Origin of the sequence: Methylocystis sp. ATCC 49242 (assembly GCF_000188155.2) — a bacterium.
Taxonomy (GTDB): domain Bacteria; phylum Pseudomonadota; class Alphaproteobacteria; order Rhizobiales; family Beijerinckiaceae; genus Methylocystis.
On the sequence record NZ_KE124774.1, the window covers coordinates 3,581,819 to 3,639,266 of the forward strand.

Consider the following 57,448-nt stretch of genomic DNA (forward strand, 5'->3'; position numbering starts at 1 on the left):
GGACGCCGCGCGCGATATCTGTTTCAACTATCGCCTTTCCACCCGGTTTTCTGTCGCCGGCGGTTCTTCGCTGCGCGACTGTCGTCGTGAAGCAACAGGCGGCTGAATCAAAACGACGGATTCGAAAAATTATTAGACCGATCGGTCCATCAACTTTGCGCCTCATGATGTAAGGCGTTGAAAAATGGCTGATCGGGACGGCTTCTAGATTGGTCGGTATAAAGTTGACTAAATCAGTAGAAATAATCATTTTTTATTCTGCGGGTCCGTTGCGAAGGCAGCGTCGGGATCGCCTGCGGGGAAATTTACGTTGGATCGAAGGTGCGAAATGGCTGGGATATCAATCAAGGCGGCCGGAAAAGCCAATAGCCGCGTCAAATTGCCTTCTCTATTCGCCGGGTCGCTGGTCGCCCTGTGCGCATTCGATGCATATGCGGCGGATGTCGCCGTCGCGACGAAAACGCCGCAAGTCAAAGGAGAGGCGAGTCCGGCCCCGCGGCCGCCGGCGCCCATGGGCGTCTTCGGCGCCGACATGCCCGCTAAGGGAAAGTTCGTCATCGCCGCCATGCCGGTGTTCGCAAATCTGTCCGGCCAGCTGATCGGAACGCGAAGCGTTAGCTCACAATATATCGTCGCAACGGTTCCCTGGTTCGTCGATCCGACGAAAACTGTGCGGCTCGTGCCGCAAAACATCGCTGTCGCGTCGCAGACGGGCGTGCTGTCCTACGGACTCTCCGACGATCTTGCCGTCTTCGTCACCGCCTCGATCATCGAAAAGCGACTCGACGCGCTCACGTTTCGCGGCCTGTCGGGAATCGTGCCGCGCGGGCGCAGCTATCCCGGCACATTTGGCCTCTCCGACTTCACGACGAGCGCGGTCTACAGGATCTATCAGGACGAGATTCACCGCATTCAGGTCAATCTCGGATTCGCCTATCCGTTCAGCTACGACACGGCGCGCTTCGACCTGCTGCAGCCCGACGGCTCCGTTCCTAATATCCGCGCTTTCTACGGCATGCAGCCGGGAAGCGGGACTTTCGATATTCTCCCCGGCGTCGTCTACGCCGGCAATATCGGAAAATGGTCGTGGGGCGTGTCTTATCGAGGACGCCTGCCGCTTGCGAACAATCTGCAGAACTGGCGTTTCGGCGATCTGCATGAATTCAACGGCTGGGCGGGCTACACGGTTTTTCCGGGCGTCACGACGACATTCCGCGTCAATGGAACGACACAGGGCCGGATCTCCGGCTTCGACCGCGAGATTCTGGGGCGCGCCACGCCGACCAATCCCGCATTCTATGGCGGGCAGAGGGTCGAGCTGTTCGGCGGCGGCGTGATCAGCGGCAAGCTCATCGGGCTCGACGCGGCCTCCGTGGCTTTCGAGGCCGGGCTGCCGATCTATCAGAATCTCAACGGACCACAGATCAGCAAGAACTGGCAGGCCGGCGCCTCCTTCCGATTGAAGATCTGACCCGGCGGTTTCGCCGCATGAGGAGCAAAGCGGAAATGGAAAGTCTCACCCCTGCGCTCGACCGGCTCGTCAAGCGGCTCGACGCCCTGCCGCCGCGCGCGCCCGCGATCGAGCTCGCAAAAGCGCTCGAGGCAGAGCTCGAGGTCTGCGACGTCGCGGCTTTCGTCGAGGCGAATGAGCACAACTACAATCGCGCGCTCGTGGCGGTTCGCGAGCATTACGAGGCGCTGGTGATGACCTGGGCGCCCGGGCAGGCGAGCGCTCCTCACGATCATGGCGGCTCGGCCTGCGTCATGAAAGTTCTGCAGGGCCGTGCGGCCGAAGGCAGCTACCATATTGCGGCCGACGGCTTTGTCGATCTGGAATATGAGGAAATATTGAACGCGGGCGAGATCGCCTCGCTGCAAGATTCAGGCGTCCATTCCATTCGCAACGCATCGCTGGACGACGAAACGCTCGTCACCATCCATGTCTATGCGCCGCCGCTTCAGGCGAGCCGCCGCTTCGTAACGCGGTCGCGCGCGCCGGGACCGACGGCGAACGAGCGCACGCCGACGATTGCGATCATCGGCGGCGGTTTCAGCGGCGCCATGACCGCCGCGCATATTCTTCGCGGCGCAAAGGGGCCGGTGAACGTCACGCTGCTCGAACGTCGCGGCGCACTTGGCGAGGGCGTCGCCTATGCGACGCAGGAGACGGCGCATCTCCTCAATGTTCCCGCCGGACGCATGAGCGCGTTTCCCGACCGGCCGAATGATTTTGTCGAGTGGGCGTCGCGCCGTTACGGAGCGGTGCTCGCGACGGACTTCCTGCCGCGCCGCTGGTATGGGGAATATGTGCGCGAGACCCTGCTCTGCGCGAAAGATTCCTGTCGCGACGACGCGAGACTCGGGATCGCCTTTGACGAGGTGCGGCGCGTCGCCAGAAGACCGGGCGGGGGATGGACGCTGCATCTGGGGCGCGGCTCCTCGATCAGCGCCGACATCGTCGTTCTCGCCATCGGCCATTGCCCGCCGTCCGATCCTCTCCATGACAAATGGTCCCAGCCGCGCACGCGCTTCATCAGCGATCCATGGCGGCCGTTCGCAATGGACCGTGTCCGGCCCGACGAACCCGTATTGGTGCTCGGCAGCGGGTTGACCGCCGTAGACGCCGTATTGTCGCTCGCGCGGCAGCCAAGGACCGCGCCGATCACGCTGATCTCGACACATGGGCTCCTGCCGCAAAGCCATGCTGCGACGCCGCTGCCCGTCGCCGATCTTTCGCAGGTTCTGACAAAATTGCTCGCGGCTTCGGGCGGCGTGTGCGCGGCGGACCTGTTCCGGGCGCTGCGGCGCGCTTTTCGCGATCTCGGCGCGTCGGGATGGGACTGGCGCTCGGTCGTGGACGGCGTGCGTCCCTATACGGCCCAACTTTGGCGCGCGATGAGCGTCGCGGAGCGCCGCCGATTCATGTCGCGACTGCGTCCGTTCTGGGAGGTTCATCGCCACCGCATGGCCTTTGCGGTCGGCGAGCGCTTCTCGTCGATGCTGGAGAAGGGCGAGTTGAGTATTCTCTCCGGACAAGTCGTCTCTGCGCAACAGAATGGCGACAATGTCCGAGCCCGCGTGCGCCTGCGCGGGGGCCGCGGCGTTGCGGAATTTGACGTCGCCTGGGTTGTCAACTGCACCGGCCCCATGCCGTCGAACAGACCCGAGTCCAATCCGGCGATCGACTCGCTGCTGTCGCAGGGGCGGCTTCGTCTGGACGAGCTGGCGCTCGGCGTGGAGACAACCGCAGAAGGCAATGCGATCTCGGCGGACGGGGCGCCGATTCTCGACATGTATGTCGTCGGCACGCTGCGCAAGCCGGCCCTGTGGGAAAGCACCGCCGTTCCGGAGCTGCGCGAACAGGCGGCGGGCCTGGCGTCGGAAATCATCGCCCGGCTGCCGCAGACGGCAAAATGACCGGGGTCGACACTGCGACCGCGGCGCATGCGTCACGGCTTCCTGCGAACCCGTGATCAATCATTGCCGATCTGATCCGACAGCGGTCGGCTGATCCGACGGCTCGGGCACGGCGCGCCTTCTCATCATGTGCAATCCCCCCGGGCCATCGCTCGACTCACGACACGACAGGCGGCGACTTCGTTGACGATGGTCCTGGTGGGCTTCCACGCGTCGGCCGGGTCGGCGCCTCATGGCGCGCCGACGAGTTTACCCCGCTGGGGGAAAGGGTAGGGTGAATAGGCACAAGAAAAGTGACCGCGCGCCGTTCCTCGGCGGAGCATGCGCGACTTGCATGTTGAAAATGGTATCAAGCTCTTCGGCGAGCCCGACGAGCCGATGATCGGTTCGAGGGCGTCATACGCTGAAGTTGAAGTATCCCGCAACAAGCGCATCGAACGCCCCCAATGGGGCGAGGAAGAACTTTTCCCTCGGGGGAATCCGTAGCCACGTCGACTTTCGTTTGGCGCGAAGTCCTAGAAAACGCGTCGAATGCTGATGGGGATGCAGCCGGGGAACATGGCTCCGTCGCCGTCCTGCCCTACCGCCATGGATTTTCTTCGCGCAGGCCCTGACACCAGAGATTTCGCCGATACGGCACGGTGGCCGCGAGTTACATCGTCGTTCCGACGCGACCGTCAACATGGGACGGCTGTCATTGCTTGCCGCGAGCAAGGCAACGGCGCGGCGGAATCGGTCATTGATCGTATATGCTCGCTCCGCTCACCTATCGTTCAATCGACGCTCAGCGTCGTGAAAAACTCAAACTTCCAAGTTAACGCCGCGACGAACTCGCTATGTTTCATGCATGCAGTCAGCGTGATTGCAGATTCGTTCGACGAACGAGTGATTTATTGAAAAAGACAGGCGAGCACGAAATGACGACAACAAAATTCCCGGAAACATCGCGGTCCCACGCAGGATTTGCACATGAGCATTCCGCTCTCGCAAAATACCTGACCAGGAAAATCGACGCGATTTCACATGTCAAGAATCAGCTGTCAATGGCGGGGACAAAATGTGCATGAAGGCGGGGTAAAAGTGTACCGGTCTGGTTTCGAGAAAAGGGCCGCACGGCCCTTGTAGTTTAGTTGACGCGGGCGTTGAGGCGCGCGGAGCGTAGCGCAGCGCGGTTCAACGCGCGCGACGGCGATCAGTTCGTCGTGTCGGCGCCTCCTTTGTCGATTGCGGGCGCGTCGGGGAGATCGCGGTTTCGCCGTTGCGCTTTCTTTGCGGTCGAGAGCCGATAGCTCTCGCCGTTCATTTCCAGAATGTGGACATGATGGGTGAGCCGGTCGAGCAATGCGCCGGTGAGACGCTCGGAGCCAAACACCGACGTCCATTCATCAAAGGGCAGATTGCTGGTCACCAGCGTCGCACCGCGTTCATAGCGCTGGCTGAAGACCTCGAAGAGCAGCTCTGAGCCGACCGCCGTGAACGGCGCATAGCCCAGTTCGTCGACGATCAGCAGTTTGACGGTGTTGAGATGCTTTTGCAGCGCGCGCAGGCGGCGCTCGTCGCGAGCCTCCATCAGTTCATGCACAAGAGCCGCGGCGGTCGTGAACGCGACGCTGAACCCCTTCTGGCAGGCGGCGAGCCCCAGGGCGAGCGCGACGTGGGTCTTCCCCGTTCCGCTTGGCCCAAGGGCGATGCAGTTCTGTCGCTTCTCGATCCATTCGCACCGCGCCAGCTCCAGCACGAGCGGCTTGTTGAGTGAAGGCTGGGCGGTAAAGTCAAATGTGTCGAGGCTTTTGACCTGCGTAAAGCGCGCCAGCCGGATGCGGCGCTCGACATTGCGCCGCTCGCGATCAATGCGCTCCAGTTCGCACAGGCGTAGCAGATAGCGCGGGTAATCGGCGCGGTCCTGCGCCGACTCCAGCGCCACCTTCTCATATTCGCGCGCGAAGGTGGGAAGCTTCAGCGCCTTGAGATGATTACCCAGCAGCACCTGCGGCGCGACGATCGTCTGCGAACCTGGCTCATGCGAGATGGTCATGCCGGACCTCCCGCGGTCGTCTCCATGACGCCCGCGATGACGCTCGCGCCGGCGACGAGCCCGAGATAGGCGCGCGGATCCGTCGCGCCGACCGTAGCCGCCGGCAGGTAGGGGTAGAATGTCAGATCGAGCCGCGCGGGCCGGTTCTCCAGCCTGGCCGGCAGCAGCATCTTCACTGCGTCAAAGCTGATCGCGCCAAGACGCAGCGCCTCCGCGACCGCCTGTTCGACCTGATGCTGATGAAAGTCCTCCATCAGCCGCAGCACCTGGATGAACTCGCGGCGCCCGCTATTCCCCATGCGCGCCTCCATCAGCCGCCGCAGACGATGCACGCAGTCGGCAAGCCGCCAGTCGTCGAGCGGCGCGGCCTGATCGAGCGCGCGGCTCTTGTGTTCGAGCAGGGCGAGATAATGCAGCGGGTTGTAGATGAACTCGGCCTTGCCGTAGCTGCGCGCATGCACGGCGATGGTCTCCCCGCCGCAGACAATCTCGACCCGATCGACATAGCCCTTGGCCAGCGCCTCCCGATGGCCGAAGCGCGTCGGGACCGAGTAATCGTTGTTGCGGTAGCGCACCAGCGCCATCGACGACACGCGCGTCGCGACCTTGTGACAGGCGTCATAGGGAGCCGGCGGCGCCGGCAGGAATGCCGCCATATCCGCCTGCATGCGTTCGCCGATCGGCGTCGACTGGCCGCGCAGGATCGCCCGCCGTCGTTTCGTGCAGGCGTCCAGGAACCTCGCGTTCAGCGCCTCGAAACTCTCCGCCACGGGCAGTGGCGTCATGAAGTTGCGCCGGACATAGCCGACAAGCCCCTCGACCTTGCCCTTGTCATTCCCCTTGCCGGGCCGGCCAAAGCGATCAGCAAAAAGGTAATGGCTCTGGAGTTCCGCAAACATTTGCGAACGCAGACGCTCTCCACCCTTCACGATCCTGGCGACCGCGAGACGCGTATTGTCGTAAAGAATGGACTGGGGGACGCCGCCAAAGAAGGCGAAGGCCGCGACATGGCCGTCGCAGAAGGCTTCCGCCGTCTCCGCCGGATAGGCCTTGACGAAGCAGCCGTCCGAATGCGGCAGGTCCATGCAAAAATAATGAAAGCGGACCTTCCTGCCGGCGATATAGGCGTCCGCCTCGCCAAAATCCGCCTGCGCATTCCCCGGTCGATGGCTGAGTGGAATAAACATCTCGCGCGACCGCAACTGCGCCTGCGCGACATATTCCCGGACGATCGTGTAACCGCCGGAAAACCCTTCTTCGTCCCGCAGCCGTTCGAATATCCGCTGTGCCGTATGACGCTGCTTGGCGTGAACAAGCCGATCATCCGCCAGGACCTTGTCGATCCAGGCCATATACGGCCCCAGCTTCTTCGAGATCGGCCGCTCCCGACGCCGATACCCCGGCGGAACCGAATATTGAAGCATCTTCGTGATCGTATTGCGGTGCACGCCGAAGCGCCTGGCCGCTTCCCGCCGGCTCAGCCCTTCCGCCATCACCGCGCGTCTCACCCGGGCATAGAGTTCCACTGTGAACATCCTTTCGGCCTCTCCATGCCAGTCGATGACATCGAGTTCGGCCTATCAGGACCGGTACACTTTTGCGCCGCCGTCAAAGCAGCCCCCAAAGCCGGTTCAGTGGTACACTTTGCCGCCGCTGTTCATAATTTCAGCCGGGTCGCAGAGCTGGGCAAGAGCGCCATCCGCAAGCTCGAAACAAGAACAAAAATTCCCAACTGAACGCCCAACCGCGCGAGGAAGGTCAGGGGCGCATCTATGAAACATATTGATTTTGTTGGTGAGCGCGCTGGGGCTCGAACCCAGGACCCCCTGATTAAAAGTCAGCGGTCATACCCTGACACAGCCGGACGCGAGGCGACAATCGTTGCGACAGATCTGACTGTTTATACTTGCAAAATTTGGCGTTGTCCATCATTGTCGCCGTCACGGCCGGACACGCGAAGACAGGGTCCGGGCGTTACGTCAATGTTACATCGGAAACCGCATGGCCGAGCGCCTGACGAAAAAACTGACGGTCAAACAAATCGAGAGCCTGCGACCGAAAGCGCGGCCGTATGAAACGCTGGACGGCGACGGGCTCTATGTGACCGTGCGGCCGAACGGTTCGAAAAGCTTCAATCTGCGCTATCGCTTCGGCGGGCGTTCCAAGAACCTGACCATTGGCCTTGCCGCCATCGGGCTCGCCGAAGCCCGCCGACTGGCGCAAGAGGCGCGGGCAGAAATCGCGCGCGGCAACGATCCTTGCTCGCAAAAGGCCATGCGCGTCGCCGCCGCCAAGGTTTCGCAACAGCCGGCGCGCGACAGTATTGCGGAAATCGTCGACCTTTTCTTGGAAAAGCACGTCAAGCCGAAGACGCGGCCGAATTCGGCGCGGGAGACGGAACGGTTGCTGCGCCGGGAGATCGTCGCGCGCTGGGGCGACCGCAAGCTGTCGACCGTCTCGCGCGGCGACGTGCGGCGGTTGCTTGAAGAAACGGCGGAACGCGCGCCCGTGTTGAGCAACCGCGTCTTGGCCGCCTTTCGGAAATTGTGCGGTTGGGCGGTTGAGCGCGACATTATCGTGGCAAGCCCGTGCGACAAGCTCAAACCCGTTGCCGCCGAGAACTCGCGTGACCGCGTGTTGAGCGATGACGAACTTGCGGCAGTGTGGCGGGCCGTCGACGGGCTCGGGTTTCCATTCGGGCCGATGTTTCAGTTGCTGGCGTTGACGGGACAGCGCCGCAGCGAAGTCGCGGGCATGACTTGGGCCGAAGTCGATTTGGCGTCGGCGCTGTGGACGATTCCGGCCGCGCGTTCGAAGAACGGGCTCGAACATCGCGTGCCGCTATCGCCGCAGGCCGTGAAAATCATCGCAGCCTTGCCGCGTTTCGCCGGCGGGCAGGGCTTTCTGTTTTCGTCGGGCGACACGCCGCCGTCGGGCTTTTCGCGGGCGAAGCGGCGGTTAGACGACGCATTGTCGACCATGGCGAAGGCGTCGGGCGATGACGGCATGCCGCCGTTCGCGTTGCACGATCTTCGACGCACGGCCGTCAGCGGCATGGCCCGTCTTGGCGTCGCCTTGCCAATAATCGAGCGCGTGGTGAATCACATTAGCGGATCGTTCGCGGGCGTCGTCGGCGTTTACCAGAAGCATCAATTCGACGACGAAAAACGCGCCGCATTGAATGCATGGGGCGCGCATGTCGAAGCGCTCGCTGGTGGCGCGCAGTAGCGGGTCGTTTATGAATTTCGGTTTGTGACCCAAAGCAGACGATCGTCTGAATGAGGTCTATAACCTCCGCAACAAATCAACCACCCAGTAGCCGGACGAGCTGTTAGCGAGGTCGAAGTGGAAAGCGGGACGCCCGGGCTGCCGTATGGAGATATCTATGATGTGGATCGCACTCCTGCACCTTTCGTCGGAGCCGGGCGCACTGGTCGAAAACCGGCAACTTGTCGAGGCGGCGCTGAGATCAGCGGCGGACGCGGGCGCTGAATGGATCGTCACGCCGGAACTTCCTACGACTGGATATGAGTTCGTCGAGCACATCGGCTCCGACTGGATCGAAACACAACCGGATTCATGGGTGCAGGGCGTGGCTGAACTCGCGCGCCGTCGCCGCGTGACTATTTTTCTCTCAGTCCCCGAGCGCGTCGGAGACAAACTATATAACTCTCTGCTCGCAATCGACCGATCGGGGCGGATCGCAGGGCGTCACCGGAAAATCAATGCATTACGCGTTGGCCCGGAAGCCTGGTCCACCCCCGGCCAGGACATCAAAGCCGCTTTCATCGATGGCTTCGGTCTGGTTGGCATGTTGATTTGTGCGGACGCCTACACGCCAAGTATCGCCGAAGCATTGGCACGCCAGGGCGCGCGCGCACTCGTTTCTTCTGCGGCATGGAGGCCGGGCCTGCATGGTCCGAATGGCGAATGGGAAGCCGTCAGTGAGACGACGTCCCTCCCGGTTTTCGTCTGCAACCGCACTGGTCAGGAACGCCAGATCGATTTCACCATCGCACAGAGTGTCGTCGCAAGCGGAGGCAAACGCCTTGTAAGTTTCACCGCTCCGCGCAGCGCCATCTTTCTGGTCGATTGGAGCTTTGATGAGAACCGGCTTGTCCGTCACTCAACGATCGCCCCCATTCTCTAGTCGGGAAGCGGCCACGACCGGGCGCTGGCGCTCGATTTCCCGCCACTTCTCGGTGCAGCGCAAAAATGCAAGGCCCGGGAAGTCGCGCGGCCTGTTGTTGTCAATTCGCTTGACTCATCTCAATCGATCCGGTCCTTATAGAAGAGATGGTTCCCTTCGGGGATCAAAAGGGAACTCGGTGCGCGCATCCGCGTCATGCCGAGGCTGCCCCCGCAACTGTAAGCGGCGAGCCTTAGAGCCATAAAGCCACTGGGGGCATCCCTGGGAAGGCGGCTCAAGGCGGCGACCCGCGAGCCAGGAGACCTGCCATCGTTCGTGGTCACGCGCGAGAGCGTCGGGCGGGGTGCACCGAGGCGGTCAAAGCTATCGTTACGCCATAGGCGCGAACTGACAGCCGAGACCTTTCGCAGTGACGGCCCACGTTGCTGCGAGTCTCGAACTCATGACTTCCCTTGTTTCATTCACCAAGACGGGCGATTTGCGCCTCGCTCTGCATTTCTGCGCGTCCATTCTGCCCTGCGCCCTCTCCGTTGCGCTTGTCTCGCCGGCTTTCGGCCAGCAACCGCTTCCGACGATCGATGTGACTGCGCCGAAACCGAGGATTGGCAGGATCGGCGAACGCCCCGCTGCGCCCTCCGCGAGCCAGCCGGCCCCGACGGATGGCGCGATAGGAGTCGTCGGGAACAACGGGACAGAAATCGGCCCCGGCAATAACGGGCAAATCTGCGCCAACGGCATCTGCAACGATCCAAAATCCTATGCCGCGCCCATCCAATCGCTCGGCACGAAGGTCAATACGCCGGTCATGGAGACCCCGGTCACGACCAAAATGGTCACGCGCCAGATGCTCGAGGACCAGCAGGCCATCACGATCGATCAGGCGTTGAAGAACGTCAGCGGCGTCGCCTTCGCTGGCGGCGGTGACGCGGCGGTGGGCAACGCCTTTACGCAGATTTTTCTGCGCGGCTTCCCTACGCAGAGCTATTTCCGGGACGGTTTCCGCGTCGACAGCTTCGGACTCAATTTCGCCGGCGCCAGCGCCATCCAGATGGCCAATGTCGAGAGCGTCGAAGTTCTCAAAGGCCCCGCCGCCATTCTCTATGGCGCCGTGGAGCCGGGCGGCATCATCAACCTCAATACGAAGCAACCACTGGATAAGCCGGCGTTCTCCGTGCAACAGCAGTTCGGCAGCTACTCGGCCTTTCGTACGACGGTCGACGCGACGGGTCCGGTCACGCCTAAAAAGGATGTGCTCGCGCGCTTCATCATGTCCTATGAAAACGACGGGTCTTTCCGCAACTTGGGCTATAGCCGGAGTATTATGATCAACCCAGTGGTGAGATGGAATATCGACGGCAACACATGGGTGAGGGCGTCGGCTCAATTCCAGCGGGACAACTTCAATCAGGATTTCTATTTTACGCCGTATTTCGGCATGTATACGCCTCTTTGGCTCGGGCGCAGTTTCAATTGGGGGCCACCCTCGCCCTATAGTCAGGAGCAGAATTTCACCGAGTTCACCTGGCATCACGACTTCAACAAGGATTGGTCGATCCAGCAAACCGCCTTCATGCAGTTGTTGAGCAACAACTGGACGAATGCTGGCGGATTCGGCTTCATCTCCGACTGCATCACGCCCGGAAGCACTTCCTGTTTCTCCTTCCCCTCCCCCCACAACGTCACGCTGAACTGGGGTTCCTTTCCGACCTCCAACAGGCAGGCGGAATATGCGACGAACGTCAATCTCGTTGGCCATTTCAACACCAGCGAGTATCTGAGTCACACGCTGCTCTCCGGCGTCGATTATTACCGCTATAATTTCAGGGGCCAGAACCAGCTCCCTCTGAACTACAGTTCAGCCACGATATTGGGCAATCCGCAGCCGCCTACGCCGATCACCGGTCTTGTGCCCTACAACGCGACGGAGCAATACGCCGACAATCTTGGGATCTATCTGCAAGACCAGATCAAGCTCCCCTATGGCGTCACCGTGCTCGGCGGCGCGCGCTATCAATACATCAACAGCCGCACTGGCGCCTCCGACAATTCGAAGTTCTGCGGACCGTATTCGGACAACGCGTTTGCCGGCCTGCTGATACCGTGCAATTTCGACACGATCACCAACAGGGCGCAGCTCGTCAATCAGCGCGTCACGCCGCGCGTCGGGCTTCTGTGGCGGCCCTTCGAATGGGTCAGTCTCTACGGGAACTACGCTGAATCCTACAGCCCGAATTACAATGGCAAGCTGGTCCTGAACACGAACGACCCGACGCCCCCGAGCGCCGGAACGCAGGTGGAAGGCGGCGTCAAGCTATCCCTGCTCGACGGGAGGCTCCAGGCGACCGCCGCCTACTATCATCTGGTCAAGACGAACATTCCGATAGGGATCCCGAACGATTTCACGCATGTCATGGTCATCGGCGAAGGACGCTCGCAAGGCCCGGAACTCGATATTCAGGGCGAAATTCTCCCCGGCTGGAACGTGAACCTCGCCTACGCCAATACCGACGCCATCACCACCAAAACGAATCCGACCGCCCTTGGGGTTCCGACCGTGGGCGCGCCGATCCCCTTCGTCCCGCGCAATGTCGGCTCGCTCGCGACCAGCTACGAATTCAGGACCGGCGAATTGAAGGGCCTGAAAGTGGGCGGGCGCTACGATTACACCGGCTATCTGCCGATTTCGCACACCGCCAATGATGGGACCTACATCTACGGCCAGTCGACGCCGGGCTATGGGCTCGTCGGCCTGTTCGGCGCCTACGAGTTCAATGTGGACAAATTCAAGGTGGTGGCGCAGCTCAACGTGAGCAACCTCTTCGACAAGACCTACTTCATTACGGGCGGTTTGGTGCCGCAGAGCTTCGACGCCTTTCATCCCGGCGGCTACGCCGTGCCCGGCACGAATCCAATCCAGACAGGATGGAACCTGCCGGGCTACAATTACAATGTGATCGGCGCCCCGCGGATATTCCGCGGGTCGATCAAGGTGTCGTTCTGAGCCCTGGGCTCCATTGCAAGGAAAACGCATCGCCATGACACAAGTCGCCGACATAGCGCCCACACGGATCATCGAGCCCGACGGAACGCCGCTTGACGTGTTTTCCCTGCCGACGGATGCGGCAAGTCTCGAAGAATTGCTGCGCGATCTTTTCGAGAACCATTGGCGCGAGATCACCTTCGGCATCCTCATTCAGGGCGCCGCATGGGAGATGAAAGCCGATCGCGCGCCGACCCGGATCGGCATGCTCGACGGCTATCTGACGGTCGCCTTCGGCGTTCCGCATTTCCACATCTGCATCAACGAGACCAAGGGAACCCGTGCACGCCCGACATCGCCGGAGGTCGCGCGCCACCGGCGCACGTCGCGGGCGGAGATCTATCGGCGCATCGGTCGCTCCTGCGTGCCGATGTCGTGGGGCGTCCAGCTCTTCAACGGCGCCAACGAGCAACAGATCACGGTGCTGCTACCGAACCCCTTCCTCCATCCGGAGACCGACAAGATCCTCAAGGAACCGGATTGGTCCCGCCTCGCCCTGTGGGACAAGCTCCGGGCGAGGTGGTTCGGCCTGACCGAACCCGATCCCATCGATCGCTCGGGCAGCCGCTTCACGCATGCCTGAGCATCACAACCGATCCCGGCGCCGGCGACGCCCGTCCGAACTTTCCCTCGTCGTCCAACCAAGGAGACAAACATGACCGAAGCTGCTCTGCCTTCCTTCCTCTCGCGTCCGGCGACCGGCATCATCGCGCTCGCCGTCGGGAGCGTGCTGTTCACCCTCGGTTTCGCGTGCGCCGTTCCGCTCGCCGCTTTCGCCGCGATCGGCGCAATGTCCTTCGACCGGCGCGCGGCGCTGGCTGCGATCGGCGGGGTGTGGCTCGCCAACCAGGCATGGGGCTTCGCTTTCATGCATTACCCCATTGATGGCGAGACCTTTGCCTGGGGCGGCGCGCTCGGCGTCATCGCCTTCCTGTCCTGCGAGGCCGCGGGACTGGCGACGCGGCGCTTCTCCGGCGGCGCCGCGACCCTCGTCGCCTTCCTTTCCGCTTTCGTCGTCTACGAGGGCGCGCTCATCGCCATCGATCTCGTCACCAACCAGAGCGCCGACGACTTCGCCCCGGCGACGGTCGCGCGAATCTTCCTTATCAACGCCTGCGCCTTCGGTGGACTGTGGGCGCTGAGGACGGTCCTAGCGAACACCGTGATCGGTCGTATGCAGTCGTCGACGCTCGCGCCGCGCCACATCTGAACTCTCTGACGGAGCGGCGGCTGAAACCCGTCGCTCCGTTTTCTGAGCATCGGTCATTCCATGAAACACTTGCCTTTCAGGCTCGAACTGCGTCACCCCTTACTCATCGTCCGCTTCGAGGCCGAACAACGGATATTGGGATGGTCGCTTACCAAGCCCGGCTTCGCGAGGACGCGAGACGTCGTCTGGCTCGAAGTGCGTGACGCGGACCTCGGACCGCATGTCGACCCTCTCGACTTCGTGCGCACGAAGCTGTCGGCGCAAGAGCTTGATGACGCGGCGGCCTTCATGACGGCGCGCGAGATCGCCCGCCATCACATGGCACAGTCGCGAATTGGCACCGCTATCGTTACCTGCGTGACCACCGTCGGCTTGACCAATGGGGAAAAGGTTGGAGAGCGGCGCGGGTCACATGACTGCGTGGCTGGAACGATCAACACGCTAGTCCACGTCTCCCATGCGCTTTCCCCGGGCGCTTTCGTCGAATCCATCTCCATCGCGACGCAGTCGCGTACGGCGGCCATCATGGACACGAACAAGCTGCGCGACGGCCTGACCATCACCGGCACGGGCACGGATTGCATCATCGTCGCTGCGCCGGAAATTGACGCCCCTGAAACTCGCGCAGGCCTCCACACCGACCTTGGCGAGGCCATCGGCGCCGCCGTCTATGACGCGACATACGCAGGTGCCGCGGAGTGGAGCGTGGAACTGGATAACCACTAGACCATGATGAGCAGATTCCAAGTAAAACGCGATGTCTGCTTCTGGCGCTTAGGAGACTTTCAAGCCGACCGGTCGCTGGCGCTCTATTTCCTGCCACGCTGGCGAATTTTCACGTTGCGTCCGCGACACGACCAGCCATAATAGATCACAGACGACGGTTTGGCGTCTATAAAACTGCCCCGTGAACGACGACACGTAGAAAGCGTCAAGCCTGCCAACTGGCAATCGGCGGGTCCGTTCGAGCTGATGTTTGGGATTGGGTAGCGACCATCACGCGGCGTTCAACACGAACGCGTCAGCGGCCCACGAACGGCAATCTCCTTGCAACAGGCCAGCGCAGTGCGCGGCCCAAGGGTTTGCCGTCACATGTCCAAAAATCAAATCGACGACCTTGAACTTATCGCCGACCCGAAGCTCGCGAAGCTGCTGGGGTTTTCGCTGCGCTCCTTCGCGCGTTGGGATAACGACCCGAGCACGGGCTTTCCTGCGCCAATCAAAATCAACGGCCGCAACCATCGCCGCCGCGCCGAAGTCGACGCGTGGCTGAAGGCGCGCGCGCTTGGTTCGATGAAGGCCGGCGCGACGAAGGGCGGGGGTGTGACGAAGGGCAGGGGTGTGACGAAGGGCAGGGGAGTCGCGGCCTGAAACGCCTTGAAGGCCGCCGTCTTGCGTTCGCGCCGAAGGCTTATGGCCAGCGCACGGTCCGCTTGCACATTGCTGTCCTGACAATGTGCAGGACGATGAAAGCCCTGATATTTCAATAATTCGCGACGGGCGGCCGGGAGCTGGCCGCGAAAAAGTAACGCTGGCGGCGTCGCTCGCGAGCAGTTTTTGCGACTGGCGGCTGTGTCATCGGCCGGCGCGGGCTGTGTCATCCGGCGACGTTTTTTGTTTCATCGGGCGACGGTCTTCGTCATCGGCCATCGGTCTATGCAACCGAACTTCGCCCGATTTGTCATAAGCGGCCACTCTATTCATAAGACTTCAGTCATTGTTGCAAATGTTCGCTGCTTTCGGTTGTCAACCGTCCTGTGTTTTGATGTCAACCAAGTATAGGATTATTGACAAAGCGTATTTGCAGCCATTTTTACAGCGGTTCTCAAACGAAGACGGTTGACAGCGAAACGGAATGAATCAATAAAAGACAGTAAAAACAATATGTTACATGAAAACGAAAATGGTATTGACAGTTCCGAATATGCGCGCATTACTTTAGGGCATGACGCAGACACTTGAAAAAAGCCTTCCCGCCGCAAGGAACAAGGGCGGCCGTCGTCGCGTAAACAAAGTCCCGCTCATGGTGTGTTGCGACCGCGCGCTGGTCGACATGCTTGAACAGGCCGCCGCGCGGCGTGGCCTTGGCCGTTTGGAGCTGCTGCGAGTCATCGTCGCCGAGAAACTTGCGGCGGAAGTTCTGGAGCTTGAGCGTTTAAGGGGGCGAGAGCCCGAATCGAAAACGCAGGCTGCACGCGTGACCGAATTGGCGGACGCCGGATAGTCGCGCGCCGTGACAGCGAAACGACGACGCGGACGACGCCTGAAAGCGGTTTTGCGACGGTAGCCGTCCGCTAACGATCAATCGTTTGGGACTACCAAAATGGACGAAGCCCAAAAAGCTTCGGGCCTGAAGCGGTTGCGCGCTTCAAGCCCGAACGGTCAGCAGATTAAACACAACGTGACCATAGCAAATAACGCGTCGGCGTCAACCTTTGCGCATGGCCTCTCACAAGCGGGAGGGTGCAATGGTTGACGATCCCGTGCCCCCTGTCACCATCGATCCAGAGGATGACATCGACTTCGGGCCGCCGCCGAGAACGTCGGTTGGGAAGACGCGCCGCACAACGCGCGAGGATGCGGCGACGGACGGTGGCGCACATGAAAGCCGCGCGGCGACGGACGGTGGCGACATCGACGTGGAGATTGTCGTTTTTCGCAAGAGCAAGAGTGACGAACCTTTATCGAAGGTCATCCAATTGGTCGACGGCAAACCATCGTCAGATAGTTCGCAATGCCGCATGGTTACGGGCCTCTGCCGGCGGTGGCCCGTGAAATCGCTCGATGACTTCGCGTCACTGATCAACACGAAACTGACGGCGCAGGACGCTATCGCGCTTGGCGCAATGAATGACGGTCTCGGCGTGTCGCTCGGCGCCAAGCCAATAGTCGTCACGGCGCAGCGCGCCGCCAAAGACGGCTTCGCACCGCCTAATTTCATCACGAGGACAAAGGAAAACATTGCTTATCGCGCTGGACGCCCCGCCTTCGTGCTGTTCGATTTCGACCTAAAGGGCCAGCCCGCCGACGTGAAAGACCGCATAGCCGCGCTGGGCGGGCTGGAGCCCGCGCTGGCGAGTGTTATGCCTGAACTGATGCAGGCGGGGCGTGTGGTGCGCCTTTCCACAAGCGCGGGGCTCTACAACGTCGACACGGGCGAAGAATATCCCGCCAGCGGCGGGATGCATATTTATGTGCTCGTTGCAAATGGCGCGGACGCGACACGCTTCCTCGCAACTATGCAGAAACGCTTGTGGCTGGCGGGGCTTGGCTGGCACGTCGTTAGCCGGGCGGGAAGCTTGCTGGAGCGTTCTCCGGTGGATACCGCCGTGAGCGACGGCGCGCGGCTTGTGTTCGAGGGCGGGCCCATCGTGACGCCGCCACTGGCGCAACATCCCCGCCCCGCCGTCGTATTTGATGGCCCGCCACTGGATACGCTCGTCGCCTGTCCGCCGCTTACAGCCACTGAAACGTCGGCATTTAATCGCTTGCTCGCAGAGTCGCGCAAACGGCTGAAACCGGAGTGCGCCAAACAACGCAGAATCTTCAAGCAAGAATACGTTGCGAACTTGATTGGGCGCGGCGTTAACCCTGAAGCCGCGCGAGAGGCGGCGACCGCGCTTGCGACGCGACAAGTCCTGCTGCCGACTGCAATGCTGGAGTTCGACGACCCGTCATTGGGAGTCGTAACGGTCGCTGACGTGTTGGCCGATCCCAAGCGTTTCGCAGGGAAGACGCTGCGCGATCCAATCGAGGGCCACAATGATCGCGCCAATCGCGCAATCGTTACCCACGGCGGCAAGAAGATTTTTTCGCATGTGCACGGCGGGGTTATTTACACACTAGGTCACGACACGGCGACGAAACGTGCTGGCGTCGAAACATCGGCCGATGATTCGACAGTCGAAACTGAAAGCCGTGCTGCGCCCCGCCGAGGGAAGCGCGTCGACCCGCCGGGCGGCGACGAAGAACCGACAGCCGACTTCGCATTGGTCGCAACAGGAAGTTGTCACAAAGCCGGCGACGGAGTCTACGCGCGTTGCAGGTCGCTAGACCCTGCGGAGGCGATGGAACTCATCAACAAAGAACATTGCTTCGTTCTGGAGAGTGGAAAGGCGACCGTCATGCGGCGCGTCTGGCAACCACAGCTGGGGCACCACGCCTATGACCGCCTGACGACACATGATTTCTGCGCCACCTTCACAAACCGCTTTGTCGCAGTTCCGACCGCCAACGGCGGTGTGAAGTATGTTCCCCTCGGGAAGTTTTGGCTAGCAAACCCGATACGGCGTCAGTGTCTCGGCGGTGTCATTCTTGATCCGTCAAATCAGGCTGGAGACGAATATCTGAATCTTTGGGAGGGTTTCGCTGTCGAGCCGCGCAAAGGCACGTGGCGTCTGATGCGACGGCACATCTGGAATATCATCTGCGGCAAAAACAAGACAGCGTTCAAGTATGTCGTTCGCTGGATGGCGCGCGCCGTCCAGCATCCTGAGTTGCCGGGCTATACGGTTATCGTGACGCGCGGTGGGGAGGGCACCGGCAAGGGGCTTGTCGGTGCGACGCTCGTAAAACTTTTTGGCGCGCACGGGCTGCATATCGTGCACGCCGAGCACCTCGTCGGCCGGTTCAACGGTTTTTTGCAAAGGACAGTCGCGCTGTTCGCCGACGAAGCTTTTTTCGCTGGCGACAAGAAACATGTTAGCGTCTTGAAGGCGATTGTCACTGAAGAAATGATGGCGATTGAAGAAAAATTCAGGGCGATCTTTCAGGGACGTAACTTTCTGCACATTTTCATGGCGAGCAATAACGATTGGGTTGTTCCGGCGAGTCTCGACGCGCGCCGCTTCGTCGTTTTTGATGTCGACAACGAAAAGCAAGGCGACAGGCAGTATTTCAAAGCAATCCTCCGTGAACGCGAACACGGTGGACTCGCCGCCATGCTCTACGACTTACAGCGCGTGGATTTAACTGCTTTCGACGTGACCGACATTCCGAAGACGGAAGGACTGAAACGGCAGAAAACTCTGTCCCTCGATCCATGCACGGCGTGGATGTTCGAGGTCCTTCACCGCGGCTACGTCTACGAGTCGAAGCATGGTCTTCCCGAGTTTTTGGAGTGGCGTGACGACCTGTCGAAGGACCTGTGGTTCAAGTCCTATGTGGCTTACGCGAACAGTCGGCGAGACAGGCATACGTTGAACCGCGAAGACTTTGGGCGCCGACTTCTTGAGATGGGCGTTGACGGGACTCGCCGCACACGCCATGCTGTCATCGGTGAAGGGCACGCCCGTGGCGTTAGCGCGATACAGATCGCGGACGAAGACGGCGACACGAAAGTTATGGCGCGGTTTGCTTTCGAGCCGATCCGCACGCAGCCCGGAAGTAGGGCGACGCCGATTTACCAATATGGCCCAACACTGGCCGAGGCGCGGGAAAAGTTTGCGCAGGCAACGGGGCTGACGCCCGATTGGGGCGATGACGGCAAGGATGTCGAAATTTTAGACGACTTGGACCAGCTGCCGTTCTGAGGCGAACCCGCCGCTTGTGCGGGGCAACAAACAGAGAACGTGCGGGGTGCCCCGCACAGAGAAACGCACACCCCGCACAGCCGGTCCAATAGGTGTTGCGCAGGCGCGAGGCCACGCCGCGCCTCCTCTGAGCTGGGAGAATGTCCGCCGCGAAGGCATGCCACTCCACCGGGGACGCCCGCCGCGAGGCCGTGCCGGCCCGCCGCGCGCCGCCGGCGGTGAAGCCGACACGCCGCCGCTCCGCCGCCCCCGGCCGCCGTTGCAGGATGAGCGTTAAGCTTGGCTTTCCGGCCAATTTGGCCGGAAATTTCAGCGCCCCTACGTTTTCCGGGCCTTTCCGGGCGACAGTTCGTTTACAATCCCGATTCCTGTCCCGGGCTTGGCCGGCATTCGCGCATTTCCGCCGGCCGGCGAGGGATTGGTTCGGCGGCTGGCGTCGGCTCGGGCGTTCGTCCGCCGGCTGTCCGGCCGATTCGGCCGCCGGCCCGCATCGGCGCGGACAAGCCGCCGGGAGCGGTCCGTCGTCCGAAACGCCGTCGAAACGACGCCGCCAGCGTTACTTTCCGCGCGGCCGCCGACGCGCAATGAGCGCAACACCATGTTAACACTGGCGTTTTGCCGGTCTGCACATTGTCAGACAGACAGTGTGCGCGTGGTTTGGGGGCCGTGGCGGGAGGTTCGCGCCGCATCGGCGGGAGACTTCAGCCGTGCGCCGCGTCGGCGTCCGGTTCGGCCGTCGCCGCGTCCGTATCGCCTTCTGGCCCGTCATCGCCCGCCCCGGCGGCGTCCACAACGGCCGCCAGAAGCCCCGCCGACGCGTCCGGCGACTGCCCGGGCAGTTCGGCCGCCCCCGAGGCGTCAAGCCGCTCCAGCGCCCCCCGCAAGCCCGACATGCCGCGAAAGCGAAATTCACCCGGCGCGGCGCGTCCGGCCTCCAGCCTTTGAACACGCCGCGCGAGGCTGCGCAGTCTCACGCCGAACGCTCCGCTTCAAGCTGGGCGATGCGTTCCTCCAGCCGTTGCATGGCGTCGATTTCGAGGTAACGCCCTGTCAGCGCCGCCATTGCGGAGCCCTCGGAAGGCGACAGCACGCCCGCAGCGGTCGCGTGAAGAATGCGCGCCAGCGCTTCAAGCGCGTCGGTGACGCAGCGAATGCGCGGCAACGCAACTTTAATCAGCCGCTCGCGGGGCAACAGCCGATCCAGCAACAACCGTTGCGCGCCTACGTCGCCGCTCTTCGCTGCATCGATTGTCGCCTGAAGGATCGCCTTCGCGTCGCCGTCCAGCATCCGCTTGAGCGGCGACATGCGCGCGCTGTAAGTGCCGCGCGGCCTGCCGCGCCGATTGCCGCACTCGCCCTTTTTCCAGCGTCCGCGCCGTTGTTTCGTTGAATTAGTCGCGGGCGTTAAATCCGGCGTTTGGCGCTCGCCGGGAATTTCGCCTCTGATTTCCTCGATTCCGAGCATTTGCCACCTGATATGTGTTTGTTTCCCGAGGGTAAATGTTATAACATTCTGCCGGTCCGACCAAGTTTTACACGGGCGCCATGGACGAAAAACGCGATCTGAAAACGATTTGCCGTCATGCGCCCCAGCCCGGACAACGCCGAAGGGCCGGCCCGGCCGCTCTGTTGCCGCGACGGTCTGTTATTGCTTATGAGACTGGACGCCAGCGCAAAAATTCCTGGTACGTCTTGTCAATCCCGGCGCATATGGAGCGAGCCGATGAAAGCCCTGGCTGCCCTGCTTCTGCTCCTCGGCTCGGCGGCAATCGCTCAGGAGGCCATGCCGTTGCCGGGCGGTGAGTTCGTCATCCAGGGACCGATCACGCGGGCGCTTACCGGCGCGGACATCGTCATCAACGGAAAGAGCGTTCACCTCGCGGGTGTGCGCGCGCCGAAACGGGGGCGGATTTGCATCCGGGGCGGCGAGAGCGTCGATATTGGGTCCGAGGTGGCTGATGGGCTGGAACATAAGCTGGCAGGCGCTGAGGCTATTATTCAGGCTCGCCTCGCTGAAGGTGGGAGGATTGTTGGCCGCGGCACCGTCAACGGTCAGGACATTGGTGAAGTGGCTATCATAAATGGCTTCGCCATCACCAAGATTGGGGATGTCACCTACGCCAAACCGGAGCGCGAGGCGCGCAACACGCGTCCCGGTCTTTGGTCATGCAGCTCGTTCCCAAAAACGGAGACGCTGCCGGAAGTGGCTGCAGCGGGCCCCGCGCCACAACTGCCGCCGCCGGTTCAGGTAAGGCCTTGGCCTGAAGCCAAAATCCCGCGCTAGCGTCGACTATGCTCCTCCGGAGGCGCAGCCATCCGCGCAGCCTGTCGACCCGGAAGATGACTTCGACATCGTCCCGGATGACGTGGGAGGGTTTTTCGAGGACGTATTCAACGGCATAGATCGAACGATACGCGACATATTCGGCACCCCGCCGCAGCGATGAACAGGCAGCGTCGGACCCATCGGAGGCGAGGGCGGCGCCCGCTCGCCCGCGAATAAGCAGCCGATCGAAATCGAAACCTTGATGGAATGTCGATATGAATGACGCCGCTTCAGAGTTTTCCTCCCGCCTCGATACGCTGGAGGCAAGCGTCGCGCATCAGGAGAAGATGCTTGCAGAACTGAACGAGGTCGTCACCTTGCAATGGCGCAAGATCGACGTGCTGGAACGGTTGGTCGCCCAACTTTGTGAGGAACTCCAGAACATTGCGCCGCAGCGCGAGGCGCCCGAGCCGCCGCCGCCTCATTACTGATGGATTTGGCCGCGACGGCCAGCCCGCGCCCTCGAAGCTTTCGGCGCGCTTAAGCCGATTTCGTCGCCACAGCAGCGTGGATAAGATTTTCGACACACAGGTAGGCTCTGATTTCGATATGAGAGACTTTTTTTGCTTCCAGGCATATTGTCTCGCGTTGTGCCTTCGGCGGCTGGTTGACCGGCGTCAGCACGAGACCATCAAGATACCAGCCGTAAGCTTGGAAGTTTTATAGAAAGTCGTCGCGTGGGCCGAGCACCTCCTAGAGGGTGTTATGCACCTTGGATCATGAAATCTGCTGCGCGCTTGAGCATGAGACATGCGAAGGCGACGACGTGGAGTCCTGCGAGGGTCTGAGCATAGCGCTCGTAGTCTTTGACGAGCCGCCTGCATCGCGTCGCCCAGGCGAATGAACGCTCGACCACCCAGCGCTTGGGCAGCAACACGAAGCCTTTTTTGGCCTCGGCGAGTTTGACGACGCAAAGCTCGGCGCCCTGCGCCTTTGCGGCCTCGGACGCCTTTTCGCCGGTGTAGCCCTGATCGACATAAACGAGTTCGACGCTTTCGCCTGTCACATCGTATCCCTCCGGCGGCGGCCGCCTGGCGGTGAGCTCGGATTTCGGGATAGCTGGGTGACGGCTGGCGCGATGATCGTGTCGACTACTATTACAAGCGGACACTATCGCCGATGTCGCGCAACGATGACGATCCGCCGGCTCTCCGTCGCAAGCGCCGATCATGGGCTCTCGATGAGAAGCGCCGGATCGTCGACGAGAGCCTCGAGGACGGCGCTTCGATCGCCGAGGTCGCACGACGCTACGACCTCAACGCCAACCAGCTCTTCACCTGGCGCCGGCAGTTCGGCCTCGATCTGGCTGCGCCGCAGGGACGCGCGCCGATCCTGCCGGTGACGATCACGCCGGACGCGACGGCGGAGTATTCCGCTCCAGGGTCGACCGGCCAGATGGAGATCGTGCTCGCCGACGGTGATCGGATCATTGTGTGGGCCGATGTCGAGACAGCCGCGCTGTCGCGGGTCGTGAAGGCGCTGCGCCGATGATCCCGTTGCCGGCGGGCTGCCGGGTCTGGATCGCGACCGGCCATACCGACATGCGGCGCGGCATGCGGGGCCTGGCGCTTCAGGTGCAGGAGCAGTTGAAGCGCGACCCTCACGCGGGCGACCTTTACATTTTCCGGGGTCGCCGCGGCGATCTCGCGAAAATCCTCTGGCACGACGGGATCGGGCTGTCGCTTTACGCCGAGCGGCTCGACCGCGGAAAGTTCATCTGGCCCTCGGCGAGCGCGGGCGCGGTGTCGATCTCGGCCGGGCAGATGGCCTATATGCTGGAAGGGATCGACTGGCGAAACCCGCAACTCACCTTCAGGCCGCAAAGCGCGGGGTGAGACGCAAAAAAGCTGGGGTCGTCTGCTGTTTGAGGCGCCACAAATCGCGGGTTTTGTGATTCACTTCGCCTCATGGACGCAGCCGCCCTTCTCGACGAAAACGCCGCGCTGAAAGCGCAGCTCGCCGTCGCGCTCGCGAAGGCGTCGGAAGACGTGGCGCTGATCGCCGCGCAAAAGCTCCAGATCGCCAAATTGCAGCGCCAGATCTACGGGCAAAAGTCGGAGCGCTCGGCGCGGCTGCTCGATCAGTTGTCGCTCGAACTCGAAGAGCTGGAAGCGAGCGCGACCGAGGACGAACTCGCTGCGGAGCGCGCCGTCGCAAAGACGACCACCGTCGCCGGCTTCGAGCGCAAGCGGCCGGAGCGCAACACCTTTCCTGAGCATCTGCCGCGCGAGCGCGTGGTCGTCGAGGCGCCGACGACCTGCGCCTGCTGCGGTGGTTCGCGCCTGCGCAAGCTCGGCGAGGATGTGACGCGGACGCTGGAGACGACGCCGCGCCAGTGGAAGGTCATCGAGACCGTGCGGGAGAAGTTCACCTGCCGGGACTGCGAGAAGATCACCCAGGCGCCGGCGCCGTTCCATGTCGTTGCGCGCGGCTGGGCGGGGCCGAGCCTCTTGGCGATGATCGCCTTCGAGAAGTTTGGCCAGCATCAACCACTGAACCGTCAAGCCGAGCGCTATGCGCTCGAAGGCGCGCCGATCGCCTTGTCGACCATGGCCGACGCCGTCGGCTCCATCTGCGCCGCGCTCGATCCGCTGCGGCGTCTTGTCGAGGCGCATGTCCTCGCAGCCGAGCGGCTGCACGGGGACGACAGTGTGCTGCAGAGGCACGCAGAAAGGATGATCGTCATGGTCTGAACTTCTGTGCGCTGAAGCTGCGGTAACGATGAGGGACGGCCCCTCGGGATCGGCTTTCAGGAGCGGGTCTCAAACCACTCCAAGCGGCTGCGTTAAAGAGGCGTGGTCGTGAGCGTTGGAGCCAAAGTTCAAGGAGCACCTTGAACAGGTATGCGTCCGAGAGACGAATGAAAATGAACCCACCGATGAAGCGTCGTGACGTGGAAGGCGTCGTCAAAACCAGGGGTGTGTCGTCCCTCTGGGATCAGCTCGCCGGATGCCTGATGACTGGGCGAGCGACGACCGGCGTTGAGGGGGCGTGAAGCGGATGCAGGCGTTGCCGTGGAACTGCAGGAACCAGCCGCTCCGATGCAAAGGGAGAAGCACAAGCGGAGAAAACCGCGAGGCGAGAGTACCGACGCGGAGCGCTGGGACGGACCGGCTCGTAGTAGCGATGAACGCCCGTAACGGGGCCGGAGCAAAGGGGTCGGATCAGGTCGGCGGATCGTTGACGCAACTGGCGACAGGAGGACGTCGATGAACCCGCCAAGCAAGCCGTTCTTGGTCGACAAGCATCAAGTATACGAAGCATATCTGGAGGTGCGGTCCAAGGAGGGCGCGGGCGGCGTCGATGGCGTGACGATCGAGCAGTTCGAGAAGGATTTGAAGGGCAACCTCTACAAAATCTGGAATCGAATGAGCTCTGGCGCATACTTCCCGCCGCCAGTGCGTGCTGTTTCCATTCCCAAGAAGAGTGGAGGGCAGAGAATCCTTGGAGTCCCGACCGTAGCCGACCGCGTGGCGCAAACGGTTGTCAAGGAGATCATTGAGCCGGCTCTGGACGCGATCTTTCTAGCGGATTCCTACGGCTATCGGCCCGACAAATCGGCGCTTGATGCTGTCGGTGTCACGCGCGAGCGATGCTGGAAATTCGATTGGGTTCTAGAGTTCGACATCAAAGGTCTGTTCGACAATATCGATCACACGCTGTTGATGCGGGCTGTCCGGAAACACGTCGCGTGCCCTTGGGCGCTGCTCTACATCGAACGATGGTTGACGGCCCCGATGATGCAAGAGGATGGAACATTGATTGAGCGAACGCGCGGCACTCCGCAAGGAGGCGTCGTCAGCCCGGTCTTGGCTAACCTCTTCATGCACTACACGTTTGATCTCTGGATGGCGCGGACGTTCCCGCACCTGAGGTGGTGTCGGTATGCAGATGACGGGCTGGTGCACTGCCGGTCCGAGAGGGAGGCACGGATCGTATGGGAAGCGCTGGCGTCTCGGATGGCGGAGTGCCGCTTGGAGCTACATCCCACGAAGACGAAGATCGTCTATTGCAAGGATGATCGGCGAAAAGCCAATTTCGAGAATGTCGCCTTTGACTTTCTCGGCTACTGCTTTAGGCCGCGAACCGTGAGAGGCCCACGCTCGCAGACTCTGTTCTGTGGGTTCACGCCAGCGGTGAGCAAGCCTGCGCTGAACGCGATGCGATCCACGATCCGAGGTTTGAAGTTGCGCAAACGAACACAGGTGACGCTGGACGATATCGCTCGCGAGCTGAACCCGATCACTCGGGGCTGGATCGCTTACTATGGGCAATACACGCGTTCGGCGCTCTATCCCCTGGTTCGTTATATCGATCAGACGCTTGCCGTCTGGATCAAGCGCAAGTTCAAGCGCTTCCACCACCGATTGGGCCGCGCCCGTGCTTTTCTCGAAAAGATCGCGTGCGAAAACCCCCGATTGTTCGTGCATTGGCGACTCGGCGCAAGTGGCAGGCTGGCCTGATGGGAGCCGGGTGAGGCGAGAGTCTCACGCCCGGTTCTGGGAGAGGCCGAGGGTGAAAACCCCTCGGTCTACTCGCCCCACGGTTCCTGTGCTGGCCAAGGGCAAGACCGACACAGGTCGCTGCTGGGTCTATGTGCGCGACGACGCGCCCTTCGGCGGCGCCGGGCCGCCGGCGGCGATGTTCTATTACTCGCGCGATCGGCGCGGCGAACATCCACAGGGCCATCTGGCGAACTGGTCCGGCATCCTGCAAGCCGACGCCTATGACGGCTACGGCAAGCTCTATCTGGCAGGGCGCGCGCCCGGCCCGATCCGCGAGGCCGCGTGCTGGGTCCATGCGAGGCGCCCGTTCTTCGCAATGGCGGACATCGACGAGAATGCGCGGCGCAAGGCTTCGGGCAAGAAGGAGATACCGCTGTCGCCGATCGCGATCGAGGTCGTTCGTCGGATCGACGCGCTGTTTGCGATCGAGCGGTCGATCAAAGGCAAGAGCGCGGAGGAACGCCTCGTCGTTCGACAGGCGTCGAGCCGCCCGCTCGTCGACGCGCTGGAAAGCTATCTGCGCGAACAACTCGCCAAACTCTCGCGCGGGCACGATCTCGCCAAGGCGATCCATTACATGCTGAAGCGCTGGCCGGCCTTCACGCTGTTCCTCGACGATGGGCGCGTCTGCTTGTCCAACAATGCCGCCGAGCGCGGCCTGCGCGGCATCGCTTTGGGAAGAAAGTCATGGTTGTTCTGCGGATCTGATCGCGGCGGTCAACGCGCCGCGGCGATGTACAGCCTCATCGTCACGGCGAAGATGAACGGCGTCGATCCACAGACCTGGCTCGCCGACGTCCTCGCCCGCATCGCCGCGCACCCCGCGCATCGGCTCGATGAACTGCTGCCATGGAATTGGCGGAAGGCGCATATGAGCCATGCGCAAGCTGCTTAAGCCGAACGCCGCATTCTCCGAGGCCGAAAAAGCGCGCGTCACCGCCGCCTGCGAGCTGTTGATCAATGACTTCCTGAAGCCTCGCTTCCTGCCTTCGATCCAACCGACCGAGTTCAACTATCCGGTCGATATTCTCGGCAAATGGCACGGCGCCAAATATCGCCTCATCCAACGTTACCGTTCCGGCTTCCCCGACAATCAGGGCGAAGAGTTCGATGCGCCCTTCGCTCGCCTCGATTGGATCAGCCCCGACCGCTTCGACATTCAGTGGCGTCGCCACACCGGCGAGTGGTTCCGAGTCTATCGCGGCCTAAATCTACACAAGGCCATCGAAACTCTAAAATCCGACAGACTCCTGCATCCCGTATAAATTGGCAGATCGACCCGCCAATCATCCCGCACGCAGCGCCTGCGGCCTACGCCGGACGGCTACGCATCAACCGACGCGGCGACGAGAGAGGATAATGAAGCGGTTCAAATCGGCGCGACAAGCACAGCGCTTCTTGTCCATTCACGATCAGCTCGCCAATCTCTTCCGTCTTCCCCGCCCAGAACATCAGACGGCAAACGCCCGCCGCGCTCATCGCGCGAAGGCGATCACCGCATGGCGCGAGATCACGGGAGCGGCCAAGGCTGCATGATCCCTGAGACGCGCCTCGCGGTTTCGGTGCGCGTTCCAGCCGTTAAGTTGACGGTGCCGAACCTGCAATTAATGCATTGTGCCGCCGATCATTATGCCAAAATTGTCGTTAAGGTTCAGGTCGATATTGTTGTCGCCATAAGTCAGAATGTTGCCGTTGCCAGCCTTGGCAACTCCAGTTGCATTGCCGGAAACGCTTGAGTGAGCCAGCATGATGGCGCCAAACGCGTCGGCCTTAACCCCGATCGAGTTGCTGAAGCGGGATCCACCGCTTACCGTCACGTTGCGTAGGGTCAAGATTGCAAAGTAGCCAGGGCTTGTACCGCCTGCCCGAAAGCCGACGTTTGCGTTGTTGGCGGCGATCGTGTTGACGACCGCAACCGTCGCCTCCGCTCCCGCTGGTCCGATGAGATTCATACCGAATAGATTGTTCGCGAGTGTTCCGCCTTCGACCGTTCCGCCAACTTGAGCAGCGGTCCCCGGTTGGACGCTAATTCCGCTGCCGCCGTTGTCGGCTGAAATCGTGTCGACGATCGCAAACCTGCTATTATTCGTCGGCTGCAAACGAACTCCATCGCCGCCGAAACGTCGAATTACGCAATTCGCGATAGTTAGCTTGCCGCCGCTGTTCAGTCTGATACCTACTGCCGCTGTCTTGTTGAAACCGTCTAGTGTAAGGCCGGTGAGGTTAATCACAGCTTCCGCCCCGGCGTTAATCGTAACTGCATCGCCAGGGCTGCCGCGCACGATGCCGGCACCATCAACTCCGGTTATCGTGATCGATTTATTGATGATCACCCAGCCGTAGTTTCCCGGATCGAGCGCCTTGATTTCGCCGCCGGCGGCGGTTTGACTCAAAGCATATTGGAACGTTAGACATGCCGTTGCCGCAGAGGCGCAGTTGCCACTGTTTGCGCCTTTGCTGGAGACAAACGACAAAGGCCCTGCTTGCGCTTGGATTGCAGTCAGGCAAATGCCGAGATAGAGAATGCCGGCGGCGGCCGGGGCAGATATCCGATTCGACACTAAAAGCTCCTATTAATTTAGTCAGATGGAACAATATCGCTCCGATGTAAGACCATTAACATAATCCGCAATAATCTGCGTGCGTAATCGCACAGCTCAATTTCGCGCGTCTCCGCATCCTGTCCGTGCTCAAAAAATCTATCCGGTCCGGGAATCGTTTTGCCGATGAAGTTCGCAACGGATGCTTTTTTGACGAGTCGAATAGCTTGGGGGAAGCTGCGATCTGGGCGTCACGCGTGGGTTCTCAGCGCCGTCGCATTCGAGCGATAGAGTTGTAAAAACGAACGGCCGCCGATGCCGTAACAGGTCAGCCGGTTCGGTCGCCACAATTAGCTCACGCGGCGCGACGTTCGTAGCGATGATGCAGACCGCCGACCTCCGGGAACGCAATAATCATGCCTGCAGAGGGAGGCCGGACGCGGCGAGGTTGTGGACAATCCTTGTTGAGCGACAGATGCGTTCTGGCCTTGTGATGATATTCGAAATATTTCGATAAGACGTCGTGCAAGTGATGCTCGTTCAAGATGACGAGGTGATTCAAACATTCGCGGATCGAAACCGATAAGGCGCTCGACATAGGGGTTCTGCCAAGGCGACCGCGGCGCGGTGACAACTTCTTTTATGCCCATTGCCCGAACTCGACGACGAAATCCGAACCATATGACTGTGTGTGCCAAAAATTAAATCCGGACGTAATGGTGATGGAGTCCGGCGAGGATCGCGCGAGATTTGACGGCTCCAATCCGCTGAACGGCGCGAGAGACCAGCGCATCCTTGTTCAACGCCCGATGAGTGCGGACCTCATAGTAATAGCCCGCATAAGATTTGAGGATCCGCTGCAGATGCGCCTCGCCCAAGACAATGACGTGGTCGAGACACTCGCGACGGATCGATCCGATCGATCGTTCGGCGAAGGCGTTCTGCCAGGGCGACGCCGGCGCGATCGGCTTGTCTCGTATGCCCATGGCACGCAAGCGACGCCTGACGATGCGGACAAAGACGCCGTCCCGGTCACGAATGAGATAACGCGGCGCCTCGCTCCAGGGGAACGCCTCGGTGATCCGACGCGCAACCCATTCCGCTGTCGGATGCCGGGTGACGTCGATCCAGACCAGGGCTCTACGGTCGAGCCGAACAATTACGAGGGCGTAGAGCAAATCGAAGCCGATGGTCGGGATGACGAACAAGTCCATCGCAGCGATATGCGGGGCGTGATTGTGCAGAAAGGCGCGCCATCCCTGGCTCGGCGGTCCCCGCCGCCTGACCATGTATTTGGCGACGGTTGACTGAGAAACCTCAAACCCGAGCTTCAGTAGTTCGCCGTGAATGCGCGGCGCGCCCCACAGCGGGTTCTCGGCGCTCATTTGTCGTAAGAGCGCCCGCAACTCCGCCCCAACCTGCGGCCGCCCGACGCGGCCCCTTGATTTCCAACGCCAATAACGACGGAAGCCAGCCCGATGCCAGCGCAGCAAGGTCTCGGGACGGATGATGGCAAGGCTTTCGAGGACCGACGGGAACCATCGATACAGCTGGACCAAAAAACCAGCGGTCGGTATTGGCCAGCCTGGCGCGCCCGCCCAACTTGCGCCGCAAGATGATCAATTGCTGTCGGAGCGCTGCGTTCTCCGCTTCAAGTCGGCTTCTCGACTTGAAGGGCGACGCCAGAATGGCCACCAGTAAGCGGATCAGCGCGATCATTCCGCCAGCTTAGCCGATTTCGTCGCCACATCAACGCGGATGAGATTTTCGGCACACACAAGACCCCGAGGTTGCTATTGGCCATCAGCAGTCTCTGTTCATCCAGCATGAGACGGGCGCTGCATTCAGTCGATCCAACTCTACGATACCGAGAAGAGCAGCCCAGTCGCGGAGATCGTGGGTCCCGGCAAGACGTCTTCGGGCCTCGTGGGTCGCGCCCATTTTCGTCGGCTACCGCGGCAACTCCGTGAGAGCTGGCTGGAAGCGCGCAACCTGCTTCGCGGCGACGGACATTGTGCGCGGTCGGCGGCGAAGAGGTGGCAGAAAGATCAACCGCGCCGATTATGTTCCTGGTCTGCTGGGCACCTAGAGGGTGTTATGCACCTTGGATCATGAAATCTGCTGCGCGCTTGAGCATGAGACATGCGAAGGCGACGACGTGGAGTCCTGCGAGGGTCTGAGCATAGCGCTCGTAGTCTTTGACGAGCCGCCTGCATCGCGTCGCCCAGGCGAATGAACGCTCGACCACCCAGCGCTTGGGCAGCAACACGAAGCCTTTTTTGGCCTCGGCGAGTTTGACGACGCAAAGCTCGGCGCCCTGCGCCTTTGCGGCCTCGGACGCCTTTTCGCCGGTGTAGCCCTGATCGACATAAACGAGTTCGACGCTTTCGCCTGTCACATCCTGCACGGCTGCGATGAGCTTGCCGACCTCGGCGCGGTCATCGACATTCGCCGGCGTGACATGCAACGCCAGCAAATGGCCCAATGTGTCGACTGCCATGTGCAGCTTCGAGCCGCGCTTTCGCTTCGCGCCGTCATAGCCCGCTCGTGGGCCGCTCTCAGGGGTCGAGCGCAAGGTGCGGCTGTCGATGATCGCCGCCGTCGGCTCCGCCGCCCGCCCGGAAGCGACGCGCAACTGGGCGCGCAGATCCTGCGCAAGCGCCTCGAACACGCCCGCCGACAGCCAGCGCTGCGATTGCTGATACACGGCGAACCATGGCGGCAGATCGTTGGGCATGGCGCGCCAGGCGATGCCGTAGCGCAGCACGTAACGCAGGCCGTTGAACAGCTCGCGCAGCGAATGTTGACGCTGCGGCGCGCCTTCGTCCATGAGCGTCAGATAAGGCGCAACCAGCGACCATTCTTCGTCGCTGACGTCAGACGGATAAGGTTTGCGAATCGGAGACATCCGATTCTACTAAGACAATCAATCACCAAAGTACATAACACCCTCTAGGCGCTATCGAAAAATAAGGTCGGCAAATTCCCGCGCGTCTAACTTTAAGCGCGGGTGAACCCACGCGAGAAACCGACAGGGTCGAGGCTGACGAACTCTCGGCAAACTTCTTTGAACATTCGACACGGCCGCGGCCATCACGCGACCCTCAATATGAGTTTTTACCGTCACCGCGAAATCGCCCATTGCGAACGCCGATTCTCAAATTTTGACGATGTTATTCCTCACCGCGCTCATCATCACTTGAATTCTTTGGTTCTTGGCCGACAGTCTCCATGTTCTCAACATGTTCAGCAGTAAGGCCGCTATTAAAATATTCTCTGGCACGACGTCGATCTAGCTTCTGGAACCCTCTGGCAAGAAGGTGTTCATTGATGGCGCCGAGATAAAGTACGAAGTCCATAGATCGCATTCCGCATGATCTCTTCAGGTTGGGTATAGTAGCCCCGACTCGGAAGACCTTGCACACCATAGATCGCGGTATGCCGGAACCTCCGCCGCGCTGGGAGCCGCGCTATACACTCTGACGAAATCGCCTTCGAGGAAGGGTGGCAGCTCAAGGTCCACTGATTACGAAAAGCCAGGAACTCCCTAAGATTGCGACTAGTGATGCGACGATAACGGCATTGATTATCGGCTCACGAACCATCAGCTCCGCTCCTCTTGTGATAGGTCGAGTTACGAGTGACGAGGCGTGATAGAGCATCGAGCGATGGCGTACTTTCAATTAGTCAATTTGTCGCAGTTTGTCGATTCTTTTAGAATAATTATAGATTGGCATTATAATAATTATAAATCGATATTATAATAATGTGCATTGTTCCTAAGACTGAACAGAAGTTATCACCGCGAATGCGTAATTATACGTACTTTGATACGTTTTCCGATCTTCGATGCGAATATTTGTCGCGGTTTTTACATCTTGAGCCCGCGCCAGGGCGGACATAGGCTTTCCGTGCCTGCCATAACAATCTACTATCGGAGGAAACTATGCGGCCTGCGCACAACAACAAGGAGCTCTTAAAAGCTCTCGCCGTCGTCGGCGTAATCGGCGCGATGTTCATTGTCGTGCTCCACAATGTGACGGGTATGATTGGCTAAACCACGCCGCGAGGGTTTCCGGAGCACCTCTACGGTTCCGGGAATCCCAACGTACATTGCTTCTTGTCCGGAGACATTCGAGGAGGAAACACAATGTCGCTTATGACGTGGACAAAGGAACAATTTGGCACGAACGTCAGCGCCCATGATGAAGAGCATCGCGAAATATTCCGGCTGGTCAATGCGCTGGGCGACGCAGTCGGGACCGGTGACCGCACGACAATCGGAAAACAGTTGGATGCGCTGATTGATTATGTCGCGAAGCATTTCGCCGCCGAGGAAGCAAATTTTGCCAAATACGACTATCCAGCGGCTACTACGCACAAGGCCGAACACGACAAGCTGGTGGCGACCTGTCTTGATTTGCAGAACAAATTTCATGCCGGCGAAGCGGAAATCACAGGTGAGACCGCGGCGTTTGTCGTCGGCTGGTTGAACAATCACATTCCAAGTATCGACAAGCTCTATGGTCCTTATCTTAACGCAAAAGGCGTCGTTTGATTGCGGTCTTCGTTTCTACTCCGATAAGACTCTCGTTCCCTCATGCTCTCCATGGGTAACTATCTTGCACATGCGCAGAGCTCAACGGTTAACTTTAGAAAGAGGAAAAAGAGGAGGAAGCTAAGATGGCTGAACAAGATCTGGCAATCACGCCGAAAGCATACGCTTTCGCCGTAGTCGGCGCTCTCATACTGGGCGGCATCGGCGGGGCATTATTGGCCAGTGGAGCCGTGGGCTACATTTCATCCGCTATCATTGGAGCTATTATTGGAGGCGGTATCGGAATGTTCATGTAGGCGCAAACATGACGTCAATCCGTCGCGCTTTGAGAGCGGACCCGAAGTAACACGTGTAGGCTCACATTGCCCTTGGCTTGTCCCTATTGGCCCGGCTCCCTGCCGGGCTTTTTCTTTGGTGGTAATGATGCAATCCGACTGCGACAACTGCGCGCATGACAAGCTGTCGCATTGGCCCCGGGATGCGCGCGAAGCTATTTCTGCAGGGACACATTCCCTCCCAAGTATAACTTGAGCCCGGCTCCACGCTGGGCTCTATCTTTTTGAATCGCACGCCTGTCCCGCCATCGGTCGTCACCGGCCGCCTTTGCATACGATTTCGGCTGCCTCCGGTCACCTTACGGTGTGTCGGAGACGCGCGCTGCATCCCTGTCGCTCAAAGATGTTTGCATAATTTCGCGTTTGCCGGCGAACCTGAAACACGGTTACTGCGCCACCATTCCGATGATAGCATCGCCCTTTCTCATTGACGGCCGCTGCGATTTCATCAGCCGTCATCCATTTGTTCCCGTGTTCGTATAGAATTGCAGCAATTTCTCCACAAAGCGTGATGTGCTTGCTTTCCATTTTCGTTGGCTCGGAATTGTCGCGTCGATCGCCGCCAAAGTTATACCAACTCGTGTTCATTATAATCCATACATCTATTCGCGTAATGCGATGGACATGATGCGCCAGGGCTGCTCGACGACCTTGTTCCATGCCTCGCAGTGCCAGTTCGCCATCTTGGCGTGAAGCATCTTCAAATCCACGGCTGCCTCTTTTGGCTCCGTCTTCCCCTGCTCGAGCACGCTCGCCGCGCCTTCCAAAAGCTGGCTCTTCCACGTTGTGATCTGGTTCGGATGCACGTCGAACCGCCGCGCAAGTTCGGCCAGCGTCTTATCGCCCTCACGGCCGCCAAAGCCACCTTCGCCTTGGACGCCGCTGGATGGTTGCGGCGCGGTCTCTTCGTGAACGAATACACCTAATTCGCGGCGAGAATCCTCGCCGGCGTCAGGCAGAAAATCCACTTATGTCACTGTCCGAATTTGCGAGGCCAGCTCTCCTGCGATGAGGCGTAGGCTGAGTGGACATCGGAAATAGAGCCGGAAGGACGCGACATTCGCGCAGTCAAAATTGCAAAGGTCAAGATTGCTATTATGTCGCGCCGACATTCACAATTATTTGCGTTGCAGCACATACCAATCGACGCCTCTTGATTGTAAACATTGTTTTGTGGCGGGGTGTCCATCGTCCCCGCTTAGCATTAAACGAAGAAAGAAACGTATGATGTTGCGAAAACTCGAAGCGGCAGTAACTTGCCTTACTGAAATTCTCCGCAGACGACCCTTCCCACTGTTTGTAGTCGTCATGGCAAGCGTCCTAGCCGAGTTGTCTTCGCCCGGCGTCGCGCTCGCATTGCCGAACGGCACATATCAGGGCAATGCTTTCGCCACGAACTCCAATATCAAGGTAGGTCCGATCGGCGTCGCCTTGGGCAACACCGCCTTTATTCCTTGCCCGTGCACGGGTACGAACGGCGATACGCTGAGCAGCAGCGTGAACTCGCTCACAGCGGGCGTGGGTGGCAACATTCTCAATGGGGCCACTGCCATCAGCACGGTGCATACGGCCGAAACTACAACTGCGAAGATCGTGAGGAATAGTTCCACAATCCAAGCGCTAAACCTGCTCAACGGCCTGATCACGGCCGATGCCCTCATAGCGGTAGCCAACACGACTGCAACTGACTCGGCCGTCATCAGTGATGCCGATGGTTCGACCTTCGCCAACCTCAAAATTGCGGGCGTTCCAGTCGCGGTCAATGTCGCACCGAACACCACCGTCCGTCTGCCAGGGATCGGCAATGTGACTCTTAAGAAGACGGTGACAGTCGGCAACGGGACGACCGCCAGTTCGATCGTTGTCGAAATGATCTCCATCAATGTCACGCTCGCCAACAGCTTCGGTCTCCCGGTGGGCGCGCAGATCGTTGTCGGCCACGCGGCGAGCGGCTTCTTTCACACGACGACAAGTGTTGTCGTCGCCGGGACCTCATGGGTGACATACGTCAATGCTGCGGCCGGAAGCCTGCTGCAGACCAGCATCGGTCTGACGGCTCCGTCTGGAATCGGTTGTCAGGGCACCGGCGGCAAAATCCTGACCAATAGCGTCACAGCACTCAACGTCGCAGGCGTTTTGTCGCTCGGAACCGGCAATACAACGGCTATCGGCGGACCTACCGCGACCGGCGCTACTGCAAAGACTACGGCCACATTGCAAAATCTCAACCTGTTGAATGGCCTGATTCGCGTCGCCGCGATCACCGCAGTCGCCGAAACGAAGATCGTCAACGGCGTTCGCACGCGCTCGACGAACGGCACGGCCTTTACAGGTTTGAAGGTTCTTGGGATCAACTTGCCGATCAACGTTAAGCCAAACACGAAGATCGCGTTGCCGCTCCTGGGCTATGTGATCCTCAACGAACAGATCATTCCGCCGGCGACCTCAAATGCGCCGACTCGGGTGAACGGCCTCCATATTCGCATCACTACCGCAAACTCGCTGAAGTTACCTGTCGGAACCGAACTGATCCTCGCTCACGCCGACTCGTCTGCCTATAATTTCTGACGGTCAAATCGTCAGAATATTAGCCGCTCCCCGGGGGACCGAGGAGCGGCATCTATTTTTTGGAAAGTCGATCAAATTAAAGCGCAGCCTATCGCTACATCCGTGCTCGGGCCATAGCTTTGCCGAGGGTGCATGAAACACGCTACCAATCTTGGTCCCGCTCGTCGGGCAGAGCTAACGCACGGCTGTGTGTGCCAAAAATTACATCCGAACGTAATGGTGATGAAGTCCGCCGAGGCTTTTGCGAGATTTGATGGCTCCAATCCGCTGAACGGCGCGAGAAATCGGCGCATCTTTGTTTAACGCCCGATGAGTGCGGACCTCATTGTAATAATCTGCGTAAGATCGCAGAAGCCGGCGCAGATGTGCCTCGCCCAAGACAATGAGGTGGTCGAGATACTCGCGACGGATCGACCCGATCAATCGTTCGGCGAAAGCATTCTGCCAGGGCGAGGCCGGCGCGATCGGCTTGTCTCGTATGCCCATGGCGCGCAAGCGACGCCTGACGATGGGGCCAAAGACGCCGTCCCGGTCACGAATGAGATAACGCGGCGCCTCGCTCCAGGGGAACGCCTCGGTGATCTGACGCGCAACCCATTCCGCTGTCGGATGCCGGGTGACGCCGATCCAGACCAGGGCTCTACGATCGAGCCGGACAATTACGAAGGCGTAGAGCATATCGAAGCCGATGGTCGGGATGACGAACAAATCCATCTCGGCGAGATGCGGGGCGTGATTGGCGAGGAAGGCGCGCCATCCCTGGCTCGGCGGTCCCCGCCGCCTGACCATGTATTTGGCGACGGTTGACTGGGAAACCTCAAACCCGAGCTTCAGTAGTTCGCCGTGAATGCGCGGCGCGCCCCACAGCGGGTTCTCGGCGCTCATTTGTCGTAAGAGCGCCCGCAACTCCGCCCCAACCTGCGGCCGCCCGACGCGGCCCCTTGATTTCCAACGCCAATAACGACGGAAGCCGGCCCGATGCCAGCGCAACAAGGTCTCGGGACGGATGGTCGTGATGCCCCGGAGGACCGACGGGAACCATCGATACAGCTGGACGAAAAACCAGCGGTCGGTATTGGTCAGCCTGGCGCGCCCGCCCAACTTGCGCCGCAAGATGATCAATTGCTGTCGGAGCGCTGCGTTCTCCGCTTCAAGTCGGCTTCTCGACTTGAAGGGCGACGCCAGAATGGCCACCAGCAGGCGGATCAGCGCGATCATCTCGCCAGCTTAGCCGACTTCGTCGCCACATCAACGTGGATAAGATTTTCGGCACACACAGGTGGTGTCGCCGGGCTCGATAAGGCATGTGTTGGTCGAGGGTAGACGCAAGCGGGATCGGTCGACAATTGAAAAGCACGAACTATCACAATGCCTTCATCTCGGTATCGGCAGACTGCCCCGCAACCGCGGGAATCGAACCGGCGAGCAGAAGCTCTGTTGCGGGCATGCAATACGCGCTACTTCGAGGCGAACCCTATTCCTTCACCAGCGACGACCTGCTTTTCGAAGTTTTTGCTCGGCGAACCGGAATCGAGGCCCACAGACGAGATGTCGCGCGCGCGGCTTTTTTCTCAAAGCCGCAAGCATGTCTTCGCGCCTCGCCGCTGGTGAAGCAGTACGGCTGGGGATTGCACCATGACGAGCGGGGACAGGTCGCCATCTATGGAATCGAGACTGATACGTACCAGAAATTGGCCGCGCGCAACGACTTGAAGCTTGTTCCAGGAATGCGCAACCGGCGCTATTGAGGCGTCCTCGCATCAGAAGCAACCGCCGTAATCCCGAACATGGCCAATCTGGCGGCGGGAGTCAGACATGGAATCTTTTCTGCTGCCAGAATTTGACAGGATCACATGCTAATCTGCCAGCATGTCCCGCACGCATCGACTGTTCGAACTGCTGCAAATGCTTCGCCGCCGCCGACGGCCTGTGAGCGGGGCGGAGCTGGCGGGCGAGGCGGGCGTTTCGCTGCGCACGCTCTATCGTGACATAGCCGCCTTGCAGGCAATGGGGGCGGAGATCGACGGCGAGCCGGGCGTCGGCTATGTGCTGCGGCCCGGCTTTCTGCTGCCGCCGCTGATGTTTTCGGAGGACGAGATCGAGGCGCTGGCGCTCGGCGCAAAATGGGTGGCGCGGCGCACGGATGACGGATTGTCCGACGCCGCTCGCAGCGCCGTTGCGAAAATAGCCGCGGTTCTGCCGGCGGAGCGGAAATCTCGGCTGGAGGACGACGCTCTTATCGTCGGCCTCGGTTGGGAGCGGCCGCAATATGTCGAATTGAAACTGTTGCGCCGGGCCTTGCGTGAAGAACGCAAGCTCGTGATTGGCTATCGCGATGAAAGGGGCGCGCGAACGGAACGCGTGATTTGGCCTGTGGCGCTTGGTTTTTTCGAGTCCGCCCGCGTTCTAGCTGGCTGGTGCGAGCTGCGGGGGGCTTTCCGTCATTTCCGCGCCGATCGAATCGAAACGGCGCATATTCTGGAAGCGCGGCCGCCGCGCCGCCGTCAGACGTTAGTGAACGAATGGCGTCGAACCATGCTGACAGAAGCTGACAGCGTTCTTGCTTACAGTCGCTCCGCATCAAAAAAGCCGAAAGGAAAATCCATGGCGAAGGAGCTTGTTTTCTACACCAATCCACAGTCGCGCGGCATGATCGTGCATTGGATGTTAGAGGAGATCGGCGCGCCCTATTCAATCGAGGTCAGGGATTTCGGAACCGCGATGAAGACGTCCGATTATCTCGCCATCAATCCCATGGGAAAGGTGCCCGCGATCAAGCATGGCGACGTCGTTGTCACCGAAACGGCGGCGATCTGCGCCTATCTCGCCGATGCCTTCCCGGAGGCCGGCCTCGCGCCGCAGCCCCCGGCGCGAAGCGACTATTATCGCTGGCTGTTTTTCGCGGCCGGCTGCGTCGAGCCGGCGATGAGCAACCATTCCGTCGGCTGGGACCCGGCGACGCCAGAGTTGCGGGGCCGATTCGGCTATGGCTCCTACGCGGCCGTGATGGATACGCTCGCCAAGGCCGTGGCGGGGCGCCGCTATATCGCCGGCGACGCTTTCACAGCGGCCGACGTCTATGTCGGATCGATGATCGGCTTTGGGCTGCGGTTTGGCGCGATCGACAAACGTCCCGAATTCGAAGGCTATTGGAACGGCTTGGAAAATCGCCCTGCGCGACTGCGCGCCGGCGCTCAGGTCGAAAAGCTCGCGTCGAAGAAAGCCTGGGCGCCCGCATGAGCACATGTTGAAAGATGCAGCGCGCTTGCGAATTATGCGTCGCGGGCGCAAACCTCGACGACTGCGCCACCCCGTTTTTCGCTGGAGCGGATTGGCGGCGAAAGGGCGCCAGCCGTTGGACCAACCGCACTGAGGCGTTGTTGTCGCGTTGACGACTGGGTCGTACCCGTCATGTCAGGCAAGACCGCTGCCCAGTCGTTGACGTGATCATGCCGTCCGATGACGAGCGTCTCTCAGGCATTGGCAAGGGGGAGCTGCGGCTCGTCTCTAGCTTTAGGTGCGAATTGCGCACATTAAGTTGACGGGGCCCGACCCTGAACCATGGCCTAGCTTGGCCATAAGCGGCGAGGACGTCAGCCATTAGGGGAAACGGCGCGACCGTGCGTGAGCCGCCGCGCCGTTCCTGCTTCGCGTTCGGGAATGGCAGGCGCGGATCAGGCCGCCACTTTACGGCTGTCCCTACGCAAAAACCTATCCGATCAGGGAAGTAGGTTGCCGATGAAGATCGCGACTGATGCTTTTTTGATGAGGCGAATAGAACATTGGCGGAAGCTGCGATCTGGGCGCCACGCGTGGGTTCTCAGCGCCGGTGGATCCGAGCGATAGAGTTATAAAACGAACGGCCTTCGCACGCCGAGACAGGTCACGCTGTTCGGTGGCCATAAAAGCTCACGCGGCGCGACGTTCGTAGCGATGATGCAGACCGCCGAGCTCCGGGAACGCAATAATCTTGCCGGGAGAGGGAGGTTGGATGTGGCGAGGCTGTGGACAATCCTCGTTGAGCGAGAGATGCGTTCGGGCCTTGTGATGGTATTCGAAATACTGGAACAGGACGTCGCGCAAGTGCTGTTCGTTAAAGATGATAATGTGATCCAAACATTCGCAGCTCATCGAGCCGATGAAGCGCTCGACTTACGGGTTCTGCCAAGGCGACCGCGGCGCAGTGACAACTTCTTTTATGCCCATCGCCCGAACTCGATGACGAAAGACCGAACCATATGACGCGTCGCGATCCCGCAGCAGATAGCGGGGTGCGGTGTCCCAGGGAAAGGCCTCGGTCATTTGCCGCGCCAGCCAGCCTTGTGTCGGATTTTGGGTGACCGCGAAATGGATGACTCTTCTTCGGTCGTGTCCGAGCACCATCAGCGCATAGAGAAGACGAAACGTCGCGGTTGCAACAACGAACATCTCGATCGCGGCAATGTCGGTGAAATGATTGTGCAGAAAGCTACGCCAGGTAGGGGAGGGGGCTTTGGGCCGCCACGGCAGATATCTCCCGACCGTGGCCTGGCTGACCTCGATGCCGAGCTTGAGCAGTTCGCCATGGATGCGAGGCGCGCCCCACAGCGGGTTGGCCAGGCTCATTTGGCGGATCAGATCGCGGATCTCGGCACCCGTCCGGGGCCGTCCGAGGCGGCGTGATCGCCGCCGCCAGTAGAATTGAAAGCCTTTGCGATGCCACTGGACGACGGTTGCGGGTTTGACCAGTACCATGGCGTTGAGGATCTGCGGCCAAACTCGATAGAGCCAGACCCAAAGCAGCCGGTCGGCGGAGAAGAGCCGAAGCTGACCGGCGCGTTGCCGGCGCAGGACGGTCACCTGATGTCGCAGCGCGATAAGCTCAAGCTCCAGTGAAGCGCGGCTGCGAACACGGAACGAGAGCAGGGAAAGGAGGGCGGAAAGAATTGTGATCATGCCCGCGACGCTACGGCGGCGGCGCGAAAATCTCCTGGCTTTCCTGACCTTTCAGAGTTTTGAGCAAGACAAGAGGAACGGCCCGCCATGAGTATTGGCGGGCCGTTTCCTTTTGCCGCGCAGCCGACGTGGATCAAAGAGCCGTCACCGCTGGTTATTCACTTACGCCGACCAGACGACCGGCAAAAAAGCCGCCATCCGCTACCGGCGTCGCCTTTTGCGCCGAACTGATCGGCAAGGCAAAGCCCAAGACGAACGCTGCGACCGCCATGGCGGCCACCACCAAAATCGAAATGCGAAATTGTCTGCGCGCCGTCTCCTGAGCGACCTCAAAATCAAAATATGCCGACATGACCGTCTCCATCTGCTGTTCGATGAAGGAGTAGTAGCGGGAGTGCGGGGGGCTGGATGTGCGGTAGCGCACACGCGCGCCATCGCAGAAGGCGACGTCACCGTGGAAAAAACGGCCCCTCGCCACACCTGTCCTCGGCCCACCGATTGGTGTGGGCCGCGACCAGCATGTGAATCGGCGTGGAATAAGGACCCCGTTTTCGGGGTGATCGGCATCCAATCGGGACCCCGGGGCTGAGGGTCCACATTGGCCTCCTTTTTTTGAGGGAGGCCTGGTTTGGGATGCTGGTTGTGGAAACGATTGCGAAGATTCGGCGCGCCTATTTTTCCCAGAAGAAGCCGATCAAGGAGATTTGTCGCGAGCTGCGCGTGTCGCGGAAGGTGGTGCGCAAGGTCATCCGGTCGGACGCAACGGAGTTCCGCTACGAACGCGAGACGCAGCCGCTTCCCAAAATCGGGCCCTGGCGGGAGCAACTGGAGGGGCTTCTTTCCGAGAACGAGGCGAAGGCGTCGCGGGAGCGACTGACGCTTGTCCGGCTTTTCGAAGAGCTGCGGGGGCTCGGCTACGATGGAAGCTACGACGCGGTCCGCCGCTACGCGAAAAGCTGGCGCAAGGAGCGCGGGGCGGCTCTGGCGCAGGCCTATGTGCCGCTGAGTTTTGCGCCGGGCGAAACCTATCAGTTCGACTGGAGCCACGAAGTCGTCTTGCTGAACGGCGTGACGACGACCGTGAAGGTCGCGCATATGCGGCTTTGCCATAGCCGCATGCCATTCGTGCGGGCCTACCTGCGCGAGACGCAGGAGATGGTCTTCGATGCGCACGATCGCGCCTTCGCCTTCTTCAAGGGCGCCTGCGCGCGCGGCATCTACGACAACATGAAGACGGCGGTGGAGACGATCTTCGTCGGCAAGGAGCGGCAATATAACCGCCGCTTCCTCCAGATGTGCGGACATTACCTTGTCGAGCCCGTGGCCTGCACGCCGCAGTCAAGCTTGCGCAGACTGCGTAAACTTGTCTGCGTCGGGCTGGGAGAAAGGCCAGGTCGAAAATCAGGTTGGCCTGGTGCGCGAGCGCTTCTTCACGCCGCGTCTGCGGTTCAAGAGCTATGACGAGTTGAACGCCTGGCTGCTCGACAAATGCGTCGCCTACGCCAAGGCGCACCGCCATCCCGAGATCGCCGATAAAACAGTCTGGGAGGTCTTCGAGGAGGAGCGGACCAAGCTCGTGCCGCTACGAGGCCGCTTCGACGGCTTCCACGCGGTGAGCGCGGCGGTCTCGAAAGCCTGTCTGGTTCGCTTCGACAGCAACAAATACTCGGTCAAGGCGAGCGCCGTTGGCCGGCCCGTCGAAGTTCAGGCCTATGCCGACCGCATCGTCATTCGGCAGGACGGGAGTGTCGTCGCTGAACATCCCAGACGCTTTGGCCGAGACGAGACGACCTACGACCCCTGGCATTACGTGCCCGTCCTGGCGAGGAAGCCGGGCGCCCTGAGGAACGGCGCGCCGTTCAAGGACTGGGTGCTGCCATCCGGCATGGAAAGGATTCGGCGCAAGCTCGCGGGCTCCACCGACGGCGATCGGCAAATGGTGAAAATCCTCGCCGCGGTTCTCGACGACGGGCTGCCGGCGGTCGAAGCCGCCTGCGCCGAGGCCATGGATCAGGGCGTCCATTCCGCCGACGTCATTCTCGACATCCTCGCGCGCCGCCGCGATCCCGGACCGCCGCTGACCATCCTCACGCCGGACGCTCTGAAGCTGCGGCACACCCCTCTCGCCGATTGCGCAAGATACGATCAACTGAGGAGTTCGAGCTGATGATGGAACGCACGCAAATCTTCGATCTCATGGGAGAACTCAAGCTCTATGGCATGAGGAGCGCTTACGACGAGGTGATGGCCGCGGGCGTCAAGCGGCAGCACGAGCCGCCGCAGATCGTGGGCGACCTTCTCAAAGCCGAAATCGCCGAAAAACACGCCCGCTCGATCAAATATCAGATGACCATCGCCAAGCTGCCCTTAGCGAAGGACATTGACGACTTCGACTTCAACGGCGCGACTGTCAACGAGACGCTCGCGCGCGACCTTGCAAGCGGCGGCTTTGTCGCTCAGCAGCGCAACATCGTTCTCGTCGGCGGCACGGGAACCGGCAAGACGCATCTCGCGATCGCCATTGCGAGAAGCTGCATTCGCGCCAGCCTGCGCGGGCGCTTCTTCAATACGGTCGATCTCGTCAATCGGCTCGAGGCGGAAACGCGCGCCGGACGCCAGGGACGCATCGCTGATTATCTCACCCGGATGGACTTTGTCATTCTCGACGAACTCGGCTATCTGCCCTTCGCGCAGGCGGGCGGCCAGCTCCTGTTCCACCTCGTCAGCCGGCTCTATGAGCGCACCTCCGTGATCGTGACAACCAATCTCGCCTTTGGCGAATGGCCCAGCGTCTTCGGCGACGCCAAGATGACGACTGCGCTGCTCGACCGTCTCACCCATCACTGCGACATCGTCGAAACCGGCAACGAAAGCTGGCGCTTCAAAAACCGCGCCTGACGCCGTCGACCATTCAGGTCGATGCCGTTGTGGGCGCAACTCCGGTCGGGCTACGCCCTCCCTCCGTCACGCCCACAACGGCACAAAACGCATGCCTGAAAAGGGGTCCCTTTTCGGCGCCGATCTGGGGTCCCGGTTCAATGCTGATTGACATATTGTCTCGCGTTGTGCCTTCGGCAGCTGGTTGACCGGCGTCAGCACGAGACCATCAAGATACCAGCCGTAAGCTTGGAAGTTTTATAGAAAGTCGTCGCGTGGGCCGAGCACCTCCTCGGCGGCACGTTGCGTATGGCACTTCATCGCTGTGTTGCCGCACTCCCATGGAAAGCCAGTTCGGCGTTGCGCCGCATTAGCCTCGCGCGCTTTCTATAGTGCGCGCAGTTTTCGTCACGGTTTAGTTAGCTCCCAATCGCTCGCAAGCCTGCGGTATAGAACTTGGTGGGGATTGATGAAGCTTCTCGGCTAATTCTGTCATTAAATCAACCGAATCCCTCCATTCGCCCTGATGATCTCTGGTCCGAACTCCCAAAGCCCTTAAACACGCCTCCTGCGCGTCTGGCGAAAGTATTATTTTTCCGGAAAAACGTATTATGCTTTGCAACATGGTCTCGCCATCTTTATCGCCGGTCACCTCATAGGCTGCTCTCAGGGCACCGGACAGGTTTGCGAATGACGTATGAGCCCGCATTCGCCGGATGACGCACAAATTTCTTGTACGAACCCGACTATTGATGCATAATTTTCAGGATCTTGTGCTCGATTGGTCGAGGCGGCTATGGCGAACCCGACGGGTGAATCAAACCGCGAGGTTCTCCGGCTCGAATTCGACCGGCGATTGATGCTTCAGTTTCGCGGTTCGGTCGTGACCTCCGATGCCGGATTGCTCGCCTACCGCGAACTGGACGACGCGCTTGGCCTGAGCGCCATGGCAGGCGAGACTCTCGCCGACGCCCGCACCGGAAAGAATGGCCGGCATAGTCTCGTCGGAATGTTTCGACAGTCTGTGTTCGGGCGGCTCGCCGGGTATGAGGACGTGAACGACGCCGCGCGGCTACGGCATGATCCGGCAATGCGCTGGGTCGTCGGCGGCAGGGCCGCCATCTCCGGCGCGGCGTCGCCAAGCCAAATCGGCCGCTTCGAGACGCGCTGGCTCGCCGCCGAGAAGAACCTCTCCGCCCTGGCCGATCTTTCAGGCAGATGGATCGACCGCGTCCACAGCCGCCGACCGCCAAGAGGCATCCTGCTCGACATGGATTCGAGCGTCAGTCCTACCCACGGCGAACAGGAAAAGAGCTGCTGGAACGGGCACTACGAGTGTACCTGCTATCATCCGTTGTTCTTGTTCAACCAGTTCGGCGATCTGGAGCGCTGCGCGCTGCGGCCGGGCAACGTCCATAGCGCCGACGGCTGGGAGAGCGTGCTCAAGCCGGTCCTGGCGCGCTACAAAGGTCGCGTCTCGCGCATCTACTTCCGCGGCGACGCCGGCTTCGCCAATACTGAGATTTACGATTGTCTCGAAGCCGAGGGCCTCAAATACGCCATTCGCCTGCCGACGAACCGCGTCTTGCAAGAGCGGATCGCACATCTATTGACGCGCCCCGTGGGACGCCCGCCGAATGCCGTCCGGCGCTTCTATGCGAGCTTCCGCTATCAGGCTGGAAGCTGGAGGAAACCGCGCCGGGTCGTCGCGAAAGTCGAATGGCATGTGGGCGAGCTTTATCCGCGCGTCGGGTTCATCGTCACCAACATGGCGCGGCGCGCCGAGAATGTTGTCGCTTTCTACAACAAGCGCGGGACTTGCGAGCAATACATCAAGGAAGGCAAAGGGGCGATCAATTGGACCCGGCTGTCCTGTCGCTCCTTCGCTGCCAACGCCGTGCGTCTCCAGCTTCATGCGCTCGCTTACAACCTCGGCAACTTCCTGCGCACGCTCGCGACGCCCGAGCCGATCAAAGATTGGACGCTGACGACGCTCAAGGAAAAGCTGATCAAGATTGGCGCGAAGGTCGTCGCTCACGCTCGCTATGTCGCCTTCCAGATGGCGGAGGTCGCGATTCCGCGAAGCTCGTTCGCTGACATCTTGCGGATGATCGCCGAGTTGCGAGCGCCGCCCTTGTCGTCAACGGCATAGGGCGTTTCCGCGTCATGAGTTCGAGCCAAAGGACGGAAGAGGTGCGTCTCGATGATGGAAAATCCAGCCAGTGCTGATTGGTCCCCGGCGGGTTCGGTCGATCACCGGCCCGTATCCGCCCCTGAGGCTGCTCAGACCCGCGCCTCGGACTTGCCAAAGCGTCCAAATGACGCAAAGCTTACCTCCGAACCCGGGGTCATCTGGCGAATCCCGGTTGGACAGCATAGGGCTCTAGATATTGGATGTTTCCAGAAACTTGACCTTCAGCGGTTGACGAAGCATAGGTAAGCGCGACAGCGCAAAAAACATATCCGCCGAACCCTCTCCATATTTTTGGTCCTCGCCGACAGTTTTTTTCGACAGTCCATTGAGGGAGGGGCCGACTTTTTGGCTGACATCCACCAGACAACAGTCGAAGATCGGCATTTTCCCGCATCACGATGCACTTCTTTTGGGAACCTCCAAAAATTTCAGCTACCTGCCTCCTGCGATGTAATTGAGTAGAACGCGCGTAAATCGAAAAGAGAACGAACCGGAATCATCCGAGGGTTTTTTTGCGGCGGGCGTTCGGAGTTTTTCAGAGGTTCCCTTTTATTAGAGCGTTTCATATTTTGACGGAAGCGTATCCTGCGTTTGTGAAGTAGTTGCTGCATTCTTGTGGTTGGATGTCTTTTGCGAGGCGTCCGATCTGTCGCCAGGTTTCATCGATGGTTCGCTGCTGCGCCTGTCGCATCCAGTGTTTGAGCTTGGAAAAGGTCTGTTCGATTGGATTGAGGTCGGGCGAATAGGGCGGCAGAAACCACAGTCTGGCTCCGGCGGCGCGGATCGCGCGTCGCACCGCCTCGCCCTTGTGACTGCCGAGATTGTCCATAATGACAATATCGCCCTGCTTGAGCGCGGGGACGAGTTGTTGTTCGACATAGGCGCGGAAACACGCGCCGTTGATTGGCCCGTCGAAGACGCAGGGCGCGTCGAGACGATCGCAGCGCAGCGCGCCGAGAAAGGTCAGCGTGCGCCATTGGCCGTGCGGCGCGAAGCCGCGCAAGCGCTTGCCCTTGGGGCCCCAGCCGCGCAGCGGCGTCATGTTCGTCTTGATCCAGGTCTCGTCGATGAAGACCAGCCGCCTGGGATCGAGGCGCGCTTGCAGCGATTGCCAGCGCTTGCGCCGTCGCGCAATGTCAGCGCGGCCTTGTTCGAGCGCCAGCAGCGTTTTTTTTGAACCGCAGCCCCTCGCGGCGCAGGAACATCCAAATGGCGTTGTGCGAAACCTTGACCCCGCGCGCCAGCAGCTCGTCCTTGAGGCCATGCAACGTCAAATGCGGCGTCTGCGCCAGACGCTCGACAATGAAAGCGCGATGCGGCTCCAGCACGCGCTTGCGATAGCCGCCCATTTTCGCCGGCGCGACCGAGCCCGTCTCGCGCTGGCGCTGCGACCACTTCACGACCGATGACACGGCCACGCCAAAGCGCAAAGCCACGGCGCGGCAACTCTCGCCAGCCAAAACCGACGCAACCACGCGCTCTCGAAGATCATTGGAGAGAGGTCGAACCATTGGATGCTGGCCTCCGCCCAGCCAACATCTTGAATCACACTCCTGCTAAAACAGGAATCCCTCCCGATTCAGAAATACAGGGAAATGCTCTAGTTGGGCTTGAAAGCTTGATGATCAAGCGTAGACGGGCAGGTCGCCACATACCTCAGAGTCCGTCCGTGAACTTCATGCTTGATTACAGAGCCTTCTGAGCATCAGGCGGATGGAAGCGAGGTGCAGAAAGGCGAGCGCCTTGCAATTGAGGTTTTCGAAGTGTGTGTGCCGAAAACTAACCGCTCTTATTCGTGACGTGAGTGTTTCGAGGCTGGCAAGCGTAGCATAGCGCTTTGATTCAGAGTAGGATTCGGGTGTCTAGGCCAACCTTGCGCGCATTCTGCGCCCGCCACGCCCGCCACGCCCGCCATGACCGACCCTACGATTCTGCCGTTCTCGTTTCCAGCCTTGGCTCGCAAGAAAGTCACAGCCGATTTCGACGGAGGCCGTCTCAGGTCCGATGGCGGCGTCATGTTGCTGGCGCAGGCCGAACGTCGTCTGGGGATCGCCGATAGGCTTGCCCGCGCCTTTCCGGATCGGCGCGATCCGTCCCGGATCACGCACACGCTCGCCGACATGATCCGCGCGCGCGCCTTCGCCATCGCCTGCGGCTACGAGGATGCCGACGATCTCGACAGCCTGCGTGTCGATCCCGCGTTCAAGCTTGCCTGCGGAAGGTTGCCCGATACCGGCGCCGATCTTTGTTCGCCGCCGACTCTGTCGGGGCTGGAGAATGCGCCTTCCCTGAAGGATGCGATCCGCCTGACCTATGCGCTCGTCGACCAATGGATGGCCTCCTACGACGAGCCGCCGTCCTCGGTCACACTCGACATCGACGACACTTGCGATATCGCGCATGGCCATCAGCAATTGTCGCTGTTCAATGCCCATTACGACGAGCGCTGCTTTCTGCCGATCCATGTCTACGATACCGAGAGGAGCCGCCCCGTCGCCATGATCCTGCGCCCCGGCAAGACGCCGTCCGGCGTCGAGGTGAGAGCGCATCTGCGCCGGTTGATGCGGCATATCCGCAAGTCTTGGCCGGCGACCCGCATCCTGTTTCGCGGCGACGGACATTATGCGCGGCCCGAGGCGATGGCCTGGTGCGAAGATCACGGCGTCGATTACGTCTTCGGCCTTCCGGGAACCAGGCCGCTGTCCAAGAAAGTCGACGAGACGGCGGAAGCTGTCCGCGTCGAGCGCGCCCTCGACGACAAGGACGTCGTGCGCGGCTATGCCGAGACGCGCCATCGCGCCAAATCCTGGGACAGGGAGCGGCGCGCGATCGCCCGCATCGAGGCGACGCGGCTCGGCCTCGATATCCGCTTCGTCGTCACCAATCTTGCGCATGGCGCGCCGCAATGGCTCTACGACAGCCGCTATTGCGCGCGCGGACAGGCGGAGAACCTCATCAAGCTGCATAAGACGCAGCTTTGCTCCGATCGGACCTCATGCCGCTCGGCGCTCGCCAATCAGGTTCGCCTCGTCCTGCACACCGCCGCCTATTGGCTGATGCTCGGCGTGCGCGATGCGATCCCGAGCCCGCGCGATCTGGCGAAAGCCGAGTTCTCCACGCTGCGCCTGCGGCTGCTGAAGATCGCCGCCCGCGTGATCGAGACCGCGAGCCGCGTGCGCCTCGCCTTCGCCGCCGCTTGTCCCGAAGCCGATCTCTTCCGCTCCATGCCGGCGGCGCTGCTCATGCCCGGACGGCCGTGAACAAGGGGGCGGCGCGCCCCGCTCGTCGTCTCGCCCGTCCCTCCAACGCGTCCCACAAAGTGCGATCCTCGAAGCGGTGAAAAAGCCGAATGGCCTCCCGCGACCCGACCAGCATGAAGCCCGACGATGCAAAAACTCGCGCCGTCATGAATAAGACGAGCTAAAGGGCGATAGCCTCAGGTCTTGGTAGGTGCAATCGGCCACTGGAAGCTATCAGGCAAATTACCTGCCCTGACAAAGCGGCGAGTTAATAGCTTGTGCAGGCGCGACCATTCTCTTCTGATGTCGAGCTGGGGGTCCCCGTACAACAGATTGTGCATCTGACCCGGATCGTTCTTGAGGTTGTAGAGCTCGTACTCGATGCCGCTGCCGTCGAGGCTGAAATACACGGCATAGGTCCAGTCGCCTTCACGAATCGCGCGGATATGGCCGCCGGGAATGCCAGCCGGCAAAAAGAAGACGTCATCGAAGGCGAAGATTGCAGAGTCTTGTATGGACTTCGTGGCGCCCTGCATCACCGGTACGATGCTTTTGCCCGGAGAATAGGACTCGGGATTGGATACACCGGCAAGTTCCAGGATCGTCGGAAGCAGGTTGAGGTGATCGTAGAATGCCTCGGTCTGCATGGGCTCCGGGTAGATGCCGGGATTGTGAACAATCAGCGGGATGTGGATCATCTCTTCGTAGACCGTATACGCCTTCTCGCGCATGCCATGGGACAGACCGCCTTCGCCATGATCGGCCAACCGCAAGATGATCGTGTTGGCGATCTGCCCGGTTTCGGCCAATGTGTCGAGCACGGTGACGATGTGCTGGTCAGCAAGCTTGTTGAGGTAGGCATAGAAATTGACGTAGTCGCGCTTTGACTGAACGCTGTCGAGGGGCGCGAACTTGTTGAAGGCATTACGCGCGGCTCGCTGAACGCTCGGCTTTGTTGACAAGTCATCGGCGTAGTTAGACGGCAGGTCGATGCCGAGGTCGGCAAAGTTGCTGCGCTCATATCCGGCTGCCTTCCACGAATTTGGATAGACGTAGACATCGTGCGGATTGACGAGAGAGATGAAGAGGCAGAAAGGCTTGTCGAGCTTGGGTGCGCGATTCTTCAGGAACTCGATAGCGCTGTCGCCGAATCCCGGCGTCTGATTCTTGTGGGCCGGGTTGGGTCCCTTGATATAGCGCCCATCATTGTCAGCGTGGCCGCCGCCGAGCGTGGCCATCCCATCGTACCGGCCGAACACATTCTTCTCCCATTCTTCGATCGCGTTGCCGGCGTCGGGCGGGTTCCAGTCTGACCACCCGAAATTCTTCTTCATTGCTTCGATGTCGGCTGCCGTCCAGGCTTCGCCACCATTCCCCGGGGCGGCGTTGGTCGCGTAGCTGAGATGCCATTTGCCTTTCCAGACGACTTCGTAGCCCGCTTTCTCCCTGAGCAGCGAGGCGATATTCGGCAGACGGTACTGATGGGCCAGGCCGGGCCACAGGAAAGTCCGGGTCACCCGGTTCATGGGCGAAAAGTGACCGCTCGTCATTACCGCGCGCGACGGGGAGCACTGGCACGCCGCCGTATAGGCCCGACTAAAATAAAGGCCATTGCGCTTGAGCCGCTGCAACCCTGGAAGGTGATTTTCCGCCCAACCCGCAGGCCAATGCATGTGATGGCGTTCTTGGTCGGTCATCAGGACGACGATGTTGGGGGCTTTCGGAATTCTGATGGCGTTACGCGCCACAGCCCGAACGGCAAGGCCATGCGATGCGCCGGCAAGCGTAACGGCAAGACCAGCCCCGTGACGAATTACACTGCGCCGCGTAGCAGATTTGGCCACGCCGCTGGCCACCTCTTCACCGCTCCTGTGGTCCGCAGTCTTGTCAACAACAAGCTTCTTGTCCATCTGCCTCGCTCCTTGCTGACCCCCCGGGGATGCGTCACAGCTTGAACAGCCGTAAGGCGTTCAGCCGACCGATCCTTTGGCGGTCTTCCTCGCTGAGGCCGCAATTGTCGAACCACTGAACTGCCTGATCGGTGCGTTCATACGGGTAGTCGACCGAGAACAGGATCCGATCGATACCCATTTCGGCGATCACGTTGACCAGTGTCGGCGTGTGGAAATTGCCGCTGGTGGTGATGAAGAAATTGTCCTTGAGGTATTGCATGAGCGGCTTCTCAAGGCGCTTGCCAAACGATGCGTAATCGAAGCGGTTCTGGACGCGCCACATCATCGGCACGAGTCCTTCGCCGAGATGGCCGATGATGATCTTCAGCTTTGGGAAGCGGTCGAACAAACCACTCGTGATCAGCCTTAGAGCATGCGTGCTGGTTTCGACGCCAAAAGCCCAGGCCGGACCAAGAAGCTCGGGGTGCCCTTCATAGATCCTTTGCTGCGAGTCCAGAGGGCCGCGGGGGTGAAGGTAGAATGGCACGTCCAGCTCTTGAACCCGTTCCCAGAACGGCCAGAATTTCGGCAAGTCGTAGTACTCGCCGGTATCGAGATCTTCGACGTTGCTGAATCCATTCGCCAGCGCGCCCTTGAAGCCAAGTTGCTCGATGGAGCGCTGGAGTTCGTCGGCTGCCGCCTTCGGGTCCTGCAATGGAACCGCTGCAAGCCCGGCAAATCGCGTCGGGTATTTCGCCAGAAACCTCTCGGCGAGTTCGTCATTGGCGAGCTTGGCTATTTTTACAGCCTTGTCGCGATCGGGTTCCAGCTGTACCCCGTCTGCGGTGAGCGACACGATTTGGACGTCGATCCCGTTCTTGTACATCTCCGGCAATCGGTACCGCTCGACATCACCTAGCCCGTCATCGATCCTCTTCTGAACTGCAACCGTCACGCCGAGGGGCGGTAGGTACGGCGTGGCTTCCTTGCTTACGAAATGCTCTTCGATCGCGATCTTCCCGGTCATCGGAGGCTGTGTCCTTACGAGGCGCTTCACGACTGGTTTTCTAGCTTAGTTGTCGGCGTGCAACTTGTAAACATTCGCCACGTGTGCCGGGATGTCCACCGTGTGATTCCGCTATCGCCTGAAAGGCCGAAGCGAAACCGACGTCCCCCGATCGCATAAATGAAGCGGCGGACGACGCTCGCGATGCTGTCCGATTGTCATCAACACCCTCTGTTGAGCGCTTTGTTAGCAACTAATGCGCGACGGTTCGGCAACCGTCGACCGACGCTTCGGCGAGCGTTTCGTGCACAGACGAGCTGCAGCACCTCCACTTGGATCCGTAGCTAACTTCGGGGGGCCTGCCGCAATCGGGGCGAGCTGCGATTGCAGCGGGGCGCGCATTCTTGCGACGCGTCTAAAGCCGCGTCACCGAAATCCGCTGCTATCATCACGCCTGTAAAAAACGCAGGAGCGGGGCGACGGAATCGTTGTGTCGCAAATTTTGTCTACGGAGGCGACGCCGGTTTGTGAGAGTGACGCGGCTCACGCCGCGAGGGCATAGTACTGCTGCGCTGGGCGCAATTTGCCCCCAGTCTGCAACTGGTCCTTTCGGATCATGTGCATGAGCTCGATCCCCGAGAGTGTCGCAGCCGCCGATCGAAATGATTTGAAACCCAACATCGGCCGCGTCACTCGCTTCACCGCTCGATGGTCCTGTTCGACAATATTATTGAGATATTTGATGCGGCGGATTTCGATGTCCACTTCATTTTCCGCATTGTAGCTTTCGATCGTCGCCGTGTTGGCGCCACTCTTGTCGATCGTGATCTTCTCCGGCGCGCCTCGCTGCCCGATCGCCTTACGCAAAACGCGCAGTGCGGCTTTGCAATTCCGCTTTGCGGTCAGCAAGAAATCCACCGTCGCACCTGCCTTGTCGACCGCCCGATACAGATATTTCCAACAGCCTTTGACTTTCACGTAGGTCTCATCGAGACGCCAGCTGGATCCGATTGCAAGCTTGCGAGCACGGAACTGTTTCTCCAGCAACGGCGCATATTTGACGACCCAGCGGATGAGCGTGGAATGGTCGACTTCGACGCCTCGCTCTTCCATCATCTCCTCGAGTTGACGATAGCTCACCGGATACGCCACATACCAGCGGACGCCCCACAGGATCACGTCGCGTTCAAAGTGGCTGCCCTTGAAATCGATCATCGCACTATTCCGCCTGCCCCACGCCCGGCGATTATAGCCCCAACCGCCCGCAATAAAAATTCGCGACAGAGCCAAAGAATTTGCCGAGCACTCCGCCACGGATAAAGCGCTGAGTTCGGTTGCCTACTTCGCCGATCCCTACTCGAGCTGGCAGCGCGGATCCAACGAGAACCTCAATTGCCTGGTGCGCCAGTTCATCCCAAAAAGTCGTCCCCTCTCAACGGTCTCAGACAAAGAGCTTGCGATGATCCAGGATCGGTTGAATAATCGGCCGCGCAAACGCTTGGTCTATAAGACTCCACTCGAAGTCTTTAGCCACGAATTCCACCGCGTTGCGCTTCGTGCTTGACTCCAAGGAGTGACCCAACGAAATCCAGATAAGCTTTGTGCCTTTGTTGACACTTGTTCCACGTGTGTAGGAGCCAATCACATGTCGAGCCTTAAGAGCATCAGAAGCCTATTGGCGACTACAGCCGTCTTGGCTCTGAGTTCACCCGCTGCAGCAAGTCCATTCGCGGAACCTCCTGTATTCGCGAGCAAAAATGGTCAACTTAACATCCTAATGATCGCAAAGCCGAAATTGGTCAAAGCCATTTCTTTTGCTCCGCCGAATAGTCGAAATCCTATCAATCCGGTGGGGTGGGTATACGAAATTTGCTATCGTCAGGATGCGATAGGAAATCAATGCTCGAAGGAAAATAAGGAGACATCGTCTGAATTTGGGGGAATAAGGCTCGCACTGCAAAAGGGCGACAAGTTAAGGGTTAGGTTAGTAAACAAGCTTCCCCGGCAGGATAAAAATAAAGTGTCACATTACTGGAATATGAATTCACGCACACCGATTCCTGACTTGCACGGCATTAATCTACCTCTTACCCCAACTAATCTGCACACTCATGGTCTCGTCGTACAGGCCCGTGCACCGTCTTTCAACAATCCGACATGGGGCGACGACATTTACGTCGACTTATATAACCCGGCCAATGGCCATCCTATTCAACAGCATCACCAACACGGGGCTGTTGTCGATAACGATACGGGCATATTAGATTACGAAATTTCAATCCCTAATAATGAACCGTCAGGCTCAGACTGGTTCCATCCGCACGTTCACGGCGTGACCGCAGACAGTCTATCAAGCGGTTTAGCTGGTATTATTTCAATAGGGAGTGTTAGGGATTACGTCTCGACAGACGCTCTCAACTCAAAGTTTCCAGAGGGTCAAGTACGACATCTTATTTTGAAAGATATGCAAGTGCTTGCAGCAAGCCGGGGTAAGATCCTGTTCCAAAAAGGCTTGAACTCATATCCTTATCCGGTCACAAATGGAGAGGTTCTTAATGACCAGCAAGACCCTGCTTTCTGTCGCCAGAAGGCGACAGGCTCAGAAACTGCTCGCCGGGGTTCATGCTCGGGTACAAATAATACCAGATCTGGAGGTAGCGACTACACGGGCGGCAGATGGTTTTTCCCTGTTAGCGGCGCAATTTTTCCTACAATAAATATAAACAAAGTCGACGGGGAAATCTGGCGGATAAGTAATGTTGGAGCAAGCGCTACATATCGACTCCAACTGAAAGACAACACCGGAAACTATCCAATCATAACGCAGCTAATATCAGTTGACGGTGTCAGCACTCATATTCCTAGAGGAACCACCGCCGGCGACAAAATAACTTTGGGCGGATCGAGGTTTAACATTGTACCCTGTCCAGTGCCGACGCCAAATGGTTATCTCGCAGAACCAATCTGCATAAAAGAGTTTGTTATGATGCCTGGTTCACGTGTCGAAATTTGGGTTACTTATCGTGATAGGACTGGCAAAAAAATTACACCCCCCAAAAACGGTGCGCTTGCAACATTTCAAACAGTCGGAATAACGACTGGAGCCCCAGGGGTAGGTGACCCTTGGCCAGCTGTAGACCTTGCCGAGGTGAAATTCGGACCAAGAGACGCCGCAAGCAATCTCGTAGCGCTGGCACTAGCGGGAGACGCTCTCGCAGCTAACCGGCCGGAAGGAATCTTCGCGGAGCCAGTGCCCTACGCGACTGCCGCCGCTCTCGCGAACGGTTGTAGACCGCTGACTCCCGGCCATCGCCGAAGGATATTTTTTGGTCTTGTGACTGTCACAAATCCGAACGTTTTCGGTTTGGGGTACGAGGAAGTTGCTTCGGACGGCAGCGTCGTCCCGAACACTGCAATGCCTATAACCGCCTTTGATCCCTCTAACCCGTTTATCTGCCTGCCATTGGGACCCGGCCAAACCCCGGTAAGAGAGACCTGGGAGTTGGTCAATCTCGCTACGGAGCTACACAATTATCACATTCATCAAACGAGGTTCCGATTTATCCAACCATCCGCGAATAGTACGTCACCCCTTTCTCCCATACTCAATCCCAATGTCGGAGCGGGCGTAGTCGAAGACAATGTGCCGCTAGAAATCGCAGTCCCAGATCCAAGCATAGTAAAAGCTGTCATGAACACTCAAAACGGCTATTGTACGATTGATCAATGGCGCAGCAAGCGCTGCGCGGCGAGTCCGAAGATCATCGAAATTCCTTTCGCCGAGCTTGGAGAATTCGTTTACCACTGTCACATTTTGGAGCATGAGGATAGCGGGATGATGGCGAAAATTCAGGTAGTACCGGCTCCGCCGTCGTACTGGGGCAATAATCAAGTGAATCACTAATTTTCTGAGGGTGCCCGAAGTCTATCTGCGCGCCTACGACAGCGTGTCCGAAGCGCGCGCCTCGATCGGCCGATATCTGGCCTTTTACAACGAGCGGCGCCCGCATTCGAGCCTTGACGGGCGCACGCCCGACGAAGCCTACTTCGGCAAACAGGAAACAGCGATGGCCGCATGACCGTCGCCGTCGATTTTGTCGCAGCTCTGGTCGGGCTACGCCCTCCCCCCGCCGCGACAAAATCGAGACGCCCCGCGTTCAGCAAACCCCGGCAGCGATCCACTCAAAATCCGCCGGGAGCTGTCCAGACAACCGGGGCCAGCTCTGTGATCCAGCGCTCCGCGGAAGACGAATTTTCTCGACCAGAGAACCAGGGGACCGAGCGATCTGGATCAATGGCGTCGGCGATGACGGCGTCGTTCCCGATCGCGGATCCGTCTCCCTGACTTCGGCGGCGGCTCATCGGCCGGTGGCTAACTCCGCCGCCAGCGAAGTCGATCCATTTGTGGACGCCTCGCTCTTTTCTCCCCATCGGGGATAAGCGTTCAAGTCTAGATCAAACAGATCGAGGACCCGGCCGATCGTGTGCGCGACCATGTCGTCCAGCGTCTGGGGACGCAAATAAAAGGCCGGGACGGGCGGCGCGATGATACCGCCCATTTCAGTAACCGCCAGCATGCTTTTCAAATGGCCGGCGTGAAGGGGCGTCTCCCGCAGCAGCAACACGAGCCGGCGGCGCTCCTTCAGGCAGACATCCGCCGCCCGGCTGATGAGGCCGGATGTGACCCCATGCGCGATGTCGCTCATGCTCCGCACCGAGCACGGCGCCACGATCATTCCCATGGTCCGGAAAGAGCCGCTGGAAATCGGCGCCGCGATATCGTTTGGCGAATAGACGACATCCGCGAGGCCGCGCAGTTCCTCCGAGGACAAATCCGATTCATAGGCGCGCGTCATCTCGCCTGCCTTCGAAACGACGAGATGGCTCTCGACCTGCAACTCCCGAAGCGCCTTCAGGAGCCGCACGCCATAGACGATGCCGGTGGCGCCGGTGATGCCCACCACCATGCGCCGGGGCGCATTCCCCATTGTCAGACTCCTTGCATAATCATTCGGAGGTCGAGCCGACATGCCGGGGGTCGAAGTTCGACAAGGCCGCTGGCTTCGCGTCGAAGGCGAAGGGGCGATTGG

At 60.0% G+C, this 57,448-nt stretch carries 48 protein-coding genes, 8 pseudogenes and 1 riboswitch (2 of these 57 cut by a window edge); of the genes and pseudogenes, 33 read left to right on the forward strand and 23 right to left on the reverse strand.

From position 1 onward, the window contains the following. Positions 1-250 carry the 5' portion of a hypothetical protein gene (locus MET49242_RS25265; RefSeq protein WP_144259712.1) on the reverse strand. Its footprint begins 14 nt before the window's first position, so only the first 250 of its 264 coding nucleotides appear in the window; its start codon is at positions 248-250; its stop codon lies beyond the left edge, outside the window. 78 nt (positions 251-328) lie between these two features. Between MET49242_RS25265 and MET49242_RS19665 the strand changes: the two genes are divergently transcribed. Together MET49242_RS19665 and MET49242_RS19670 are read left to right on the forward strand one after the other, a co-directional pair. Continuing rightward, the gene (locus MET49242_RS19665; protein ID WP_051134334.1) at positions 329-1,471 is read left to right on the forward strand and encodes a hypothetical protein; all 1,143 of its coding nucleotides are present in this window, start codon (positions 329-331) and stop codon (positions 1,469-1,471) included. Between the two features lie 35 nt (positions 1,472-1,506). Next, positions 1,507-3,417 (forward strand): FAD/NAD(P)-binding protein, encoded by a 1,911-nt coding sequence (locus MET49242_RS19670; protein ID WP_051134335.1) that lies wholly within the window; start codon positions 1,507-1,509, stop codon positions 3,415-3,417. Positions 3,418-4,609: 1,192 nt separating this feature from the next. Here the strand turns inward: MET49242_RS19670 and istB (MET49242_RS19675) are convergent. Both istB (MET49242_RS19675) and istA (MET49242_RS19680) read right to left on the reverse strand, forming a co-directional pair. Next, on the reverse strand, positions 4,610-5,452 hold the full coding sequence (gene istB, locus MET49242_RS19675; protein WP_036285529.1) for an IS21-like element helper ATPase IstB: 843 nt from the start codon (positions 5,450-5,452) through the stop codon (positions 4,610-4,612). Beyond that, entirely contained in the window at positions 5,449-6,987 is a 1,539-nt protein-coding gene (gene istA, locus MET49242_RS19680; protein ID WP_051134336.1) for an IS21 family transposase, read from the reverse strand. The genes istB (MET49242_RS19675) and istA (MET49242_RS19680) overlap by 4 nt, the downstream gene beginning before the upstream one ends. Positions 6,988-7,002: 15 nt before the next feature. Here istA (MET49242_RS19680) and MET49242_RS25270 point away from each other — a divergent pair, with 15 nt between their 5' ends. From MET49242_RS25270 to MET49242_RS19725, 10 genes are all read left to right on the forward strand, one after another. Next, complete coding sequence (locus MET49242_RS25270) at positions 7,003-7,188, forward strand: hypothetical protein (protein WP_144259713.1); 186 nt, start codon at positions 7,003-7,005, stop codon at positions 7,186-7,188. 265 nt (positions 7,189-7,453) lie between these two features. Then, positions 7,454-8,680 (forward strand): site-specific integrase, encoded by a 1,227-nt coding sequence (locus tag MET49242_RS19685; RefSeq protein WP_051134337.1) that lies wholly within the window; start codon positions 7,454-7,456, stop codon positions 8,678-8,680. Positions 8,681-8,840: 160 nt separating this feature from the next. After that, the gene (locus tag MET49242_RS19690; protein ID WP_244430857.1) at positions 8,841-9,602 is read left to right on the forward strand and encodes a carbon-nitrogen hydrolase family protein; all 762 of its coding nucleotides are present in this window, start codon (positions 8,841-8,843) and stop codon (positions 9,600-9,602) included. 130 nt (positions 9,603-9,732) lie between these two features. Further along, positions 9,733-9,928: riboswitch (cobalamin riboswitch) on the forward strand. 83 nt (positions 9,929-10,011) lie between these two features. After that, the gene (locus MET49242_RS19695; protein ID WP_244430858.1) at positions 10,012-12,603 is read left to right on the forward strand and encodes a TonB-dependent siderophore receptor; all 2,592 of its coding nucleotides are present in this window, start codon (positions 10,012-10,014) and stop codon (positions 12,601-12,603) included. Between the two features lie 34 nt (positions 12,604-12,637). Beyond that, a complete protein-coding gene (locus MET49242_RS19700; RefSeq protein ID WP_051134338.1) occupies positions 12,638-13,225 on the forward strand; it encodes a hypothetical protein in 588 nt (195 codons plus the stop codon). A gap of 72 nt (positions 13,226-13,297) precedes the next feature. Beyond that, on the forward strand, positions 13,298-13,852 hold the full coding sequence (locus MET49242_RS19705) for a hypothetical protein (protein ID WP_036285535.1): 555 nt from the start codon (positions 13,298-13,300) through the stop codon (positions 13,850-13,852). 60 nt (positions 13,853-13,912) lie between these two features. After that, a complete protein-coding gene (locus MET49242_RS19710; RefSeq protein WP_051134339.1) occupies positions 13,913-14,578 on the forward strand; it encodes an adenosylcobinamide amidohydrolase in 666 nt (221 codons plus the stop codon). Between the two features lie 366 nt (positions 14,579-14,944). After that, positions 14,945-15,223 (forward strand): AlpA family transcriptional regulator, encoded by a 279-nt coding sequence (locus MET49242_RS19715; RefSeq protein WP_036285537.1) that lies wholly within the window; start codon positions 14,945-14,947, stop codon positions 15,221-15,223. Between the two features lie 574 nt (positions 15,224-15,797). Further along, positions 15,798-16,076 carry a hypothetical protein gene (locus MET49242_RS19720; protein ID WP_036285539.1) on the forward strand — a complete coding sequence of 93 codons (279 nt, stop codon included), beginning with the start codon at positions 15,798-15,800 and terminating at the stop codon, positions 16,074-16,076. Between the two features lie 244 nt (positions 16,077-16,320). Continuing rightward, entirely contained in the window at positions 16,321-19,383 is a 3,063-nt protein-coding gene (locus MET49242_RS19725) for a primase-helicase family protein (RefSeq protein WP_036285541.1), read from the forward strand. Positions 19,384-20,084: 701 nt separating this feature from the next. Here MET49242_RS19725 and MET49242_RS19735 read toward each other — a convergent pair. After that, complete coding sequence (locus tag MET49242_RS19735) at positions 20,085-20,357, reverse strand: hypothetical protein (RefSeq protein ID WP_036285545.1); 273 nt, start codon at positions 20,355-20,357, stop codon at positions 20,085-20,087. Further along, positions 20,354-20,848 carry a DUF5681 domain-containing protein gene (locus tag MET49242_RS19740; protein ID WP_051134340.1) on the reverse strand — a complete coding sequence of 165 codons (495 nt, stop codon included), beginning with the start codon at positions 20,846-20,848 and terminating at the stop codon, positions 20,354-20,356. The genes MET49242_RS19735 and MET49242_RS19740 overlap by 4 nt, the downstream gene beginning before the upstream one ends. 258 nt (positions 20,849-21,106) lie before the next feature. Between MET49242_RS19740 and MET49242_RS19745 the strand changes: the two genes are divergently transcribed. Both MET49242_RS19745 and MET49242_RS19750 read left to right on the forward strand, forming a co-directional pair. Next, complete coding sequence (locus MET49242_RS19745; RefSeq protein WP_036285547.1) at positions 21,107-21,667, forward strand: thermonuclease family protein; 561 nt, start codon at positions 21,107-21,109, stop codon at positions 21,665-21,667. Between the two features lie 257 nt (positions 21,668-21,924). After that, on the forward strand, positions 21,925-22,140 hold the full coding sequence (locus tag MET49242_RS19750; RefSeq protein ID WP_036285549.1) for a SlyX family protein: 216 nt from the start codon (positions 21,925-21,927) through the stop codon (positions 22,138-22,140). Between the two features lie 272 nt (positions 22,141-22,412). Here MET49242_RS19750 and MET49242_RS19755 read toward each other — a convergent pair. Then, positions 22,413-22,712 (reverse strand): annotated as a pseudogene (locus tag MET49242_RS19755) (transposase); the annotation flags it as partial. 116 nt (positions 22,713-22,828) lie between these two features. Between MET49242_RS19755 and MET49242_RS19760 the strand changes: the two are divergent. The 7 genes and pseudogenes from MET49242_RS19760 to MET49242_RS26280 form a co-directional block, all read left to right on the forward strand. Continuing rightward, positions 22,829-23,200, forward strand: coding sequence for a transposase (locus MET49242_RS19760; protein ID WP_051134341.1), 372 nt, complete (start codon positions 22,829-22,831; stop codon positions 23,198-23,200). After that, positions 23,197-23,544, forward strand: a complete 348-nt coding sequence (tnpB, locus tag MET49242_RS19765) for an IS66 family insertion sequence element accessory protein TnpB (RefSeq protein WP_036285553.1) — start codon at positions 23,197-23,199, stop codon at positions 23,542-23,544. The genes MET49242_RS19760 and tnpB overlap by 4 nt, the downstream gene beginning before the upstream one ends. A gap of 72 nt (positions 23,545-23,616) precedes the next feature. Continuing rightward, positions 23,617-24,366 (forward strand): annotated as a pseudogene (locus tag MET49242_RS19770) (transposase); the annotation flags it as partial. A gap of 552 nt (positions 24,367-24,918) precedes the next feature. Beyond that, positions 24,919-26,172, forward strand: a complete 1,254-nt coding sequence (ltrA, locus tag MET49242_RS19775) for a group II intron reverse transcriptase/maturase (protein ID WP_036285555.1) — start codon at positions 24,919-24,921, stop codon at positions 26,170-26,172. Between the two features lie 79 nt (positions 26,173-26,251). After that, positions 26,252-27,109: pseudogene (locus MET49242_RS19780) on the forward strand (IS66 family transposase); the annotation flags it as partial. Then, the gene (locus MET49242_RS19785; protein WP_051134342.1) at positions 27,093-27,479 is read left to right on the forward strand and encodes a hypothetical protein; all 387 of its coding nucleotides are present in this window, start codon (positions 27,093-27,095) and stop codon (positions 27,477-27,479) included. The pseudogene MET49242_RS19780 and the gene MET49242_RS19785, both read left to right, overlap by 17 nt. A 22-nt stretch (positions 27,480-27,501) precedes the next feature. Then, a pseudogene (locus tag MET49242_RS26280) lies at positions 27,502-27,750 on the forward strand (IS6 family transposase); the annotation flags it as partial. 68 nt (positions 27,751-27,818) lie between these two features. On the opposite strand, the gene MET49242_RS19790 reads toward MET49242_RS26280, so the two are convergent. The 4 genes from MET49242_RS19790 to MET49242_RS25285 all read right to left on the reverse strand — a co-directional run bounded on the left by MET49242_RS19790 (position 27,819) and on the right by MET49242_RS25285 (position 32,113). Further along, entirely contained in the window at positions 27,819-28,775 is a 957-nt protein-coding gene (locus MET49242_RS19790) for a right-handed parallel beta-helix repeat-containing protein (RefSeq protein ID WP_036285557.1), read from the reverse strand. Between the two features lie 680 nt (positions 28,776-29,455). Then, positions 29,456-30,139 (reverse strand): integrase core domain-containing protein, encoded by a 684-nt coding sequence (locus MET49242_RS25895; RefSeq protein ID WP_244430859.1) that lies wholly within the window; start codon positions 30,137-30,139, stop codon positions 29,456-29,458. Between the two features lie 710 nt (positions 30,140-30,849). Further along, positions 30,850-31,662 (reverse strand): IS5 family transposase, encoded by an 813-nt coding sequence (locus tag MET49242_RS19805; RefSeq protein ID WP_036279258.1) that lies wholly within the window; start codon positions 31,660-31,662, stop codon positions 30,850-30,852. A gap of 265 nt (positions 31,663-31,927) precedes the next feature. Beyond that, positions 31,928-32,113 carry a hypothetical protein gene (locus tag MET49242_RS25285; protein ID WP_144259715.1) on the reverse strand — a complete coding sequence of 62 codons (186 nt, stop codon included), beginning with the start codon at positions 32,111-32,113 and terminating at the stop codon, positions 31,928-31,930. Positions 32,114-32,904: 791 nt separating this feature from the next. Between MET49242_RS25285 and MET49242_RS19810 the strand changes: the two genes are divergently transcribed. Together MET49242_RS19810 and MET49242_RS25640 are read left to right on the forward strand one after the other, a co-directional pair. Further along, complete coding sequence (locus tag MET49242_RS19810; RefSeq protein WP_036285559.1) at positions 32,905-33,312, forward strand: bacteriohemerythrin; 408 nt, start codon at positions 32,905-32,907, stop codon at positions 33,310-33,312. A gap of 125 nt (positions 33,313-33,437) precedes the next feature. Beyond that, positions 33,438-33,608, forward strand: a complete 171-nt coding sequence (locus MET49242_RS25640) for a hypothetical protein (RefSeq protein WP_158497339.1) — start codon at positions 33,438-33,440, stop codon at positions 33,606-33,608. Between the two features lie 719 nt (positions 33,609-34,327). Here the strand turns inward: MET49242_RS25640 and MET49242_RS25290 are convergent. Then, positions 34,328-34,569, reverse strand: a pseudogene (locus MET49242_RS25290) (transposase); the annotation flags it as partial. 386 nt (positions 34,570-34,955) lie between these two features. Between MET49242_RS25290 and MET49242_RS19820 the strand changes: the two are divergent. Further along, the gene (locus MET49242_RS19820; protein WP_036285561.1) at positions 34,956-36,215 is read left to right on the forward strand and encodes a choice-of-anchor P family protein; all 1,260 of its coding nucleotides are present in this window, start codon (positions 34,956-34,958) and stop codon (positions 36,213-36,215) included. A gap of 201 nt (positions 36,216-36,416) precedes the next feature. Here MET49242_RS19820 and MET49242_RS26285 read toward each other — a convergent pair whose 3' ends face one another. Next, positions 36,417-37,433, reverse strand: coding sequence for an integrase core domain-containing protein (locus MET49242_RS26285; RefSeq protein WP_036285563.1), 1,017 nt, complete (start codon positions 37,431-37,433; stop codon positions 36,417-36,419). A 128-nt stretch (positions 37,434-37,561) separates the two neighbouring features. Between MET49242_RS26285 and MET49242_RS19830 the strand changes: the two genes are divergently transcribed. Together MET49242_RS19830 and MET49242_RS19835 are read left to right on the forward strand one after the other, a co-directional pair. Then, positions 37,562-37,963 (forward strand): DUF6157 family protein, encoded by a 402-nt coding sequence (locus MET49242_RS19830; RefSeq protein ID WP_036285565.1) that lies wholly within the window; start codon positions 37,562-37,564, stop codon positions 37,961-37,963. A gap of 121 nt (positions 37,964-38,084) precedes the next feature. After that, positions 38,085-39,455 (forward strand): HTH domain-containing protein, encoded by a 1,371-nt coding sequence (locus MET49242_RS19835; RefSeq protein WP_036285568.1) that lies wholly within the window; start codon positions 38,085-38,087, stop codon positions 39,453-39,455. 669 nt (positions 39,456-40,124) lie between these two features. On the opposite strand, the gene MET49242_RS25905 is transcribed toward MET49242_RS19835, so the two are convergent. The 3 genes from MET49242_RS25905 to MET49242_RS19845 all read right to left on the reverse strand — a co-directional run bounded on the left by MET49242_RS25905 (position 40,125) and on the right by MET49242_RS19845 (position 41,574). Beyond that, on the reverse strand, positions 40,125-40,298 hold the full coding sequence (locus MET49242_RS25905; protein WP_202804170.1) for a hypothetical protein: 174 nt from the start codon (positions 40,296-40,298) through the stop codon (positions 40,125-40,127). Positions 40,299-40,367: 69 nt separating this feature from the next. Next, a complete protein-coding gene (locus MET49242_RS23580; RefSeq protein WP_202804171.1) occupies positions 40,368-41,150 on the reverse strand; it encodes a helix-turn-helix domain-containing protein in 783 nt (260 codons plus the stop codon). A 154-nt stretch (positions 41,151-41,304) separates the two neighbouring features. Continuing rightward, entirely contained in the window at positions 41,305-41,574 is a 270-nt protein-coding gene (locus tag MET49242_RS19845; RefSeq protein WP_244430860.1) for a hypothetical protein, read from the reverse strand. 209 nt (positions 41,575-41,783) lie between these two features. On the opposite strand from MET49242_RS19845, the pseudogene istA (MET49242_RS19850) reads away from it, so the two are divergent. From istA (MET49242_RS19850) to MET49242_RS19860, 3 genes and pseudogenes are all read left to right on the forward strand, one after another. Further along, positions 41,784-43,305 (forward strand): annotated as a pseudogene (gene istA, locus MET49242_RS19850) (IS21 family transposase); the annotation flags it as partial. 11 nt (positions 43,306-43,316) lie between these two features. Continuing rightward, on the forward strand, positions 43,317-44,048 hold the full coding sequence (gene istB / locus MET49242_RS19855) for an IS21-like element helper ATPase IstB (RefSeq protein WP_371212533.1): 732 nt from the start codon (positions 43,317-43,319) through the stop codon (positions 44,046-44,048). 775 nt (positions 44,049-44,823) lie between these two features. Beyond that, a complete protein-coding gene (locus MET49242_RS19860; RefSeq protein ID WP_051134345.1) occupies positions 44,824-46,179 on the forward strand; it encodes an IS1380 family transposase in 1,356 nt (451 codons plus the stop codon). 231 nt (positions 46,180-46,410) lie between these two features. Here MET49242_RS19860 and MET49242_RS19865 read toward each other — a convergent pair whose 3' ends face one another. The 3 genes and pseudogenes from MET49242_RS19865 to MET49242_RS25295 form a co-directional block, all read right to left on the reverse strand. Next, complete coding sequence (locus tag MET49242_RS19865) at positions 46,411-46,605, reverse strand: hypothetical protein (RefSeq protein WP_036282429.1); 195 nt, start codon at positions 46,603-46,605, stop codon at positions 46,411-46,413. Positions 46,606-46,783: 178 nt separating this feature from the next. Beyond that, positions 46,784-47,732, reverse strand: a protein-coding gene (locus tag MET49242_RS24500; RefSeq protein ID WP_144259717.1) for an IS630 family transposase whose coding sequence is annotated in 2 segments (ribosomal slippage) — positions 46,784-47,395 and positions 47,397-47,732 — 948 coding nt in all. Because the reading frame shifts where the segments join, the coding sequence is not laid out codon by codon here. Between the two features lie 165 nt (positions 47,733-47,897). Further along, positions 47,898-47,984, reverse strand: a pseudogene (locus MET49242_RS25295) (IS5/IS1182 family transposase); the annotation flags it as partial. A 150-nt stretch (positions 47,985-48,134) separates the two neighbouring features. Here MET49242_RS25295 and MET49242_RS19880 point away from each other — a divergent pair. After that, positions 48,135-49,481 carry an IS1380 family transposase gene (locus tag MET49242_RS19880; protein ID WP_036285573.1) on the forward strand — a complete coding sequence of 449 codons (1,347 nt, stop codon included), beginning with the start codon at positions 48,135-48,137 and terminating at the stop codon, positions 49,479-49,481. Positions 49,482-49,657: 176 nt separating this feature from the next. Here MET49242_RS19880 and MET49242_RS19885 read toward each other — a convergent pair whose 3' ends face one another. The 3 genes from MET49242_RS19885 to MET49242_RS19895 form a co-directional block, all read right to left on the reverse strand. Beyond that, positions 49,658-51,370 carry a sulfatase-like hydrolase/transferase gene (locus MET49242_RS19885; protein ID WP_084679235.1) on the reverse strand — a complete coding sequence of 571 codons (1,713 nt, stop codon included), beginning with the start codon at positions 51,368-51,370 and terminating at the stop codon, positions 49,658-49,660. A 34-nt stretch (positions 51,371-51,404) separates the two neighbouring features. Next, complete coding sequence (locus MET49242_RS19890) at positions 51,405-52,379, reverse strand: amidohydrolase family protein (protein WP_036285575.1); 975 nt, start codon at positions 52,377-52,379, stop codon at positions 51,405-51,407. Positions 52,380-52,901: 522 nt separating this feature from the next. After that, positions 52,902-53,573 (reverse strand): IS6 family transposase, encoded by a 672-nt coding sequence (locus MET49242_RS19895; RefSeq protein WP_036285576.1) that lies wholly within the window; start codon positions 53,571-53,573, stop codon positions 52,902-52,904. A 58-nt stretch (positions 53,574-53,631) separates the two neighbouring features. On the opposite strand from MET49242_RS19895, the gene MET49242_RS24505 reads away from it, so the two are divergent. The 3 genes and pseudogenes from MET49242_RS24505 to MET49242_RS24515 all read left to right on the forward strand — a co-directional run. Beyond that, the gene (locus MET49242_RS24505) at positions 53,632-53,922 is read left to right on the forward strand and encodes an IS30 family transposase (RefSeq protein ID WP_256378621.1); all 291 of its coding nucleotides are present in this window, start codon (positions 53,632-53,634) and stop codon (positions 53,920-53,922) included. 81 nt (positions 53,923-54,003) lie between these two features. Continuing rightward, a complete protein-coding gene (locus MET49242_RS24510) occupies positions 54,004-56,262 on the forward strand; it encodes a multicopper oxidase domain-containing protein (RefSeq protein ID WP_244430861.1) in 2,259 nt (752 codons plus the stop codon). Between the two features lie 4 nt (positions 56,263-56,266). After that, positions 56,267-56,437: pseudogene (locus MET49242_RS24515) on the forward strand (integrase core domain-containing protein); the annotation flags it as partial. A 279-nt stretch (positions 56,438-56,716) separates the two neighbouring features. Here MET49242_RS24515 and MET49242_RS19900 read toward each other — a convergent pair. Together MET49242_RS19900 and MET49242_RS19905 are read right to left on the reverse strand one after the other, a co-directional pair. Continuing rightward, on the reverse strand, positions 56,717-57,346 hold the full coding sequence (locus MET49242_RS19900; RefSeq protein ID WP_036285577.1) for a UbiX family flavin prenyltransferase: 630 nt from the start codon (positions 57,344-57,346) through the stop codon (positions 56,717-56,719). A gap of 19 nt (positions 57,347-57,365) precedes the next feature. After that, on the reverse strand, positions 57,366-57,448 hold the end of the coding sequence (locus tag MET49242_RS19905) for a UbiD family decarboxylase (RefSeq protein WP_036285578.1). Its footprint extends 1,555 nt past the window's final position; only the last 83 of its 1,638 coding nucleotides appear in the window; the start codon falls outside the window, past its right edge — the gene reads right to left on this strand; the stop codon is at positions 57,366-57,368.

Excerpts from the sequence above, each read along its gene's own strand:
- MET49242_RS19665 (WP_051134334.1), top strand. The coding sequence starts at position 329 with ATGGCTGGGATATCAATCAAGGCGGCCGGAAAAGCCAATAGCCGCGTC.
- MET49242_RS19670 (WP_051134335.1), top strand. The coding sequence starts at position 1,507 with ATGGAAAGTCTCACCCCTGCGCTCGACCGGCTCGTCAAGCGGCTCGAC.
- istB (WP_036285529.1), bottom strand. The coding sequence starts at position 5,452 with ATGACCATCTCGCATGAGCCAGGTTCGCAGACGATCGTCGCGCCGCAG.
- istA (WP_051134336.1), bottom strand. The coding sequence starts at position 6,987 with ATGTTCACAGTGGAACTCTATGCCCGGGTGAGACGCGCGGTGATGGCG.
- MET49242_RS25270 (WP_144259713.1), top strand. The coding sequence starts at position 7,003 with ATGCCAGTCGATGACATCGAGTTCGGCCTATCAGGACCGGTACACTTT.
- MET49242_RS19685 (WP_051134337.1), top strand. The coding sequence starts at position 7,454 with ATGGCCGAGCGCCTGACGAAAAAACTGACGGTCAAACAAATCGAGAGC.
- MET49242_RS19690 (WP_244430857.1), top strand. The coding sequence starts at position 8,841 with ATGTGGATCGCACTCCTGCACCTTTCGTCGGAGCCGGGCGCACTGGTC.
- MET49242_RS19700 (WP_051134338.1), top strand. The coding sequence starts at position 12,638 with ATGACACAAGTCGCCGACATAGCGCCCACACGGATCATCGAGCCCGAC.
- MET49242_RS19705 (WP_036285535.1), top strand. The coding sequence starts at position 13,298 with ATGACCGAAGCTGCTCTGCCTTCCTTCCTCTCGCGTCCGGCGACCGGC.
- MET49242_RS19710 (WP_051134339.1), top strand. The coding sequence starts at position 13,913 with ATGAAACACTTGCCTTTCAGGCTCGAACTGCGTCACCCCTTACTCATC.
- MET49242_RS19715 (WP_036285537.1), top strand. The coding sequence starts at position 14,945 with ATGTCCAAAAATCAAATCGACGACCTTGAACTTATCGCCGACCCGAAG.
- MET49242_RS19720 (WP_036285539.1), top strand. The coding sequence starts at position 15,798 with ATGACGCAGACACTTGAAAAAAGCCTTCCCGCCGCAAGGAACAAGGGC.
- MET49242_RS19725 (WP_036285541.1), top strand. The coding sequence starts at position 16,321 with ATGGTTGACGATCCCGTGCCCCCTGTCACCATCGATCCAGAGGATGAC.
- MET49242_RS19740 (WP_051134340.1), bottom strand. The coding sequence starts at position 20,848 with ATGCTCGGAATCGAGGAAATCAGAGGCGAAATTCCCGGCGAGCGCCAA.
- MET49242_RS19745 (WP_036285547.1), top strand. The coding sequence starts at position 21,107 with ATGAAAGCCCTGGCTGCCCTGCTTCTGCTCCTCGGCTCGGCGGCAATC.
- MET49242_RS19750 (WP_036285549.1), top strand. The coding sequence starts at position 21,925 with ATGAATGACGCCGCTTCAGAGTTTTCCTCCCGCCTCGATACGCTGGAG.
- MET49242_RS19760 (WP_051134341.1), top strand. The coding sequence starts at position 22,829 with ATGTCGCGCAACGATGACGATCCGCCGGCTCTCCGTCGCAAGCGCCGA.
- tnpB (WP_036285553.1), top strand. The coding sequence starts at position 23,197 with ATGATCCCGTTGCCGGCGGGCTGCCGGGTCTGGATCGCGACCGGCCAT.
- ltrA (WP_036285555.1), top strand. The coding sequence starts at position 24,919 with ATGAACCCGCCAAGCAAGCCGTTCTTGGTCGACAAGCATCAAGTATAC.
- MET49242_RS19785 (WP_051134342.1), top strand. The coding sequence starts at position 27,093 with ATGCGCAAGCTGCTTAAGCCGAACGCCGCATTCTCCGAGGCCGAAAAA.
- MET49242_RS25895 (WP_244430859.1), bottom strand. The coding sequence starts at position 30,139 with ATGAGCGCCGAGAACCCGCTGTGGGGCGCGCCGCGCATTCACGGCGAA.
- MET49242_RS19805 (WP_036279258.1), bottom strand. The coding sequence starts at position 31,662 with ATGTCTCCGATTCGCAAACCTTATCCGTCTGACGTCAGCGACGAAGAA.
- MET49242_RS25285 (WP_144259715.1), bottom strand. The coding sequence starts at position 32,113 with ATGGACTTCGTACTTTATCTCGGCGCCATCAATGAACACCTTCTTGCC.
- MET49242_RS19810 (WP_036285559.1), top strand. The coding sequence starts at position 32,905 with ATGTCGCTTATGACGTGGACAAAGGAACAATTTGGCACGAACGTCAGC.
- MET49242_RS25640 (WP_158497339.1), top strand. The coding sequence starts at position 33,438 with ATGGCTGAACAAGATCTGGCAATCACGCCGAAAGCATACGCTTTCGCC.
- MET49242_RS19820 (WP_036285561.1), top strand. The coding sequence starts at position 34,956 with ATGGCAAGCGTCCTAGCCGAGTTGTCTTCGCCCGGCGTCGCGCTCGCA.
- MET49242_RS26285 (WP_036285563.1), bottom strand. The coding sequence starts at position 37,433 with ATGATCGCGCTGATCCGCCTGCTGGTGGCCATTCTGGCGTCGCCCTTC.
- MET49242_RS19835 (WP_036285568.1), top strand. The coding sequence starts at position 38,085 with ATGTCCCGCACGCATCGACTGTTCGAACTGCTGCAAATGCTTCGCCGC.
- MET49242_RS23580 (WP_202804171.1), bottom strand. The coding sequence starts at position 41,150 with ATGATCACAATTCTTTCCGCCCTCCTTTCCCTGCTCTCGTTCCGTGTT.
- istB (WP_371212533.1), top strand. The coding sequence starts at position 43,317 with ATGATGGAACGCACGCAAATCTTCGATCTCATGGGAGAACTCAAGCTC.
- MET49242_RS19860 (WP_051134345.1), top strand. The coding sequence starts at position 44,824 with ATGGCGAACCCGACGGGTGAATCAAACCGCGAGGTTCTCCGGCTCGAA.
- MET49242_RS19865 (WP_036282429.1), bottom strand. The coding sequence starts at position 46,605 with ATGCCGATCTTCGACTGTTGTCTGGTGGATGTCAGCCAAAAAGTCGGC.
- MET49242_RS19880 (WP_036285573.1), top strand. The coding sequence starts at position 48,135 with ATGACCGACCCTACGATTCTGCCGTTCTCGTTTCCAGCCTTGGCTCGC.
- MET49242_RS19885 (WP_084679235.1), bottom strand. The coding sequence starts at position 51,370 with ATGGACAAGAAGCTTGTTGTTGACAAGACTGCGGACCACAGGAGCGGT.
- MET49242_RS19890 (WP_036285575.1), bottom strand. The coding sequence starts at position 52,379 with ATGACCGGGAAGATCGCGATCGAAGAGCATTTCGTAAGCAAGGAAGCC.
- MET49242_RS19895 (WP_036285576.1), bottom strand. The coding sequence starts at position 53,573 with ATGATCGATTTCAAGGGCAGCCACTTTGAACGCGACGTGATCCTGTGG.
- MET49242_RS24510 (WP_244430861.1), top strand. The coding sequence starts at position 54,004 with ATGTCGAGCCTTAAGAGCATCAGAAGCCTATTGGCGACTACAGCCGTC.
- MET49242_RS19900 (WP_036285577.1), bottom strand. The coding sequence starts at position 57,346 with ATGGGGAATGCGCCCCGGCGCATGGTGGTGGGCATCACCGGCGCCACC.